50 protein-coding genes are annotated in these 47032 nt (G+C 67.0%); 19 read left to right on the top strand and 31 right to left on the bottom strand.

Annotation, left to right across the window (positions count from 1 at the left end; all coding sequences use genetic code 11):
* Window positions 1-99: 99 nt before the first annotated feature.
* Both BM031_RS16575 and BM031_RS16570 read right to left on the bottom strand, forming a co-directional pair.
* Window positions 100-450, bottom strand: coding sequence for a hypothetical protein (locus tag BM031_RS16575; RefSeq protein WP_143084617.1), 351 nt, complete (start codon window positions 448-450; stop codon window positions 100-102).
* Window positions 447-1313, bottom strand: coding sequence for a hypothetical protein (locus BM031_RS16570; protein WP_091875669.1), 867 nt, complete (start codon window positions 1311-1313; stop codon window positions 447-449). Before BM031_RS16570 ends, BM031_RS16575 begins: the two co-directional genes overlap by 4 nt.
* Before the next feature lie 463 nt (window positions 1314-1776).
* Between BM031_RS16570 and BM031_RS16565 the strand changes: the two genes are divergently transcribed.
* Complete coding sequence (locus BM031_RS16565; RefSeq protein ID WP_091875668.1) at window positions 1777-2601, top strand: universal stress protein; 825 nt, start codon at window positions 1777-1779, stop codon at window positions 2599-2601.
* 58 nt (window positions 2602-2659) lie between these two features.
* Here the strand turns inward: BM031_RS16565 and BM031_RS16560 are convergent, their stop codons facing one another.
* The 8 genes from BM031_RS16560 to BM031_RS16525 all read right to left on the bottom strand — a co-directional run bounded on the left by BM031_RS16560 (window position 2660) and on the right by BM031_RS16525 (window position 10158).
* Window positions 2660-3775, bottom strand: coding sequence for a 6-phosphofructokinase (locus BM031_RS16560; RefSeq protein WP_091875667.1), 1116 nt, complete (start codon window positions 3773-3775; stop codon window positions 2660-2662).
* A gap of 66 nt (window positions 3776-3841) precedes the next feature.
* Complete coding sequence (locus BM031_RS16555) at window positions 3842-5230, bottom strand: sensor histidine kinase (RefSeq protein WP_091875666.1); 1389 nt, start codon at window positions 5228-5230, stop codon at window positions 3842-3844.
* Window positions 5227-5892, bottom strand: a complete 666-nt coding sequence (locus BM031_RS16550) for a response regulator transcription factor (RefSeq protein ID WP_091875681.1) — start codon at window positions 5890-5892, stop codon at window positions 5227-5229. The genes BM031_RS16555 and BM031_RS16550 overlap by 4 nt, the downstream gene beginning before the upstream one ends.
* Before the next feature lie 12 nt (window positions 5893-5904).
* Window positions 5905-6555 (bottom strand): tetratricopeptide repeat protein, encoded by a 651-nt coding sequence (locus tag BM031_RS16545; protein ID WP_091875665.1) that lies wholly within the window; start codon window positions 6553-6555, stop codon window positions 5905-5907.
* Window positions 6556-6599: 44 nt separating this feature from the next.
* Window positions 6600-7400 (bottom strand): SDR family oxidoreductase, encoded by an 801-nt coding sequence (locus BM031_RS16540; RefSeq protein ID WP_091875664.1) that lies wholly within the window; start codon window positions 7398-7400, stop codon window positions 6600-6602.
* Between the two features lies 1 nt (window position 7401).
* Window positions 7402-8076, bottom strand: coding sequence for an iron-containing redox enzyme family protein (locus BM031_RS16535; RefSeq protein ID WP_091875663.1), 675 nt, complete (start codon window positions 8074-8076; stop codon window positions 7402-7404).
* Window positions 8073-9539: an AMP-binding protein gene (locus BM031_RS16530; RefSeq protein ID WP_229408949.1), complete on the bottom strand. Its 1467-nt coding sequence runs from the start codon at window positions 9537-9539 to the stop codon at window positions 8073-8075. Before BM031_RS16530 ends, BM031_RS16535 begins: the two co-directional genes overlap by 4 nt.
* Window positions 9499-10158 carry a thermostable hemolysin gene (locus tag BM031_RS16525; protein ID WP_229408948.1) on the bottom strand — a complete coding sequence of 220 codons (660 nt, stop codon included), beginning with the start codon at window positions 10156-10158 and terminating at the stop codon, window positions 9499-9501. Before BM031_RS16525 ends, BM031_RS16530 begins: the two co-directional genes overlap by 41 nt.
* Window positions 10159-10318: 160 nt before the next feature.
* Here BM031_RS16525 and BM031_RS16520 point away from each other — a divergent pair, with 160 nt between their 5' ends.
* From BM031_RS16520 to BM031_RS16510, 3 genes are all read left to right on the top strand, one after another.
* Window positions 10319-10582, top strand: a complete 264-nt coding sequence (locus BM031_RS16520) for a hypothetical protein (protein ID WP_091875661.1) — start codon at window positions 10319-10321, stop codon at window positions 10580-10582.
* A 155-nt stretch (window positions 10583-10737) separates the two neighbouring features.
* Window positions 10738-12276: a hypothetical protein gene (locus BM031_RS16515; protein WP_091875660.1), complete on the top strand. Its 1539-nt coding sequence runs from the start codon at window positions 10738-10740 to the stop codon at window positions 12274-12276.
* Between the two features lie 98 nt (window positions 12277-12374).
* Window positions 12375-12653, top strand: a complete 279-nt coding sequence (locus BM031_RS16510; RefSeq protein WP_091875659.1) for a hypothetical protein — start codon at window positions 12375-12377, stop codon at window positions 12651-12653.
* On the opposite strand, the gene BM031_RS16505 is transcribed toward BM031_RS16510, so the two are convergent.
* A complete protein-coding gene (locus BM031_RS16505) occupies window positions 12650-13816 on the bottom strand; it encodes a tyrosine-type recombinase/integrase (protein WP_091875658.1) in 1167 nt (388 codons plus the stop codon). The two genes, BM031_RS16510 and BM031_RS16505, sit on opposite strands and share 4 nt — an antisense overlap.
* Before the next feature lie 108 nt (window positions 13817-13924).
* Here BM031_RS16505 and BM031_RS16500 point away from each other — a divergent pair, with 108 nt between their 5' ends.
* Both BM031_RS16500 and BM031_RS16495 read left to right on the top strand, forming a co-directional pair.
* Entirely contained in the window at window positions 13925-14368 is a 444-nt protein-coding gene (locus BM031_RS16500) for a DUF411 domain-containing protein (RefSeq protein ID WP_091875657.1), read from the top strand.
* 64 nt (window positions 14369-14432) lie between these two features.
* Window positions 14433-14774 (top strand): hypothetical protein, encoded by a 342-nt coding sequence (locus BM031_RS16495; RefSeq protein ID WP_091875656.1) that lies wholly within the window; start codon window positions 14433-14435, stop codon window positions 14772-14774.
* Here the strand turns inward: BM031_RS16495 and pnuC are convergent.
* Together pnuC and BM031_RS16485 are read right to left on the bottom strand one after the other, a co-directional pair.
* Complete coding sequence (pnuC, locus tag BM031_RS16490; RefSeq protein ID WP_091875655.1) at window positions 14771-15370, bottom strand: nicotinamide riboside transporter PnuC; 600 nt, start codon at window positions 15368-15370, stop codon at window positions 14771-14773. The genes BM031_RS16495 and pnuC overlap by 4 nt on opposite strands.
* A gap of 99 nt (window positions 15371-15469) precedes the next feature.
* The gene (locus tag BM031_RS16485; protein WP_091875654.1) at window positions 15470-15964 is read right to left on the bottom strand and encodes a pyridoxamine 5'-phosphate oxidase family protein; all 495 of its coding nucleotides are present in this window, start codon (window positions 15962-15964) and stop codon (window positions 15470-15472) included.
* 159 nt (window positions 15965-16123) lie between these two features.
* Here BM031_RS16485 and nadB point away from each other — a divergent pair, with 159 nt between their 5' ends.
* Genes nadB through BM031_RS16465 form a run of 4 tightly spaced genes read left to right on the top strand, consistent with a single transcriptional unit; the run spans window position 16124 to window position 20666 of the window.
* A complete protein-coding gene (nadB, locus tag BM031_RS16480) occupies window positions 16124-17752 on the top strand; it encodes an L-aspartate oxidase (RefSeq protein ID WP_091875653.1) in 1629 nt (542 codons plus the stop codon).
* A 43-nt stretch (window positions 17753-17795) separates the two neighbouring features.
* Window positions 17796-18695: a DMT family transporter gene (locus tag BM031_RS16475; protein WP_091875652.1), complete on the top strand. Its 900-nt coding sequence runs from the start codon at window positions 17796-17798 to the stop codon at window positions 18693-18695.
* Window positions 18696-18730: 35 nt separating this feature from the next.
* Entirely contained in the window at window positions 18731-19600 is an 870-nt protein-coding gene (locus tag BM031_RS16470) for an NAD-dependent protein deacetylase (RefSeq protein WP_091875651.1), read from the top strand.
* 19 nt (window positions 19601-19619) lie between these two features.
* Complete coding sequence (locus tag BM031_RS16465; protein WP_229408947.1) at window positions 19620-20666, top strand: alpha/beta fold hydrolase; 1047 nt, start codon at window positions 19620-19622, stop codon at window positions 20664-20666.
* Between the two features lie 170 nt (window positions 20667-20836).
* Here the strand turns inward: BM031_RS16465 and BM031_RS16460 are convergent, their stop codons facing one another.
* The 9 genes from BM031_RS16460 to queE form a co-directional block, all read right to left on the bottom strand.
* The gene (locus BM031_RS16460; protein ID WP_143084615.1) at window positions 20837-21163 is read right to left on the bottom strand and encodes a hypothetical protein; all 327 of its coding nucleotides are present in this window, start codon (window positions 21161-21163) and stop codon (window positions 20837-20839) included.
* Window positions 21160-22029 carry a carboxylating nicotinate-nucleotide diphosphorylase gene (gene nadC / locus BM031_RS16455; protein ID WP_091875649.1) on the bottom strand — a complete coding sequence of 290 codons (870 nt, stop codon included), beginning with the start codon at window positions 22027-22029 and terminating at the stop codon, window positions 21160-21162. The genes BM031_RS16460 and nadC overlap by 4 nt, the downstream gene beginning before the upstream one ends.
* Entirely contained in the window at window positions 22026-23159 is a 1134-nt protein-coding gene (gene nadA, locus BM031_RS16450) for a quinolinate synthase NadA (RefSeq protein WP_091875648.1), read from the bottom strand. Before nadA ends, nadC begins: the two co-directional genes overlap by 4 nt.
* A gap of 198 nt (window positions 23160-23357) precedes the next feature.
* Window positions 23358-24959, bottom strand: a complete 1602-nt coding sequence (locus BM031_RS16445; RefSeq protein ID WP_091875647.1) for an ABC-F family ATPase — start codon at window positions 24957-24959, stop codon at window positions 23358-23360.
* Between the two features lie 91 nt (window positions 24960-25050).
* Window positions 25051-25974, bottom strand: a complete 924-nt coding sequence (gene ldcA / locus BM031_RS16440) for a muramoyltetrapeptide carboxypeptidase (RefSeq protein ID WP_091875646.1) — start codon at window positions 25972-25974, stop codon at window positions 25051-25053.
* Entirely contained in the window at window positions 25971-26897 is a 927-nt protein-coding gene (locus BM031_RS16435) for an alpha/beta fold hydrolase (protein ID WP_091875645.1), read from the bottom strand. Before BM031_RS16435 ends, ldcA begins: the two co-directional genes overlap by 4 nt.
* A 143-nt stretch (window positions 26898-27040) precedes the next feature.
* Entirely contained in the window at window positions 27041-27523 is a 483-nt protein-coding gene (gene tadA / locus BM031_RS16430) for a tRNA adenosine(34) deaminase TadA (RefSeq protein ID WP_091875644.1), read from the bottom strand.
* Complete coding sequence (gene queD / locus BM031_RS16425) at window positions 27516-27962, bottom strand: 6-carboxytetrahydropterin synthase QueD (RefSeq protein WP_091875643.1); 447 nt, start codon at window positions 27960-27962, stop codon at window positions 27516-27518. Before queD ends, tadA begins: the two co-directional genes overlap by 8 nt.
* 12 nt (window positions 27963-27974) lie before the next feature.
* Window positions 27975-28610: a 7-carboxy-7-deazaguanine synthase gene (gene queE / locus BM031_RS16420; protein ID WP_091875642.1), complete on the bottom strand. Its 636-nt coding sequence runs from the start codon at window positions 28608-28610 to the stop codon at window positions 27975-27977.
* Between the two features lie 210 nt (window positions 28611-28820).
* On the opposite strand from queE, the gene BM031_RS16415 reads away from it, so the two are divergent.
* The 3 genes from BM031_RS16415 (at window position 28821) to BM031_RS16405 (ending at window position 33828) form a co-directional block, all read left to right on the top strand.
* Complete coding sequence (locus BM031_RS16415; protein WP_177207789.1) at window positions 28821-29723, top strand: sensor histidine kinase; 903 nt, start codon at window positions 28821-28823, stop codon at window positions 29721-29723.
* A gap of 216 nt (window positions 29724-29939) precedes the next feature.
* Window positions 29940-30851, top strand: a complete 912-nt coding sequence (locus BM031_RS16410; protein ID WP_091875678.1) for a sensor domain-containing diguanylate cyclase — start codon at window positions 29940-29942, stop codon at window positions 30849-30851.
* Window positions 30852-30954: 103 nt separating this feature from the next.
* Window positions 30955-33828, top strand: a complete 2874-nt coding sequence (locus BM031_RS16405) for a M16 family metallopeptidase (protein ID WP_091875640.1) — start codon at window positions 30955-30957, stop codon at window positions 33826-33828.
* Window positions 33829-33922: 94 nt separating this feature from the next.
* On the opposite strand, the gene BM031_RS16400 is transcribed toward BM031_RS16405, so the two are convergent.
* The 5 genes from BM031_RS16400 to BM031_RS16380 form a co-directional block, all read right to left on the bottom strand.
* Complete coding sequence (locus BM031_RS16400) at window positions 33923-35641, bottom strand: hypothetical protein (protein WP_143084614.1); 1719 nt, start codon at window positions 35639-35641, stop codon at window positions 33923-33925.
* Between the two features lie 195 nt (window positions 35642-35836).
* Window positions 35837-36694, bottom strand: a complete 858-nt coding sequence (locus BM031_RS16395) for a DUF2382 domain-containing protein (protein ID WP_091875638.1) — start codon at window positions 36692-36694, stop codon at window positions 35837-35839.
* Window positions 36695-36713: 19 nt separating this feature from the next.
* Window positions 36714-37094, bottom strand: coding sequence for a DUF2382 domain-containing protein (locus tag BM031_RS16390; protein WP_091875637.1), 381 nt, complete (start codon window positions 37092-37094; stop codon window positions 36714-36716).
* 143 nt (window positions 37095-37237) lie between these two features.
* Window positions 37238-37495: a hypothetical protein gene (locus tag BM031_RS16385; protein ID WP_091875636.1), complete on the bottom strand. Its 258-nt coding sequence runs from the start codon at window positions 37493-37495 to the stop codon at window positions 37238-37240.
* Window positions 37496-37511: 16 nt separating this feature from the next.
* Window positions 37512-38303, bottom strand: coding sequence for a DNA/RNA non-specific endonuclease (locus tag BM031_RS16380; protein WP_091875635.1), 792 nt, complete (start codon window positions 38301-38303; stop codon window positions 37512-37514).
* A 172-nt stretch (window positions 38304-38475) separates the two neighbouring features.
* On the opposite strand from BM031_RS16380, the gene BM031_RS16375 reads away from it, so the two are divergent.
* The 4 genes from BM031_RS16375 (at window position 38476) to BM031_RS16360 (ending at window position 39732) form a co-directional block, all read left to right on the top strand.
* Window positions 38476-38865, top strand: coding sequence for a hypothetical protein (locus BM031_RS16375; RefSeq protein WP_091875634.1), 390 nt, complete (start codon window positions 38476-38478; stop codon window positions 38863-38865).
* Window positions 38866-38868: 3 nt separating this feature from the next.
* Window positions 38869-39126 (top strand): DUF5985 family protein, encoded by a 258-nt coding sequence (locus BM031_RS16370; RefSeq protein WP_091875633.1) that lies wholly within the window; start codon window positions 38869-38871, stop codon window positions 39124-39126.
* Window positions 39127-39130: 4 nt separating this feature from the next.
* Window positions 39131-39400 carry a DUF5985 family protein gene (locus BM031_RS16365; protein WP_091875632.1) on the top strand — a complete coding sequence of 90 codons (270 nt, stop codon included), beginning with the start codon at window positions 39131-39133 and terminating at the stop codon, window positions 39398-39400.
* Window positions 39401-39465: 65 nt separating this feature from the next.
* Window positions 39466-39732 (top strand): hypothetical protein, encoded by a 267-nt coding sequence (locus BM031_RS16360; protein ID WP_091875631.1) that lies wholly within the window; start codon window positions 39466-39468, stop codon window positions 39730-39732.
* Window positions 39733-39761: 29 nt separating this feature from the next.
* Here the strand turns inward: BM031_RS16360 and BM031_RS16355 are convergent, their stop codons facing one another.
* The 4 genes from BM031_RS16355 to BM031_RS16340 form a co-directional block, all read right to left on the bottom strand.
* On the bottom strand, window positions 39762-40613 hold the full coding sequence (locus tag BM031_RS16355; protein WP_091875630.1) for a phytanoyl-CoA dioxygenase family protein: 852 nt from the start codon (window positions 40611-40613) through the stop codon (window positions 39762-39764).
* Window positions 40614-41286: 673 nt separating this feature from the next.
* Window positions 41287-41712: an NUDIX hydrolase gene (locus tag BM031_RS16350; protein ID WP_091875629.1), complete on the bottom strand. Its 426-nt coding sequence runs from the start codon at window positions 41710-41712 to the stop codon at window positions 41287-41289.
* A gap of 118 nt (window positions 41713-41830) precedes the next feature.
* Window positions 41831-43018 carry a glycosyltransferase gene (locus tag BM031_RS16345; protein WP_091875628.1) on the bottom strand — a complete coding sequence of 396 codons (1188 nt, stop codon included), beginning with the start codon at window positions 43016-43018 and terminating at the stop codon, window positions 41831-41833.
* A gap of 446 nt (window positions 43019-43464) precedes the next feature.
* Complete coding sequence (locus BM031_RS16340) at window positions 43465-44673, bottom strand: hypothetical protein (protein WP_091875627.1); 1209 nt, start codon at window positions 44671-44673, stop codon at window positions 43465-43467.
* Between the two features lie 95 nt (window positions 44674-44768).
* Here BM031_RS16340 and BM031_RS16335 point away from each other — a divergent pair, with 95 nt between their 5' ends.
* A complete protein-coding gene (locus tag BM031_RS16335) occupies window positions 44769-46061 on the top strand; it encodes an NCS2 family permease (RefSeq protein ID WP_091875626.1) in 1293 nt (430 codons plus the stop codon).
* A 79-nt stretch (window positions 46062-46140) separates the two neighbouring features.
* On the top strand, window positions 46141-46938 hold the full coding sequence (locus BM031_RS16330) for a DUF481 domain-containing protein (protein WP_307187105.1): 798 nt from the start codon (window positions 46141-46143) through the stop codon (window positions 46936-46938).
* The last annotated feature ends 94 nt before the right edge of the window (window positions 46939-47032 follow it).

Here is a 47032-nt window from a genome sequence, read left to right as displayed (position 1 = left end):
AGCACCGGCAGGGCGGCGAACCACTTCTTGAAGCGGGGCGAACGCATGGAAGGCTCCGTGGATGGCGATACGGTTTGGACCGTGGCGCAGCTCGACAGTTCAATCCTCATCCACAGCCATGGGTGACAGCGCCTGTTGCTTCGGCATGCCGCGGAAGTGCTCGTTCGCGATCCCGGTGAACTTGCACACGACTGGCATGCTGTCAGAACAACTCGCTCCCCGCTGGACCAGGTAGGCCTTGTCGATTTCCTGGCCAGGCCGCAGTCCAGCATCCAGATGGCGTTTCAGATATGTGGCAACGCCAGCCTCCGAGGACATGTAGTTCCCGCGCATGAACTCGACGACACCCGCATCGCCGGTGCCACGATAGCCGACGCCGACACTGGGAAACCAGGTGCATCCCGCGGCGCACACGCACACCGACAGCAGCGCTCGAATCCTGACCTTCACGCCGGCCCCGCACGCCACAGGATCGCGGACGCATCGTCCGCGCGCTTGACCGAGCTGGAGGCGCTTGCCGGCGCGGCGGCTTCGTACTGCCGCAGCTCATCCAGCGCCGGCTGCAGTCCGCGCTGTTCGCACAGTGCGAACAGGCTCTCGGGCGTATGCAGGCCGTAGGTGTCGACCAGGCGGTAGAAGCCATCGGTCATGGCCAGCACACTGGCGCCGTTCGGCACGTCGACCTCGATGGTGCGCGCCCGGAACTGGCCGTTCGGGCGCAGGCACAGGGCTTCGGGGTCATTGGCGGCATTCTGGAATTCGCGGCGCGCACGCAGGATCGGCAACAGCCGTGCGTGCCGCGCTGCGCTGTCCTGGAGGCCTTCGGCCTGCAGTTTGGCGACTTCTACGCTCAGCACGGCTTCCTGCGGATTCACCCAGGGATCGAGGTCGCGCACTTCACCGCCCGGCGTGTGCATCAGCACCTTGCAGTCGCCCAGGCAGTACATGCTCAGCCTGGTGGCAGCTGGATCGGTCGTCAAGCGCAGCCAGGTCATGGCGGCGATCGGCCACGCGTGTTGCGGAATCTCCTGGCCGGCGGCACGCTCGCGAAATTCGTCGTAGGTGGCGCCAATGGCCGCGTGCACCGCTGCGTGCTGGCCAAGTCCCGACTCGATGCAGGCGCCGAGCGAGGCTGCGAAGCGCGTGACAAACCAGACCACATCGCCGTTCAGGCGATCGATGTAGTCGACATCGGCGACCGAGGTGCCGCCATCGATGATCACCAGGTCGATGGTGCCGGGCGTGTGGAAGCTGCACACCCAATCCTCGTTGTGGTTCGCTTTCGCACCGGACGATACTGCGTCGATATGCATGGATGCGCCATACCCCCGAAAATGCAAGCCAAGCTGCATGTTTGTCAGCCACCATGATACCCAGTATCACCGAGATCATTGGAATTGGCATTATATATCCCAATGTTTATTGCAAAGTAGGGTCCGTATGCTATGGATATGGCATCTATAGCATACTCATGCTTGATTCATGTAAAGAAAATGAGCGCTCAGGCATCGGGTGCGCCCGCATGCCAAGCCACTGCAGTCAACCGGCGTCGGAAAGACTTGAATCGCATCGTTGTCCCCCGCGTCGGACCAGTCGCATGGCGCTGCCAGCGCCCCATCACTTTTGAAGCTTGCATGCAAGTGCTTTCCCTAGGATCGAATTGTATTTTTTGATCTGCATCAATTACAGGTCGCGTCCGCCGGCTCAATCTGCTCAGGGGCGTGTCCAGGCGTGCAGGCCCCCTCCACTACTCCCGCCCTGGCGAAAGGAAGCATCATGTACAAGACGCTTGCTGTCCATGTCGACGACAGCCCGCACATCGAGGCCCGCGTGCGGGCGGCTGCGCAGCTTGCCGATGGTTTTGGCGCGCGGGTAATGGGCTGCGCCGCTACCGGCATGTCCTGGCCTGCACTGGTCATGCTGGCTGGATCGCTGCATGTCGAGCCGCGCGCCCAGTTCGATGCGATCCGGGCGCAGGCACGCGAACGCCTTGCCCGCTTTGCCGAACGGGCGCGCGCGGCCGGCATGGCGGCGCCAGACGAAAGCCTGGTGGAGGAAGAGTCTCGGGTCGCCATGCTGCTGCAATCGCGTTATGCCGATTTGGTCATCACCGGCCAGCCGGCCGATGAAGTCCCTCCCCTCGATGGCCTGCCGCAGTACCTGGCGCTGCATGGTCCCCGGCCGGTGCTGGTGGTGCCGCGCCAGTATGCCGGCGCGCCACTGACGGGAAATATCGTCATCGGGTGGAACGGCAGTACCCAGGCGATTCGCGCCATCGACGCCGCCCTCCCCCTGTTGCAGCGTGCCGCCGGCGTGCGCCTCGTAATGGTCGCTCCCGGCCCCGAAGCGGCGCTGAATGGGCCGGAACCGGGCGCCGCAATGGCGCAGTATCTTGCCGGCCATGGTGTCAGGGCCGAGCTGGTCCACGACGAAGGCCGCCTGCCGGCCGGCGACGCACTGCTGGAAGCAGCCCAGTCCTGGGGCGCCGGGCTGCTGGTCGCCGGGGCGTTCGGCCACAGCCGCTTGCGCGAACTCGTGCTGGGCGGCGCCACGCGCCTGCTGCTCGAGCGGGCCCCGGTGCCGGTCCTGTTCGCCCACTGATACGGGCTCAGCGCGCTTGTCCGCATCGCCAGCTGGACCTGTGCGTGCGCTTGCCGCATCAAGCCTCCGCGCCAAGGCATATCCCGAGCTCGCGCGCGGTACGCACGGTGTCGCCGTCCAGCGGAACCCGGCGCGTGCGGCCGGCCACTTCGGCCAGCGGCACCGTGCCGATGTCGTGTTCGGCCAGGGTCACCATGACGCCCGCTTCGCCGCGCGCCAGCACCCGTACCGCGGCGGCCCCGAAGCGCGCGGCGATCACGCGGTCGCATGCGGACGGGCTGCCGCCGCGCAGCAGGTGGCCCAGCACCACGCTGCGGCATTCCTTGCCGGTGCGTGCGGCCAGCTCGGCCTCGAGCCAGGCGCCGATGCCGCCGAGGCGCTCGGCGCGGCCCGGGGCGGCGGCCGCCACCAGCATGCGGCGGCCGCCCTGCGGCTGGGCGCCTTCGGCCACGACCACGATCGCGTGGCGCCGCCCCTGGGCGTCGCGGCGGGCGATGGCGGCCGCCACCAGCCCGGGGTCGAAGGGAATCTCGGGCAGCAGGATCGCATGGGCGCCTGCGGCGAGTCCGGCATGCAGTGCGATCCAGCCGGCGTAGCGGCCCATGACTTCGACCACCATCACGCGGTGCTGGCTGTCGGCAGTGGTATGCAGGCGGTCGATGCAGGCGGTCGCAAAGCCCGTTGCGGTGTCGAAGCCGAAGGTCTGGATCGTGTGGTCGAGGTCGTTGTCGATGGTCTTCGGCACGCCCACCACCGCCAGCCCCTTGCCGCGCAGGCAATCGGCGATGGCCATCGAACCGTCGCCGCCGACCACGACCAGGGCATCGAAACCGCGGGCGCGGCACAGCGCCGCCAGTTCGTCGCTGAGGTCCTGCTCGGCCACGCTGCCGTCGGGCTGCTCGACCGGGAAGCGCATTGGGTTGCCGCGGCTGGTGCTGCCGAGGATGGTGCCGCCCAGGTGGCCGATGCCGTGTACCGCGCTTGCATCGAGGCGCAGCACCGGGTCGCCGTCGCACTGGCCGGGGGCCAGCAGGCCGTTGAAACCGTCGCGGATCCCATGGCATTCCCAGCCGAGCCGGGTGGCGGACAGGACTACCGCGCGAATGACCGCATTCAGCCCCGGAGCGTCGCCGCCGCCGGTGGCGATCGCGATGCGGGAAATCGGGCTTGTCATGGCGGACCCTCCATCAAACATGCGAACCGGGACTGGCTTACTTCATGGTAGCGCCTCGGCGCGCCATCACAAGGCCGGCAGCAGCACCTCGACCACGGTACCCTGCCCGTCCGGCTTGCGGCCGATCCCGACCAGCGCCTGGTGCTGGTCGGCGATTTCCTTGACGATGGCCAGGCCCAGTCCATGGCCCCCTGGCGCAGCGCCCGGCAGCCGGTAGTAGGGCGTGAACAGCTTGTCGGCCTCGCTCGTGGGAATCGGCACGCCATCGTTGGCCACGCTGATCACGGCGCAGTTGCCCTGGCGTGCCAGGCGCACCTGGATTTCGCCATGCGCCGCGCCGTGGACCGAGGCGTTCTCGATCAGGTTCTGCAGCAGGCGCCGCAGCTGCGAAGGTTCGCCCCAGGTGGCGCATTCCTGGCGCGTATCCAGTTCGATCGCCTGGCCGCGGCGTGCCAGCAGCGGTTCCATGGTACCGATCACCTCGCCGCACAAGGGGCCCAGGGTGACGCGCTGTTGCTGGTAGGCGTCGCTGCGCGAGCTGATCCGGCCCAGCGCGAGCAGCTGTTCGGCCAGCTTGCTGGTGCGGCGCGCGCCGGCCAGGGCCGAGGCCAGGGCGTTACCGCGCTCCGGCTCCGAGCTCGAGTGCAGCGCGTTCTCCAGGTGCAGCTGGACTGCGGCGATCGGGGTGCGGATTTCATGCGCCGCGGCGTTGATGAAGCGCTGCTCGCGCTCGAACGCGGCGCGGATGCGGTCGAGCAGCTGGTTCAGCTCGACGACGATGGGGGCCAGTTCGGTCGGGGTTTCGGCCAGGCGCACCGGTTCCAGCGAGTCGGGCTTGCGGGCCGCGATCAGGCTTGCCAGTTCGGACAGGGGCCGCATGCTGCGCAGGAGCAAGAAATTCACCACCGCCAGCATCAGGATGCCGCCGACGATCAGGGGGGCGATGATCGACATCCCGATGTAGTCCGCCAGTTCCTGGCGTACCTCATCCTTCTCGGCGGTCACCACCCAGATCCCGCCCGAGCGCAGTACGAACACCTGCCACAAGGTAGCGCCGACCAGGTGCTCGCTGAAGCCCGCGCGCAGCGGCGCCAGCGCGGCGTCCGGGGCCGAGGCCGAACGCGCCAGCAGCGTGCCGTCGTTGCGCCAGACCTGGAACGCCACCTTGGTTTCGTAGCGGTGACCAAACGCTTCCGGTTCGTTGCTGGTGTCCGCTTCCAGTTCCGGCGGCAGGGTGACGATCAGCGGCCGCGCCAGCGTGGCCACTTCCAGCTGCTTGGCCATCAGGGCTTCCAGCACCCGCGCCGAGGTGGCCAGGCGCGCGCTGAACAGCTCCTCCGATTCCTCGCGCGCCACCGTGTGCGCGGCCAGCCCGATGCCGCCGAAGATCAGCAGCATGCATACCAGCGTCGCCGCCACCAGCCGGCGCCGGCTCGAATAGCTGCGGGTGCTCATGGCTGCAGGTCGCCGAGGCGGTAGCCGACCCCGCGGATGGTCTTGACCACGCCGGGATCGAGCTTGCGCCGCAGGTGGTGCACATGGACGTCGATGGTATTGCTTTCGGCGCCCTCGCCCCAGCCGTACAGGGCTTCTTCCAGCTGTGCGCGATTGAAGACGCGTTGCGGCTGTTCGGCCATGTGCCGCAGCAGCATGAACTCGAAGCGCTGCAGCTCCACCGCCTCGCCGCGCCAGGTAGCGTCCTGGCGGTCGAGGTCGAGCACCAGCGCGCCGAGCGCGATCCGGTTCACCGGCCGGCCCTGGCGCCGCCGCGCCAGCACCCGCAGGCGCGCCAGCAGTTCGTCCAGTTCGAAGGGCTTGACCAGGTAGTCGTCGGCGCCCAGGTCGAGGCCCAGGATACGGTCGCGGATCGCGTCGCGCGCCGACAGGATCAGCACCGGCACGCCATTGCCTTCGTCGCGCAAGGCCTGCAGTACCTGGGTGCCGTCCAGGCCGGGCAGCCCCAGGTCGAGCACCGCCAGGTCGAACGGGTTGTCGCGCAACGCAGCCAGGGCGGCATGGCCATCGCCCACGTGCTCGACCTGGTAGTGGGCGCGGCGCAGGGCCAGCTTGAGTCCGCTGGCCAGCAATTCATCGTCTTCGATCAGCAACAGCCGCAAGCTGCCCTCCACTTAACGGCGCTTGGCCGCGATTTGTTCCAGCAGGGCGGCCGCCTCGGCGCGCCGCCCGTCGTCGGCAATCTTGCGCCCGGGACGCGCCGGCGCCTGCAGCGCCTTGCGCAGCGCGCGCTCGGCGCCGTCGTAGTCTCCCTTGCGGAACAGGTAGTCCCCGTAGAAGAAGTTCGGGTCGATTCCGTCCGGATTCACGGCCAGGCCCTTCTTCAGGAATTCCTGCGCCTTCTGGTCGTTGCCGAACCCGATCGGCCAGCGCGGCACCTGATAATACAACGAACCGAGGCTGGTGTACGCGGAACCGTCGAGCACCCGGGGATCGATCGCCAGCGCCTGCTCCAGGCTCTTCCTGGCGTGCTCCACGTACTTCAGGGCGCCCAGCCCGCCCCTCGCGCCGGCATAGGACGATTCGACGATGGCGTACCAGACCAGCAGCTCGGCGCTGCCGGGCTCGCGCGCGGCCATCTGCTCGGCCTGGGCGCGCAGGCGCTCGAACTGCTGCTCCTGGCTGGCGGCGGGCGACTGGTACTTGATCTGGGCCCACTCCTGCTGCAGGCGGGCGACATCCTCGGCGCTGCCCGCGTGGGCGGCGCCAAAGGGCAGGAAGGCGGCGAAGGCGGCTGTCCACAGCGCACGCGCAAATTGTTTCATGACACTCTCCATAGGTTGATGAATCTGGCCTGCCGGCGCCGGTGTCAGCGCGGCAGATGCTTGCGGATCTGCGGCAGCTGCTTGCGGATCGCGTTGTCGGGCAGGCCGGGCAGCAGTTTGTTGAGCAGGACAAAAAAGCGTTCCTTCGCGCCCAGGGTGCGCTGGCCGGCGCTGCCGTCCAGGAAACGGATGAAGGCCCCGGCGACGGCCTCTGGACTGTCTTCGGCCGTGCCCAGTTCGCGGTTCATGGCGTCCACCGCGGCGCTGTTGATCGGCGTGCGGGTGGCGCGCGGCGAAAAGTGGCGTACCGCGATGGCGCTGTCGGACAACTCGCGCCGCAGCGCCTGCGAGAAGCCGGCCAGCCCTGCCTTCGCCGCGCCGTAGGCGGCAAAGCCGGGGAAGCCGAGCGAACCGAAGACCGAGCCGATATTGACCACCTGGGCCGTCCTGGCCTGGCCGAGCAGCGGCAGCAGCGTACGGGTAAGCAGCATCGGCGCCAGCAGGTTGGTGTCCACCAGTTTCCGGATCGCTTCCGGGCTCTGCGATTCAAAGGCGTGGAAGCCGCTGGTGCCGGCGTTGTTGACCAGCAGGTTGATGCCGCCGGCGGTGCGCGCCGCCGCCGCCACCGCGTCCAGCGTGGCCGCTTCGCACAAGTCGCCGCAGACGATCAGCACCGGACACTGGCCCAGCTGGGCGGCCAGCGCCTCGAGCGGCGCGCGCTGGCGTCCGACCAGCACCAGCAGGTCGGCATGGGGAGCGAGCGCGCGCGCGATCGCGGCGCCGATGCCGCCGCCAGCGCCGGTGAGCACCGCGCGGTAGCGGCGGGGAGCGGGATGGGCGGCCATCTCAGGCCTTCCCTTCGAACAGCTCGGCGCCGCGCGGCAGGCTGCGGAACACATTGCCGTACAAGCCGTACATCATGCGCGCCATGTGGACCACGGCGTCCCGGTCAGCCGCATCGTCGAGCCGGTTCATCAGTCCTTCGAAGAAGGCCACGTGGCCGACGTCCAGGCTGCCGTGCGAGCTGAGGTAGCTGAACGCTTCCGGCGGCAGCGCCAATGCGCTGCGCATGGTCTCGGCGGCGTGGGTGGCCAGCGCCGTGCTGGTGCCTTCGAGCACGTGCACCATGCCGAAGAAGCCGACCGGGTTGCCGCGGTCGACCTGGTGGTAGGCGTAGGCCACCATCAGCTCGGTGCTGGCATGCGGACGGCTGGCGCGGACCGCTTCGGCATCGCCGCCGCAGGCCGCGATGTCGGACAGGACCCATTCCTGGTGCCCGACTTCCTCCTCGATATACTCGGCAATGGCGGCGCGCAGCCATTCGTGGCGGCTGTCGAGGCGGCTGCCGCATGCCATCAGCAGCGGCACCGTATGGCGGACGTGATGGTAAGCCTGCGTCAGGAAGGCGATGTACTGGGCGGTGACGACCTCCCCCCGCAGCGCGTCCTGGATGACGGGAATGGCGAACATGTCCTGGCGCTGCGCGTCGGTGTCGCGCTTGAGTTGGTCGAAAAATGTCACTGGGTGGTCTCCATGGTGTCGAATAGTCGGGCGATGCGGGCGGCATACCTGGCCGCGATCAGGGGACGGCGCGGACGCCCGTTGGCGGTCACCAGGCCATCTGCCGCCATGAGCGGCGGCACGGCCGCCCAGCGCCGGACCCGGGCGTAATCCGGCAGGCCGGCATTGGCACGCGCCACGGCCTCGGCCAGTTCGGCGGCGCCGATACCGGGTGCGGCCGGCACGACCAGGGCCGCAAGCCAGGGCTGGGCCTCGCCGAACACCACCGCCTGCGCGATGGCGCCGGTGCCGGTGAGCGCCGCCTCCGGCCATTCGGGCGAGACGTTGCGCCCGTAGCCGGTGATCAGGACGTCTTTCTTGCGGCCGTCCACGTACAGGAAGCCGTCGGCGTCGAGGTGGCCGAGGTCGCCGGTGGCCAGCGCCGCACCCGGCGCGGGCGGCTGGCCCAGGTAGTGGGCCGCCACACCCTGGACCAGGATCTCGCCGTCGGCGGCGATGACCACGCGCCGGTGCGGCAGCGGGCGGCCGACGCTGCCCGGCCGCGCCGCCCCCGGCAGGTTGAGCGCCACCACCGAGGCGCACTCGGACAGGCCATACCCTTCGTAGACCGGGAAGCCGCGCGCCGCTGCCGCCTCCAGCAGCCGGGGCGACACCTTGCCACCGCCAACCGCGACGAAGCGCAGGCTGGCGATGCGCGGGTCGCCCGGCGCCGTGGCGGCCACCAGCGCCTGCAGCATCTGCGGCACCAGGATGATGCTGTGCGGCCGGTAGCGGGCGAGCGCCGAAAGGCAGGTGACCGGATCGAAGCCGCTGGCCCCGCTCAGGCCGGTCTCGGCGAGTGGCGGGCACATGACGGTGGCGCCGGCCAGCAAGGCCGTGTAGGGGCCGGCGATGTTCTCCAGCAGTACCGCGAACGGCAGCAGGCACAGGTGCCGTTCCAGCCCCAGCGGCGCCAGCCCGTCGCGCAGCGCGCCGGCCAGCTCCCATTGCTGCGCCATGCCCAGGCAAACCCCTTTCGGCGCCGATGTGGTGCCCGACGTGAAGGTGATTTTCTGGACGCCGCCCAGGCCAAGCGGCGGCGCCGCGCTGGCCGACTCGGCGGCTTCGTACAGGGCCAGGCAGGTGTCCGCGGCTACCTGGCGGGTCCAACCGAGGGCAGCCGCATGGCGCGGGTCGGCGCACCAGACCGAGCGTGCGCCGGTCTGGGCCATCACGTGCTGCCACTGCTCAGGCGTGAAGAACAGCGGCAGCGGCACCAGCGCCAGGCCGAGCACCTGCGTGGCAAGGTCGATCGCCAGCCACTCGGGGCTGTTGTCGGCCAACAGCGCGACTGGCGCCTGCGGGTACTGGCGCGCGGCCAGGGCGTCGCAGGCCTGCCGGACCAGTTGACCGAATGCGGCGCCGTCCAGGGTCGTGCGGCCATCAGACAGCAGGGCTGGCTTCCCGGCTAGCGAGTCGAGCAAGTTTTTCGTATCCATAGCGTATATCGCCAAACATGACGTGAGGGTGAGTGTCGTAGTAGCTGCCCCATTCGCACCCGCCACCGGGCAGGCGCAGCGGGTCGGCCGGAGCCAGCAGCTGCGGATGCAGGCGCAGCCGGCCGAAGGAATTGAGCAGGCTGGCAGTGGCGGTGAAGGCGACGATGTGCAGGCCGAGCTCATACAGCAGGCCGGTGGCGTGCACGATCAGGGCGCGCGCCTCGCCCGGCGAGCTGGCCGCCAGGTTGCCCACCTCGACTACCTGGTCGCGCGTCACGGGCCGTCCCAGGCGCGCGCCGATCTCGGCGTCCAGCGGGCCGTCGAGGTACTGTTCCAGGAAGGTCGGGCCGGCCGCGGCCAGCGAATAGCCGAGTGCCGCGGTCCACCCGCCATCGGCGCTGCGGGTGCCCACCAGCATGTCGCAAAAATGGCTGACGCGGGCGCCATAGCTGGCCTGGAAGGCATCGGCGATAAAGGTTTCCAGGCCAGGGCGGGCGGCGTCGCCGGGGCCGACGAACTCGAAGCTGCGCGCCGTGTGCGATGCGCGGCCGCGGGTCCTGGCCGGGGCGGGTGCAAGCGCACCACAGGTCGGCATCTGTGTCATGGATCTGCATTCCTTGTTTCAATGAATGCAGGCTAAGGGCGCAAGATTAATCTCACATTAACCGAGGCCGGAGGGATAAAAGCTTCCCCTGCTGACCGATCCGCGGGCCTGGCAGCAAGGCGTCCTGCCGCCCACCCTGCTGGCGGCGCAGGGAGCGATCATGCGGGCGTCGCATATCGTGCTGGTCTACCCGCTCTGGCTCGGCGGGATGCCGGCGCCGCTCTTGCGCTGGTACTACCGGGCGCACAGCCTCAAGGCACTGCGCCGCAACATCCCGGGCTTCGTCGGCATCGCGCCGGTCGCGGCGACCGTCGTGGGGGGCGCAGCCGACATGCCGGCCGAGCGCTGTGCGCGCTGGTGCGCCAGGCTGGAGCGGCTCGGCGTCCGTGCCTCCCGAGCAAGGGCAGCGACAGTACAGCGCTAGGCGATCCTCATAAAGCCTCTCTCGCCTTACCACCTGCCCTATAGGCAAGTTAGAATCTTGCCCGTTCTCACTACCGTCACAAGGATGTGAGGCGATGCCCGGGACCGGGCAGGCCGATCGCTCGGGCCTGCCGGCCGCGTCGCCTCGCCTGGCTCATGCAGCGTTTCCTTCCGGCCGCACCCGTTTCCCGCCTTGCACTGTTCATCGGTTTCCTGTTCCTTGCCGCCCTGCTGCTGGCCCGTCCCTCCAAGAGCGGCGATTTCCAGGAATACGCCCTGATGACCATTGCGCTGGCAAGCCATGGGACGCCGGAGATCCGCGTGTCCGACCTCGACACGGCGGCGAAGCTGTCGCCCGAGCCCGGTTTCGTACTCGTGCACGAGGCGCTGCGCGCCGGCATGCGCAAAGGCGACCTGCATCCCTTCCCCGGCTTCGTGCGCGGCAAGGATGGCGGCTATTATGCGATTCACTTCTTCGCCTATCCCGCGCTCGCCGCGATTCCATTCAAACTCATCGACCGTGTTGGCGGCAAGCCGCTCAAGGGCTTCCAGCTGGTGAACCTGGGCGCGCTCGCCATCCTCGCCGTCGCGCTGTTCCAGTTCACCGGTTCGCCCGGCCGCGCCATCTTCGGCGTCACGATGTTCCTGCTCTCTGGAGGCGTGCTCTATTCGAACTGGTGCAGCCCGGAGTTTTTCACGGCAAGCGCCCTCCTCGGCGGTCTCGTGTTCACGCTGAACGGCCGGCCCTACCTGGCCGCGCTGCTGGCCGGCGTCGCCGCGATGCAGAATCCGCCGCTGGCGTTGTTCGCAGCCTTCGGGCCGCTGATCCGTGTCTGTTATGTCTACGCGCACGAGCGGCTGCCGGCGCGCGCGGCGCTGCGCAAGGTGCTCACCGGCCATACGGTGCTGGCTTCGCTCCTTATGGGACTGCTGGCGGCGGCGCCGGTGTGGTTCAACTACCAGGTATTCGGCGTGCCAAGCATGATCGCGACGCTCGCCACCGACCCGGCCCTGATCACGCCGGCGCGGCTGGTATCCTACTTTTTCGACCTGAACCAGGGCGCCATCGTCGGTTTTCCGGTCGCCATGGCGCTGGTGCTGAGCCAACTGCTGGCGCAGGACCGGCTGCGCTGGCTGCCGCACACGATCGCCGGCATCCTGTTCGCTGTCGCAATGGCGATTCCTTCGCTGTCGACGGTGAACTGGAATTCCGGGGCCGCCGGCATGATGCGCTACGCTGCCTGGGGTGGCATGCCCTTGCTGTATCTCGGACTCACTTACCTGCAGCGGGCGCCGCGCTGGCCGCTCGCCGTGCTGGCGGCGCTGTTGCTGGTGCAGCTCGGCGCCGTCAGGCTCGCACGCAGCTACACCAGCGTCGAGTTCAGCCCGGCTGCGAAGCTGATGCTCGATGCAGCGCCCGGCTGGTATTACCCTGAGCCGGAAATCTTCCTCGAACGCAGCATGCACCAGGATGGCGCAATGGGCGTGGCGAGGGTGGCGGTCTATCTGGCGGCGGGGACACCTGTGAAAATCCTGCTCAAGGCCGACAGCGAGCTGGCCCACGCAAGCCTGTGCGGTCCGGCGGGCCGGGTGGCCCTGGACCGGGCCGAGGGCAACTATCCCGGGGGCTGGCGCTATCTCGATGGTCCGCCGCGATGTACGCAAGGCGCGCCGGCACGCGGGATCGGCAAATAAGGCAGGACCCGCGCACGCCTGACTGCCAGCCGTTTGCGTCGCCCTGCCGACGTGGGTAAGAATATACCTATGCGAACTGATCACTCGAAAGGACGAGCATGGGCATTACCGTGAACAATACGACGCCGGATACCGCCAGGATTACCCTGGTCGGTGAAATGATGGACGGCAGCTTCCACGCCAAGGTCATGGGCGAAACCGATGTGCCGTACACGAAGTACTGGGACAACGAGCTCGAACACCGGATCATCTACCTGCACCCGGATCCGGAGCAGCTCAAGTCGATCGTCAGCGCGCTCAACGAGCACCGGCTCTCGCTCGACGACCTGCAGGAATTCGGCAGCTCGGACGGCGGCGCTTCCGAACTGCCGATCTAATCCCCGGGCACGAGGCCGGGGCCCGAGCCGAGGATCTCGTCGTGGCGTTCGTGGTCGCGCTTGTGCAGGTAGGCCGCCGTGGTGGCGATGTTCGCGTGGCCGGCCGTGTCCTGCAGGGTCTTGAGCTGGACCCCGCTGTTGGCATGGTTGGTCAGCATGCTGTGGCGTAGCCAGTGGGTCGAGGCCTGGCGCAGCGCCGACGCGCTGTCGCCGTCGCCCTGCGCGGCGGCCAGGTCGGCGCCGGCGCCGAACACGGCTTTCAGCGCTTCCGAGGCGGCTTCGTCGGTGATGCGCACCGCTTCCTCCCTGCGGCTGGACAGCACCAGCGGCGTACGGTCGGCGCGGCTGGCCTGCGGCAGCAGCCCGAAGGCCAGGCGGTAATCGCGGAACGCGGCCAGCATGGCCGGTGGCACTGGCAGGCGGCGCGGCTTGGCGCCCTTGCCCATCACGTCCAGCCACCAGCGCCCGTCGCCTTCGCTGTAGATCGCTCCCATGCTGGCGCCGACGATCTCGTTCAGGCGCGCGCCGGTCTGGGCGAAGGCGATCAGCAGGAAGCGGTCGCGCTCGCGCTGGCGCACCATGGCAGGGGTATTGGCCACGCGCTGGCCGACCGCTTCGAGCGCGTGGCCGATCGCCTGCGGCGACAGGTAGCGGGTAATGCGGCTGCCGCCGGCCGCGCGCACGTTGCGCACCAGCCGGGCCGGGTTGCGCCGCAGGTAGCCGGTCTGCTCCGCGTAGCCCAGCAGGCCCTTGACCGCGATCATGGCCTGGCGCCGGCTGGCGTCCGACAGCGGCCCGGAAAACGGGCGGTAGCGCGGATCGTTGCGCGGCCACTTGGTGGCGCTGACCCATTCGGGCGGCGGGTTGCGGATGAATTCCTTGTAGGCGTTCAGGTCCGCCACGCTCAGGCCACGGAAGGTCTTGCGCGCCTCTTCGCGGCACCAGGTCAGGAAGCGGTACAGTTCCTTCTGGGTGTTGGCGATCGATTTCGGACTCAGCTCGCCCTGGCCGATGTACTCGCGCGCCAACTCGGCGTCGGTCTTCGCATCGGTCACGGGTTCGTCCGCGATGCCACGGAACACGCCGGCGCGCGCGCTGGCGGCGGCGCGTTGTGGCGGGTCTTTTTCGGGCGGGTCGAGGTCGATCGGAAGGAAGCGTGGCATGGTTCTTGGGAATACTGTGTTTTTATACAGTATAGCATCGCCGGGCGCCGCCACCAAGCGGGCATCTGCTGCATAATTGCGGTTTATCCCTACGCCCCAGGAGTTCCCATGCAGCTGCGCTTTCCGCGCCATGTCGCCCTTGCCGCCGCCCTCGCCTTTCCGCTGCTCGCCAGCGCGGCCCAGCCCGTGATCGAGGTGTTCAAGACCGCCACTTGCGGCTGCTGCAAGGAGTGGATCAAGCACCTCGAGGCGAACGGCTTTACGGTGAAGTCACAGGATGTCGCCAGCACGTCCGACTATCGCGCGAAGTTCGGCATTGCCCAGCAATACGGCTCCTGCCACACCGGCCGCGTGGGCGGCTACGCCATCGAGGGCCATGTGCCCGCCAGCGACATCAAGCGCCTGCTCGCCGCGAAGCCAAAGGCACGCGGGCTGGCGGTGCCGGGCATGCCAATGGGCTCGCCCGGCATGGAAGGACCGCGCAAGGATCCGTACGAGGTCCTGCTGGTGAAGGACGGCGGCAAGACGGCGGTATTCAAGCGCTACGAATAGGAGCGCGCGACTGGCATTGGCGATAGAAGGGATAATCGGTCTTCCCGCATTCACGGAGGCTTCGATGAGCAACCAACACCCGCAGGATGACCCGTCGACGACGCTCGGCGTCGGCGGCACGACCAGTGGCCAGCAAGGCGCCACGCCACGGCACGAAACGCAGCAGGAGACCGGCGGCAGCGGCGGCGATGGCCTGAGCCGCAACCAGTCGGGCGAGACCACCAATGCGCCGGATGGCGCGGTTGGCGGTGGCCAGCACGCCGAGGCGCCAGACAGCGCGATGACCCACGTGGCGCGCGGGCCGCTGGACACCCGTCCCGACCAGGCCAGCCCCACCGGGACCGGACTCGGTACGCCGGAGACCGGCGCCAACCAGGACGAAGGCGATTTGCCGCCGGCGCGCTAGGCGGCCTGGCTTACCGGTACGGCGGCCGCTGCTGCCGCCGCATCGCGCGCCGCCAGCTTGCGCCACCAGAGCCACGACACGATCGCATTGACCCAGAAGCCGGCATAGAGCATTGATGTCAGGTACAGCTCCCGGCTGAAGTAGAGCGGCACGGCGATCGTGTTCACCAGCAGCCAGACCGGCCAGTTCTCGATCCGGCGCTGCATCATCAGGAGCTGGGCGATCACGCTGAACACCAGCACCGCCGAATCGACGAAGGGCGCATACGCGTTCGTATAAAAGTGCAGCAGCGCGCCATAGGCGGCGGTGGCGGCGACGCCTGCCGGCGCCATCCACAGCAGCGTGCGCACGCCCGCATGCGTCACCGGCAGCGGCGTGCCATCGCGGCCGCGCATCCAGCGCCACCAGCCCAGGATGCTGGTGCCGACAAAGAACACCTGCAGCACCACGTCCGCATACAGGCGGCTCTGCGCGAACAGCAAGCCGAACAGCGTGCAGCCGATGATTCCGGTCCACCAGGTGTGGACGCTGTTACGCCCCGCAAGGACGATTGCCACCGCCGTGAAGGCGTTGGCCGCGATCTCGAGCAGGGTCATTGCACCACCCCGGCCTGCCGTACTCCCGTCATTGCTGCGCTCCTTGAGAAGAAGCGGCCACTCTACGCGAGGTCGGCAGGCTGAAGCAAGCGCCGTCGCCTACAGGCGGATGGTGCCGTGGTCGGTGTCCACGTCCGGGGTGGTGCCGGTGACGGCCGCCTTGGCCATCGCGAACAGGCGCACCATCTTGCTGTCGTTCGAATCCCAGTATTCCGCGGCGTGCGGCAGGACCCGCACCAGCACCACGTGCTCGTCTTCCGGGCCGTTCGGGAACCAGGCTTGCACCATCGGGTTCCACAGCGCCTTGACCTTGGTGCGGTCGACCACGCGTTCCGCGCGGCCGCTCACCGATACATAGGTGCTGTCGTCGTTGTTGGCGAAGCTGACGTTGACTTCCGGCTCGTGGGCGATGTTGGCCCACAGCTCGGTGGTGCTGCTGGTGTAGAACCACAGGTTCCCATCAGCGTCGACCTGCTGCTTGGTCATCGGCTGGCTGATCAGGTGGCCGTTCTCGTCGCGCGTGGTGAACATGGCGAAGCGCATCGAACCGATCTTGTCGGACAGCGCGTCCGCGTGGGTGTTATTGCTTGGCATGGCATTCCTCACTGGGTAGTTGAAGCCCGATCCTAGCCCGATACCCCAGGCACATCCGTGCGACCGCGTACATTGACCCGGCCTTGACCCCGGGGCGATGGTCAACGCGGAATGTGCAAATCGACTATAGTGATGCCTCTGTATAAACATACCAATGCCATGAAATTTGACGTCGCTATTGTCGGCAGCGGCCTGGCCGGCCTGTCGGTGGCCCTGCACCTGGCGCAGACCCGCACGGTTGCCATCGTATCCAAGCGCGAGCTGCTCGACGGCGCCAGCAACTGGGCCCAGGGCGGCATCGCCGCGGTGCTCGATTCGGCCGACAGCCACGACCAGCACATCGCCGACACCCTGATCGCCGGCGCCGGCCTGTGCGAGGAAGCGGCCACCCGCTACATCGTCGAGAGCGGCCGCGCCGCGATCGAATGGCTGATCGAACAGGGCGTGCCCTTCACCCGCGACGAAACGGCGGAAATGGGCTTCCACCTGACCCGCGAAGGTGGCCACAGCCAGCGCCGCATCATCCACGCCGCCGACGCCACGGGACACGCGGTGCAGGTAACGCTGGAGCAGAAGGTGCGCGCGCACCCGAACATCACGCTGTTCGAGCATCACTGCGCGATCGACGTCATCACCTCGGACAAGCTGACCGGCAAGGGCGTGCATGGCGGCACGCCCCACCTGGTGGGGCAACCACGCTGCTACGGCCTGTACGTGCAGGACGAGCAAAGCGGCAAGGTATTGACCTTCGAGGCCGAGCACACGGTGCTGGCCACCGGCGGCGCCGGCAAGGTCTACCTCTACACCACCAATCCCGACACCGCCACCGGCGACGGCATCGCGATGGCCTGGCGCGCCGGCTGCCGGGTCTCGAACATGGAATTCATCCAGTTCCACCCGACCTGCCTGTACCACCCGTACGCCAAGTCCTTCCTCATTACCGAGGCGATCCGCGGCGAAGGCGGTCTTCTGAAGCTCCCGCCGGAAGCCGGTCCCGCGGCCGGCACCCGCTTCATGCCGGCCCACGACGAGCGCGGCGAGCTGGCCCCACGCGACGTGGTGGCGCGCGCCATCGACTTCGAGATGAAGAAGCGCGGCCTGGATTATGTCCACCTGGACATCAGCCACCAGGACCCGGAATTCCTCAAGGAGCACTTCCCGACCATCTACGCGCGCTGCCTGGAGCTGGGCATCGACATCACGCAGGAGCCGATCCCCGTGGTGCCGGCGGTGCACTTCACCTGCGGCGGCATCGTCACCGACCTGGCCGGGCGCACCGACATCCCGGGCCTGTACGCGGTCGGCGAAACCGCGTGCACCGGCCTGCACGGCGCCAACCGCCTGGCCAGCAATTCGCTGCTCGAGTGCGTGGTGATCGGGCGCGCCTGCGCGCACCAGATCGCGGCGGCGCCGCGTGGCGAGAGCCCGCTGCTGCCACCGTGGGACGAGAGCCGCGTGACCAACGCCGACGAAGAAGTGGTGATCGCCCACAACTGGGACGAGCTGCGCCGCTTCATGTGGAACTATGTCGGCATTGTGCGCACCACCAAGCGTCTCGAGCGCGCCCAGCACCGCATCAAGCTGCTCAAGGAAGAGATCGACGAGTACTACCGCAACTTCCGCATCACGCACGACCTGCTGGAGCTGCGCAACCTGGTCGAGGTGGCGTCGCTGATCGTCAACAGCGCGCTGTCGCGCCATGAAAGCCGCGGCCTGCACTACTCGCGCGACTTCCCGGACACGCTGCCCAAGGCGCTGCCGAGCGTGCTCACCCCCGAGCGCTGCTAAATCCTACCTTGCCGGCCCGCGTGCGTGGGCCGGCTACGCTGCCATGCATCGCCCTGCCCTCACGCCGTCCACCATCCTGCTCCTGAGCATCCCGCCGGTCTTGTGGGCTGGTAACGCCATCGTCGGGCGCCTGGTGCGCGATGCGGTGCCGCCGATGACGCTCAACCTGATCCGCTGGAGCATCGCGCTGGCCATCCTGCTGCCGCTCGGCCGCGCCGCGCTGGCAAGCGGCAGCGGCATGCTCAGGCACTGGCGCCGCTACGCGATGCTCGGCCTGCTGGGCGTGGGCCTGTACAACTCGCTGCAATACCTGGCGCTGCAGAGCTCCACGCCGATCAACGTCACGCTGGTAGCCTCCGGCATCCCCGTGTGGATGCTGCTGGTCGGCCGGCTGTTCTACGGCGTGCCGGTCAAGCGCAAGCAGGTCGCCGGGGCGGTGTTGTCGGTGGCCGGGGTGCTGGTCGTGCTGTGCCGCGGCGACGTCGGGCAGCTGATGGCGCTGCGGCTCGTGACCGGCGACCTGTACATGATCCTGGCGACCATCGCCTGGTCCTTCTACAGCTGGATGCTGATGCAGAAGACCGACGTGCCCGGCCTGCGCGCCGACTGGGCCGCCTTCCTGCTGGCCCAGGTCGGCTATGGCGTGCTGTGGTCGGCGGCGCTGTCGGGCGGCGAATGGGCGCTGTACGGCGTCGACATCGCGTGGAGCTGGCAACTGGCGGCGGCCCTGCTCTACGTGGCAATCGGCCCGGCGATCCTGGCGATGCGCTGCTGGGGCGCCGGCGTGCAGCGCGCCGGCCCGAGCATCGGCGCTTTCTTCATCAACCTCACCCCGCTGTTCACGGCGCTGCTGTCGTCCGCCTTCCTGGGCGAGGCGCCGCACCTCTACCATGTGCTGGCGTTCGGCCTGATCGTGGGCGGGATCGGCGTGTCGGCGCGCTGAGAATGGTAGGATCCGCCAGGGGAGGAAGGATCGACATGGCAGATTCAGAGTTGCATGACGGGGCGCGCGCGCTGGCGCAGTTCCTGGAACGGCATCCGCGCGCACTGGTGCTCACCGGCGCCGGGCTGTCCACCGCCTCCGGTATTCCCGACTACCGCGACCGCGACGGTACACGGCGCGGGCGGCTGCCGATCCAGGGTCCGGAGTTCCGGCGCTCGGTCGACATCCAGCGGCGCTACTGGGCGCGCAGCATGGTGGGTTGGCCGGTGATGGCAAGGGCGGCCCCGAACGCGGGGCACCGCGCGCTCGCCGCGCTGGGGCGGCACGGCCGCTTCGCGCACCTGCTGACCCAGAACGTCGATGGCCTGCACCAGCGCGCCGGTAGCCACGACGTGCTCGAACTGCATGGGAATGTGCACAGCGTGGTGTGCCTGCATTGCAAGCAGCAGTTGTCGCGCGCTTTCGTCCAGACCCTGCTGGAAGAAGCCAACCCCGATTTGGCCAATGTGCTGGCTGCCCCCTTGCCGGACGGCGACGCCGCCATCGAGCCCGACGCGCTGGAAGACTTTCACCTGCCCTTCTGCGTCCATTGCGGCGGCACCCTTTCTCCGGATGTCGTATTCTTTGGCGATGGCATTCCGCCAACGCGCACCGCGAGCGCGCTGGCCCGGATGGCCGCGGCCGACGCCTTGCTGGTGGTAGGCTCGTCGCTGATGGTGTATTCGGGCTTCCGCTTCTGCCGCATGGCGGCGGAGGCCGGCAAGCCGATTGCGGCGGTCAACCTCGGGCGTACCCGGGCGGACGACATGATCGCACTCAAACTAGAAGAGTCGGCCGAGCGGCTGTTGCCGCGCGTCGCCGGCCTGCTCCGCGCGGAGGAGCTGGAGGAGTCACTACCACCATAACCGACCACAGGGGGATCTTGTGACCAAGCGCTACCGCACTACCGTCAGCACTACATCCGGCTCGACCGGCCTGCACGCCGGCGCTATCCTGGCCGGGATCGGCCTTGCCGCTTCCTTCTTCTATGTCCGCGCCAAGACCCGGCAAGCCCAGGCCGAGAATCCGCCGGAAGGCAAATTCATCGAGGTCGATGGGGTGCGCCTGCACTACCTGGAACGCGGCAGCGGCCCGACCCTCGTGCTCCTGCACGGCAACGGCGTGTATACCAAGGATTTCGAGACCAGCGGCCTGCTCCAGCGAGCATCCGAACGCTACCGCGTGATCGCCTTCGACCGCCCCGGTTTCGGCTACAGCGAGCGTCCGCGCACGACGGTGTGGACCCCGGACAAGCAGGCGGCGCTGCTGCACCAGGCGCTCGGCCAGCTCGGCGTGGAGTCGGCGATCGTCGCCGGGCACTCGTGGGGCACCATGGTGGCGCTGGCGATGGGCCTGCAGCAGCCGGATTTCGTGCGCGGGCTGGTCCTGCTGTCGGGCTACTACTATCCAAGCATCCGGCTCGACGCGGCCACCATGACGCAGCCGGCCATCCCGCTCATAGGCGACCTGCTGCGCTACACGATTTCACCGCTCTTCTCGCGCCTGATCTGGCCGGGGATGACGAAGCGCATGTTCGCACCGGCGCCGGTGGCCGAGGGTTTCAAGGCATTCCCGACCTGGATGGCGCTGCGCCCGAGCCAGCTGCGCGCCAGTGCGGCCGAAACGGCGCTGATGATCCCATCGGCGCTGTCGCTGTCCAAGCGCTACGCGGAGCTAAAGGTGCCGGCGGTGATGGTGGCGGGGACGCAGGACAAGATCGTCGATGCGGGGCACAATTCAGAGCGGCTGCACGAGCGGCTGCCGAACAGCGAGCTTGCGTTGGAGCCGGGTGTGGGGCATATGACCCATTATGCGGATCCGGGCAAGGTGATGGCGGCGATCGATGCGATTGCAGCGCGGGTGGGCGAGCCGGTGCATGCGAGAACGCCGGAGGCGGAGGCGCTGGCCAGGGCGAGTGAGAGCGGGGTGTGATAGACGCGAAGGCCTGCTTCCACCACCACTGGTAGCATCGTCGTTCCGGCGCAGGCCGGAACCCAATGTTGCTCGCGTAGCGCCTACGTCTGAATCCAGTAGATTGCGACGGAATTGGGTAGCGGCCTTCGCCGGTACGACGGATCAACGGTGAGTGGTGTCCGGCGACGTCACCCGTTGATCACATACTTGATCACGATCCCCGCCATCAGCGCGATAAAGATCACCATCGACAGCCCGCCATGCAGCGTCGGCGAGCCAATCGACACTTGCGCCGTCTTCGGATCCTGTTCCATCTTGATCGCCTTGCCGAACATGACCGGCCGCAGGAAGCCGCGAATGCCCACCAGGATCATGCCGATCCCGAAGCACAGGTCGGCCGTCGCGCCGGTGGCGATGCCATTCATTAGCGTCGGCACGCCCAGTACCAGGCCAAACAACAACCACAACACGCGCGCGCCGGTCGAGAGGCGCAGTCTGCTCCAGTCCATCATCATGCGCTCACGATCCGAAGGGAATAATCGGTCGCCCGCACATCCTTGGTGAGGCTGCCGATCGAAATGCGGTCGACCCCGGTCTCGGCAATCGCGCGCACCGTGGCCATGTTGATGCCGCCCGACGCCTCCAGCAGCGCCCGGCCTGCGTTGACGCGCACCGCCTCCACCATCCGCGCCGTGTCAAAATTATCCAGCAACACCGACTTGACGCCGGCCGCCAGCGCTTCTTCCAGCTGGGCGATGGTCTCGACTTCAATCTGCACCGGCACGCCGGCGCCCAGCGCATCGGCCGCGGCCAATGCCCGGCTCACGCCGCCGGCCGCGGCGATATGGTTTTCCTTGATCAGGATGCCATCGTACAGCGCCATGCGCTGGTTCTTGCCGCCGCCCACGCGCACCGCGTACTTCTGCGCCTGGCGCAGGCCCGGCAGGGTCTTGCGGGTGTCGAGGATCGCCGCCTTGGTGCCGGCGATGACATCGACGTACTTGCGGGTGGCCGTGGCCACGCCCGAGAGCAGCTGCATGAAATTCAGCGCCGCGCGTTCGGCCGTCAGCAGCGAACGCGGGTTGGCCTCGATGGTGCAGACGGTCGAATCGGCCGCCATCACGTCGCCTTCCGCGTACTGCCAGTCGATCTCGATGTCCTGGTCGACCGCCAGCATCACGGCTTCGAACCAGGGCGCGCCGCACAGGACGGCCTGTTCGCGCACGATCACGCGCGCTTTCACCCGCGTGTCGTTCGGCACCAGCATGCCGGTCAGGTCGCCGGTGCCGACGTCTTCCAGCAGCGCGGCAAGGATATTGGCTTCGAAGCTCGCTTGCAGCTTGTCGTCGAACTGGGCGTGCGGGTTACGGAGGGTCGTCATGCTGGCCCAACTCCTTGGTACAAAGTGGTGTTCTGCTCGAGCGCGCCGCTCGGCAGGGCTTGTGCTTTCTTGGCGGCGGCGAAATCGAGCATGCGGTCGATGGCGCGCTTGGCCTGGCGGCCGATTTCCGGGTCCACGTGCACTTCGTTGGCGCCCGATTCCAGCACCTCGGCCAGGTTCTTCAGGCCGTTCATGGCCATCCACGGGCAGTGCGCACAGCTCTTGCAGGTGGCGCTGTTGCCGGCGGTCGGCGCTTCGATGAAGTGCTTGCCCGGCGCGGCCTGGCGCATCTTGTGCAGGATGCCGTTGTCGGTGGCAACGATGAAGGTGGTGGCCGGCAGGTTCACGGCGGCGTTGATCAGCTGGGTGGTCGAACCGACCACGTCGGCCTGGGCCACCACGCCGGCGGGTGACTCCGGGTGCACCAGTACCTTGGCGTCCGGATATTCAGCCTTCAACAGGTCCAGTTCGACGCCCTTGAATTCGTCGTGCACCAGGCAGGAGCCCTGCCACAGCAGCATGTCGGCGCCGGTCTGCTTCTGGATGTATGCACCCAGGTGGCGGTCGGGCGCCCACAGGATCTTCTTGCCCTGCTCGTGCAGGTGCTTCACGATGTCCAGGCCGATCGACGAGGTCACCATCCAGTCGGCGCGCGCTTTCACGGCGGCGCTGGTGTTGGCGTAGACGACGACGGTGCGGTCCGGGTGCTGGTCGGCGAAGGCCGCGAACTCGTCGATGGGGCAGCCCAGGTCCAGCGAGCAGGTCGCGTCCAGGTCCGGCATCAGGATGGTTTTCTCGGGGCTCAGGATCTTGGCCGATTCACCCATGAAGCGCACGCCGGCCACCACCAGGGTTTGGGCCGGGTGGTCACGGCCGAAGCGCGCCATCTCCAGCGAGTCGGACACGCAGCCGCCGGTTTCCTCGGCCAGGTCCTGCAGGTCGGCGTCGACGTAGTAATGGGCCACCAGCACGGCGTTGCGTTCTTTCAGCAGGCGGCGGATGCGGTCCTTGAGTTCCACCTTCTCGGCGGCGGTCGGCGTGGCGGGAGTACGGGCCCAGGCTTCGGCGGTGCAGGCGCTGCCGGCTTGCGGGTGGTCGTATTCGTAGGTTTTGATCGGTACGGTAATCATGTGAAATATGGTCTCACAGTGCGGGCTGGGACAAAACGCCACTAGTTGCGGCGACCTATGCACGTCGTCCCCGCGCAGGCGGGGACCCAATTTTCATGCGTTACCGAGACGCTTGCAAACTTGGGTTCCCGCCTTCGCGGGAACGACGATCAACGGCTAACGATTAACAGTGAGCTAACGTGATCCGGCAGTTCCCTATCAATCGATACCCTGGCTCGTCAGGTACTCTTCATAATTGCCGCGGTAGTCGATGATCTCGTTCGGGCGGATTTCCAGCACGCGGGTGGCCAGCGAAGACACGAATTCGCGGTCGTGCGAGACGAAGATCAGGGTGCCGGTGTACTTGTCGAGCGCGATGTTGAGCGACTCGATCGATTCCATGTCCATGTGGTTGGTCGGCTCGTCGAGCAGCAGCACATTGTGGCGGCCCAGCATCAGCTTGCCGTACATCATGCGGCCCTTCTCGCCACCCGACAGCACCTTGACCGATTTCTTCACCTCGTCGCCGCCGAACAGCAGGCGGCCGAGGATCGAGCGCACGGCCTGGTCGTCGTCGCCTTCCTGGGTCCACTGGCCCATCCAGTCGGTGAGGTTTTCGCCGCTGGCGAATTCCTCGGTCGGATCCTGCGGCATGTAGCCGACGTCGGCGTTCTCGGCCCACTTCACGCGGCCATGGTCGGCCGACAGGCCGGTGATGTCCTCGCCGCCGATGCAGCGCAGCAGCGTGGTTTTACCCGCGCCGTTGGCGCCGATGATCGCAATGCGCTCGCCCGCTTCGACCATGATCGAAAAATTCTTGAACAGGGTGCGGTCGTAGGCCTTGGTCAGGCCTTCGGTTTCCACTGCCAGGCGGTGCAGCTTCTTGTCGCCTTCGAAGCGCACGAACGGATAGGCGCGCGAGGACGGCTTGAATTCCTCGATCTTGATCTTGTCGATCTGCTTGGCGCGCGAGGTGGCCTGGCGGGCTTTCGATTTATTGGCCGAGAAGCGGCGCACGAAGTCCTGCAGTTCGGCGACTTTTTCCTTGGCCTTGGCATTGTTCGCCAGCTGCTGGTTGCGGGCCTGGGTCGAGGCCAGCATGTAGTCGTCGTAGTTGCCCGGATAGACCTTCAGGGTGCCATAGTCCATGTCGGCCACGTGGGTGCAGACCTGGTTCAGGAAGTGGCGATCGTGGGAAATGATGATCATGGTGGAGTTGCGCTCGTTGAGCACGTCTTCCAGCCAGCGGATCGTGTTGATGTCCAGGTTATTGGTCGGCTCGTCGAGCAGCAGGATTTCCGGGTTCGAGAACAGGGCCTGGGCCAGCAGCACGCGCAGCTTCCAGCCCGGCGCCACGGCGCTCATCGGGCCCTGGTGCAGGTCGCCGGAAATATCCAGGCCGAGCAGCAGTTCGCCGGCGCGCGCTTCGGCCGAGTAGCCGTCGTATTCCGCAACCTTGCCCTCGAGCTCGGCGGCGCGCATGTAGTCGTCGTCGGTCGCTTCCGGGTTGGCGTAGATGGCGTCGCGTTCCGAGATGGCGTTCCACAGTTCGGTGTGGCCCATCATGACGACGTCGAGCACGCGCACGTCCTCATACGCGAACTGGTCCTGGCGCAGCTTACCGAGGCGCTCGCCCGGGTCGAGGCTGACGTTGCCTGCCGACGGTTCGAGGTCGCCGCCGAGGATCTTCATGAAGGTCGACTTGCCGCAGCCGTTCGCGCCGATCAGGCCGTAACGGTTGCCGTCGCCGAATTTGACGGAAATGTTCTCAAACAGCGGCTTGGCGCCGAACTGCATGGTGATATTGGCTGTAGATAGCACTGGGAAACCTTTGAAAGCGATGTGTTCGATTAACCCGCGATTTTACCATTGCATGGACAGCAAGGCGACCCCGGGGCCGATATTCGCGGCTTCACGCTTCCCGGGTGCGCAGGGTCGGGTAATCCGACAGGACCAGACTGAAGCCGTCGGCCTGCGACACCAGCCGCCCCTGCGCCCCGAACGGGATCGTGACCCGGCGCGGGATGTGGCCAAAACCCAGGCCATTGATCACCGGGATCGGCAGCGTGGCGCGCAGGTGGGCCAGCATGTGCTCGAAATCGTAGCCGTTGTCGTTGGGCGCGAGCTTGTAGCCCGAGAAATCGCCCAGCAGCAGCGCGCGCTGGCGGCCCAGCACACCGGCCTGCTGCAGTTGCAGCAGCATGCGCTCGACTTTGTAGGGATGCTCGCCGACGTCTTCCACGTACAGGATGCCGCCCTCGATGTGCGGAAAATAAGGCGTGCCCAGCAGCGAAGTCAGCATCGCCAGGTTACCACCCCAGACCCTGCCCTCTTCCGCGATCGACGGGTTGCCGGTGGCGTATTCCATGATGGTATGGGTGGGCCCGGCCAGGCATTGCCAGAAGTCGTCGAGCGTGAACTGCACCGGCTCAGGCAGGCCGAAGTCCACCGCCGCCATCGGTCCGGCGTAGCTGAGCGCGCCCGTGCGCGCCATCAGGCCCATGTGGATGGCGGTGATATCCGAGAAGCCCACCACCAGCTTGCCGCTGGCGGCGATCGCCTCGAAGTCGATGTGCGGCAGCAGGCGGGTGGTGCCGTAGCCCCCGCGGATGGCCATGATGAGCTGGACATCCGGGTCGGCTACCGCCGCATTGAGCTGTTGCAGCCGGCCAGTATCGGTACCGCCGAAGCGCTGGTGGATGCCGGCATGGTCATAATAGTTACGGACGAGGCAGCCATGCGCCTCCAGGCGGGCAACGGCGCGGTCGACGGCGCAGGGGTCGAGCGCCTGGCCGGCCGGGGCCACGATGGCAATGCCGATTTGAGGGGTGATCACTGTTTGACGAAGAGCCGGGGTGTTGAGTTCGGCAACATATTACCCCTGGCGTGGGCATCGATCAAGGCGAGGAGCCGCTCGACCAGCTGCGGCGGCAGGTCGTGCCCCATGCCTTCGACGATTTCCAGGCGGGCGCCCGGGATGCGGCTGGCGGTGTCTTCGCCGCAGGCGAGTGGCACCAGCGGGTCGGCGGCGCCGTGGATGACCAGCGAAGGCGCGGTGACGGTGGCCAGCTGCGCGCAGCGGTCGCCGGATGCGGCAATGGCCAGCAGCTGGCGCGCCACGCCGCCCGGACAATAGCTGCGGCGCACCGAGCGTGCGACCCGCATGCGCAGCAGTTTTTCGGGTGTCGGGTAGGCGGGGCTGCCGATGGCGCGCATGACCTGCACGCCGTGCTCGATGATGGCGTCCAGGTCGGCCGGGTCGCCCGGGCGGCGCGCCAGCAGCTGGCGCAGCCGTTTTTCGGGGCCGGGCAAGCCGCGCCGGCAACTGCTCGACATGACGGACGTGAGGCTGAGGATGCGCTGCGGGTAGCGGGCGGCGAGGATCTGGCCGATCATGCCGCCCATCGACACCCCCACCACATGGGCGCGCGCCACGCCCAGCGCGGACAGCACGCCGATGGCGTCTTCGGCCATGTCGTCGAGCCTGTAGGGAGCGCTCAGCCGCCAGCCGAGTTTCGACTTGAGCCAGGCCAGTGCGAGGTTGGGCACGCCGGCCTGGTCGAACTTGGTGGACAGGCCGCAATCGCGGTTGTCGAAGCGGATGACGTAGAAGCCGAGGTCGACCAGGCCTTCGATGAATTCTTCGGGCCAGGCGGCCAGCTGCAATCCGAGGCCATGCACCAGCAGCAGCGGCGGGGCCTTGGGGTCGCCTGCGGTATCGAAGGCGATGCGGATTCCGTTGGCGTTCAGCGTGGGCATGGCAGCATGGCGGCGCTGCGGACGCGCGTCGCCGGGTTCCTGGGTAGCGGAGGTTATGCTCGCCGCGAAAACGGCTTGCGGCCAGCATACCATTTTCGCCAGTCGCCGGGCGCTCGCCGCGTCAATCCGGCGTCAATCCGGCGTCAAGGGGCGCCGGGCGGCTTGCGCGAGGCGGCCCGGCGTTCGGCGAAGAAGGCCTTGAGCATGCTGCTCGCCTCCTGCGCCATGACGCCGCCGGCGACCTCGGTATGGTGGTTGAGTTTTTCCTGCTCGAACAGGTTGAGCACGGAGCCGCAGGCGCCGGTCTTGGGATCGGGTGCGGCATACACGACACGCGCGAGCCGGGCGTGCATCATGGCGCCGGAGCACATGATGCAGGGTTCCAGCGTGACATACAGCTCGCAGCCCGGCAGGCGGTAGTTGCCGAGCTTTTCGGCAGCCGCGCGCAGGGCGACGATTTCGGCATGGGCGGTCGGGTCGTGACGGCCGATCGGCTGGTTGTAGCCGGTCGCGATCACTTCACCGTCCTTGACCACCACCGCGCCCACCGGCACTTCGCCCTGGGCCCAGGCCAGCCTGGCCTGGTCGAGGGCGAGCGCCATGAACCCCTCCTGCTGTTCAGGCATCGGTGACTTCAGCCCAGCAGTTCGGGGTCTCGTGCAGCACCAGCTTGTGCAGGCGCAGGCCGGTGCCATAACGGTCGGTGAAGACCGTCTTCAGGATGGTGAAGGCGACGCGCGCCAGGTTTTCCACCGTCGGGATGCAGTCGATCACGACGGTCTTGTGGCCAGGCAGCGAGGCGAGGAACTCGCGCACCTTGTCGTCCTTTTCGTACACCAGGAAGGCGTGGTCCCACACGTCGACCAGATGCGCCTTGGCCAGCGTCTTGACGTCGGAGAAATCCATGATCATCCCGTTGTCGGAATTTCCTTCAGCGTCGATGACTTCGCCGGTAAGGGTGATCTCGAGGGTGTAGCGGTGGCCGTGCAGGTTGCGGCACTGGCTCTTGTGGTCGGGAATGCGATGGCCTGCATCGAATTCCAGCTTGCGGGTAATGGTGAGCATCGGGCGTCAATATCAGGGAATCTGGAGCAGTTTGTGGGTCTGGAGGCTGAGCTTCCACTTGGGGTTGCGGCGGCAGGTCTCGATCGCCAGGCGGGTGTTTCGCGCGGCCAGCAGGCCGTCCATCGGCTGCACGTAGAAATTCTCGAAGTCCAGGTGCTCGTAGGCGGCCAGGTCCTGGCCGGCCTGCGGGATGACGACCTTGATCTCGTTGCCCTTGGCGACCACCAGCTGCGCGCCCATCTTCGGGCTGACGCAGATCCAGTCCACGCCCTCGGGCACCGGCAGCGTGCCGTTGGTCTCGATGGCGATGGTGAAGCCATGCGCGTGCATCGCGTCGATCAGGGCTTGGTCGAGCTGCAGCAGCGGCTCGCCGCCGGTAAAGACGACGTACTTGCTGGCCGCATGGGTGGCCGGCCACAGGCCGTCGATCTCGGCGGCCAGGGCGGCGGCGTCGCGGAACTTGCCGCCACGCTCGCCGTCGGTGCCGACGAAATCGGTGTCGCAGAACGTGCAGACGGCGCTCGCGCGATCGGCCTCGCGACCGGTCCACAGGTTGCAGCCGGAAAACCGGCAGAACACGGCCGGGCGCCCCGCATGGGCGCCTTCGCCCTGCAGGGTATAGAAGATCTCTTTGATGCTGTAAGTCACGTTAAGCCTCTCGTCAACCTTCCATTATAGCGTGCCGGGGGCCGGCCGTGGAAGCCCCCGCCGCCCGCCGGTCGCCTTGCCCTGCATTGAGGATCGACAATATTCCCTGTTGGACTGCGGTGTACCTTCATACGGAATCTTCCGAACGTGCGTAAGAAGGGTGCCATGAACAAGTACTCGACATTCCTAGTCCGTTTTTCAGCGTATGCCTTGGTCTTCGCTTGCGCGACTGCCAGCACGCCGGCCAGCGCCGCCGCGCCCCTGCCCCTGCCGCTGCGCGGTGCGCCGCCGGAACTGATGGCCGCCGCCATGCTCTCCCTGGCCGCGGTCGCCACGGCGCTGCTGCTGCAGCGGCGCTTCCGCTCGGCGGAAGAACGCAGCCGCTCGCTGGAACAGCAGCTGGCGGCCGAGCGCTGCGCCCATACCGATGTCGAAGACGCCCTGGCCGGCAGCCACGAAGTGCTATGCCGCCTGGTGCGCCAGCAGGAAACCGTGCGCGAAGCCGAGCGCGCCCGCATCGCCCGCGACCTGCACGACGAGCTCGGCCACCGGCTACTGTCCCTGCGCGTGGAGCTGGCCCTGCAGCAGGCCGCGGTGCGCGGCACCTCCCCCGGCGTGCACGACAAGCTGACCCTCGCCGTGGCCAACCTCGACGCCGCGATCCGCTCGGTGCGCGCGATCGTCGCCGGACTGCGCCCGATCGCTCCCGGTGTCAGCCTGCGCCTGGCTGCCGAGCGCCACCTGGCCGATTTCTCGCGCCTGCATGGGCTGGACTACCGCTTCGACGCGGGCGCCGACCCGGAGTCGCCCCGCGATCCGGAACTCGAAGGGGTCTTGTTCCGCGTGCTGCAGGAGTCGCTGTCGAACGTGGCGCGGCATGCCCAGGCCACCACGGTCTGCGTCACCCTGGTGCAGTCGGCCAGGGAGGCCGTGCTGACGGTCGAGGACGACGGCGTCGGCCCGCTCGGGGTGGGCGGCGCCGGCAACGGCATCGACGGCATGCGCGAACGGGCCGAGGCGTTCGGCGGCAAGTTCTCCCTGGCGCCAGGGCGCCGTGGCGGCACCGTGGTCTGCGTCAGCCTGCCCCTGAAGCGCCTTCCGGTGCTGGCATGAAGCCGATTCCGCGATAAGAAGTCTTGCTGAAAATCAATAAGGTCGCGTCTGCGAAGTAGCAGAATCGTTTCCTGTTGGCAGTCATTCGGCTGCCGGACCGGAACGCAGAGGACGACCATGATCCCTTCATCGAGCACCAGTGCAGGTGCCAGCCACGGCGCCGGCGCGCCCGCCCCGACCGCCCTCGTGAAGGATGGCGCCTTTGTCGGGCAACTGATGGCTTCCCTGTCGATCCCCGTCTTCGTGCTCGACACGCAGGCCAGGGTCATGATCTGGAACCATGCCTGCGAGCAGCTGACCGGCGTGCCCGCGCAAGAGGTCATCGGTACCAGCGAACACTGGCGCAGCTTCTACGAGCACCGCCGCCCTACCCTGGCCGACCTGGTGCTGCAGAACCGCAGCGAGGACGTGCGCCGGATCCTGCCGCGCAGCGCTTCCGACATTTCGCCTACCAGCCTGTGCATCGAGAGCTGGTTCGACATGCCGCGCGCCGGCCGCCGCCGCTACCTGGCGGCCGACGCCAGCCCGATCTTCGGCGCCGACGGCGAGATTGCCGCCGTGGTCGAGACGCTGCGCGACCTGACCGACGAAAAGATGGCGCAAGTCGCACTCGAGCAGCTTGCCACCCGCGACGGCCTGACCGGCCTGGCCAACCGGCGCTGCTTCGACGACACCCTGCACGCGGAATGGTCGCGCGCACTGCGCCAGCAGCAGCCATTGTCGCTGCTGATGGTGGACGTGGACAATTTCAAAGCCTATAACGACGCCAACGGCCACCTGGGCGGCGACGAATGCCTCAAGCGCATCGCCCGGGCGGTGTCGAGCGAGATGCGGGCCAACGACCTGGTGGCGCGCTATGGCGGCGAGGAATTTGCGGTGATCCTGCCGAACCAGTCGCTCAAGGGCGCGGCGATTGTCGCGGAGCGGATCCGCTGCCGTGTCGAGCAGCTCCAGCTGCCCTCGACCGCCCCCACCCGCCATGTGACGGTGTCGATCGGGGCCGCCACCGCCATCGCCGGGCCAGAGAATACGGCCAGCCAGCTCGTCGCCACCGCCGACGCCGCCCTGTACCGGGCCAAGCACATGGGCCGCAACCGGATCAGCCTGCCCCTGAGCGAAGCGGCGTAAGCACCGCAAGGCGGGCTGCATATGTGCATGCCCGATTCCGCTGTTCTTTCCTTGTCGAATAATCTATCCTGCGCGGATAGCAATATTCCTAGAAGGAGAGAACGTGTTGAAACTCAATCTGTCGCGGACCACGCTCGCGACCGTCATTTCCGCCGCGCTGCTGGCCTTTGCGTCGCCGTCCTTCGCGGCGCCGGCGCCCAAGGCCGCCGCTACCGCCAGCGCCGCCGACGTGCTGCCGTTCAAGGCCACCGAGAAGACCCTGCCGAACGGCTTGAAGGTCATCGTGGTGCCGACCGGCTTCCCCAACCTGGTCTCGGTGCACATCCCGGTGCAGACCGGTTCGCGTAACGAAGTCGAGCCGGGCAAGTCCGGCTTCGCCCACTTTTTCGAACACATGATGTTCCGCGGTACGCCGACCTACCCGCCGGAGAAGTACCAGCAAATCATCACCAAGGCCGGTGCTCGCCAGAACGCCTACACCAGCGACGACCTCACCAACTACTACACCACCTTCGCCAAGGAAGACCTTGAAACCGTGCTGAAGGTCGAAGCCGACCGCTTCCAGCACCTGTCCTACCCGGTCGAGGCCTTCAAGACCGAGTCGCGCGCCGTGCTCGGCGAGTACAACAAGAACAGCGCGAACCCGATGCAGAAGCTGTTCGAGACCCAGCGCGAAGCGGCGTTCACGACCCACACCTATCGCCACACGACGATGGGCTTCCTCAAGGACATCGAGGACATGCCCAACCAGTACGAATACTCGAAGGTCTTTTTTGAGCGCTGGTACCGTCCCGAGCGCACCACCGTGATCATCGCCGGCGACGTCGAGCCGGCCAAGGCGGTGGCGATGGTCGAGAAGTACTGGGGCAGCTGGAAGCGCGGCAGCTTCAAGTCCAACGTTCCCGTCGAGCCCGCGGCCAAGGGCGCGCAATACCGCCACGTGCCATGGCCGACCCCGACCCTGCCGCTGGTGACGGTGGCCTTCCGCGCCCCGGCCTTCTCGGAAACCCAGAAGGACCAGGCCGCGCTCAACATGCTGCTGTCGCTCTCGTTTGGCCGTACCTCGCCGCTGTACAAGCGCCTGGTGCAGGACGAGCAGAAGGTCGACCAGCTGTTCGACTTCACCCCGAACCGGGTCGACCCGACCCTGGCCACGATCGGCGCGCGCGTCAAGAAGCCGGCCGACGCCGTGTATGTGCGCGACGCCATCCTGGAAACCGTGGCGAAACTGCGCGACGAGCCGGTGAGCGCCGCCGCGCTGGCAGACGCCAAGAGCGCCAACAAGTATGGCCTGATCCGCTCGCTGGACAATACCGAGGCGATCGCCTCGACCCTGGCGTCCTACGTGCACTTCGACCGTTCGTACCATACCCTGAACCGCTACTACCGCGTGGTCGACAGCCTCACCCCGGCCGACCTGCAGGCCGCCGCCCTCAAGTACCTGGTGGACGATGCGATGGTGGTCACCACCCTGTCGCACGAAGCCCTGCCGGCCGACATCAAGACCCTGCCGGCGATGGCCAGCTTCGCCCCCAAGGCGGCTGACGCGAAGTTCGACGTGCTGGTGCAGAAGTCGGCCCTGCCGCAGATCCGCTTCAAGCTGCTGTTCTCGGCCGGCTCGGCGCATGACCCGAAGGGCAAGGAAGGCCTGGCGGCGCTCACCGCCGCGATGGTCTCGGCCGCCGGTTCGCGCGAGCGCAAGATCGACGAAGTGACCAAGGCCCTGTTCCCGCTGGCCGGCAGCTTCAGCGAGCAGACCGACAAGGAGATGACCACCTTCACCGGCTCCACCCACCGCGACAACTGGGACCAGTACATGGCCATCGCCATGCCGCTGCTGGTGGAACCGGGCTTGCGCGAAGAAGACTTCCGCCGCCTGAAGGACGCCCAGAAGAACGCGCTGGTGCTGGACCTGAAGGACAACAACGAAGAGGAGTTCGGCAAGGAGCGCCTGCAGGCCAATGTCTTCGCCGGCACCCCCTATGGCCACCCGGTGCTGGGCACGCTCAAGGGCATCGAGTCGATCACGCTGGACGACGTGAAGAACTTCTACCGCCAGGCTTATACGCAAGGCGCGGTACGGGTCGGCATGTCGGGTGATGTGAGCGACAAGATGGTCGCTTCCCTCAAGACCGCGCTGGCGCGCCTGCCCGCAACCGGCAACCTGGCCGCGACGCCCGCCATCCGCGGCCGCATGCCGAACGGCCTGGAAGTGGAGATCGTCGAGAAGAACACCCGCGCCACCGCGATTTCCTTCGGCCTGCCCCTGGAAGTAACCCGTTCGCACCCGGACTTCCCGGCCTTGTGGATGGCCAAGACCTGGCTCGGCGAACACCGCGCCTCGAGCGCCCGCCTGTACCAGCGCATCCGCGAGGAGCGCGGCATGAACTACGGCGACTACGCCTATATCGAGGCCTTCCCGCGCGGGATGTTCCAGTTCTTCCCGAACCCGAACCTGGGCCGCAAGGCGCAGCTGTTCGAAGTCTGGATCCGCCCGGTGGCCCCGCAAAACGGCCACTTCGCCCTGCGCGCGGCGCTGTTCGAGCTGGACCAGCTGGTGGCCAATGGCCTGAGCCAGCAGGACTTCGAGACCACCCGCGGCTACCTGATGAAGAACGTGTTCGTCATGACCGCCACCCAGGACCAGCAACTCGGCTACGCGCTCGACGCGCAGTGGTACAAGACCCCGGAGTTCACGCGCATGATGCGTGAGGGCCTGGCCAAGCTGACCGTGGCGGATGTGAACGCGGCGATCAAGAAGCACCTGTCGAGCAAGAACCTGTCGGTGGTGATCATCACCAAGGATGCGGCGGGGCTGAAGGAAAAGCTGGTGATGGATGCGTTTTCGCCGATCAGCTACGACGCCAAGAAGCCGCAGTGGCTGCTCGACGAAGACCAGCAGATCGGCGCGATGAAGCTGGGGATCAAGGCGGAGGCGGTGAGGATTACGCCGGCGGTGCAGGCGTTTGCGGAGTGAGGTAGGCTTGCTTTTCCGCGGTATGAGTAGAATCGGCGCCCGTTGGGCGCCGATTTTTTTGGGTGGCAGATGTGGAGCAAACCGCAACCGGATCTTAAGACGTCATCCGATCCCACCCATGCCGCACCGCCGACTTCATCTTCTCCCACGTCGACGCCCCGGTGCTGCCATAACGCGTATCCCAGTCGGAACGCAGGTCGTTTTCGACATCGTTCCACTGGCGCCCACGGTACTTCTCGCTGCGCGCCATTTCGGAGCCGTAGGTGTAGGCAGGCCGGTATTCATCGTAGGTGCCGCCGCCTTCCACGCCGTAGGTATTGGTCCAGTGGCTGCGGTACTCGTTGTCATCGTCGTCGGTGATGCGTTCCCAGCCATGGCGCACCGCCGCCTTCATGCGGTCCCACGCGCCTTCGACCGCGGCGCCGGTGCTGGCGCCCGTCGTGCCGCGCTGCGCGATGCGCGAATCCCAGCCCTTGCGCATGTCGCCTTCGATGTCGTCCCACGGCTGGTTGCGGTACATCTGGCTCTTGCGCATTTCGGTGCCGTAAGAATAGGCCGGCTTGTAGCTGTCGTAGTCGTCGCCCGAGTCGCCGAGCCTGGAATCGTAGTGGCTGCGGTAGTAGGCGTCGTCATCGTCGCTGGTGATGCGGTCCCAGCCGCGGCGCACGGCGGCTTTCATCCGGTCCCAGGTTGCGCCGGTGCTGCCGCTGTTGCGGGTTTCCCAGTCGCTGCGCAGGTCGGTTTCGACTTCGTCCCACTTGCGGCCGCTGTACTTGGCGTCGCGCGCCATCGAGCTGCCGTAGGCATAGGCCGGCTTCACGCTGTCGTAGTCGTCGTTGCTGTAATTGGCGAGGAAATGGTTGCGGTAGTATTCGTCGTCGTCACCGGGCAGGCTGCCGATGTCCAGGCTGGAACCCGAACTGGACGACGGCGAGTAGATGCGCGACTTGCCGCGCTGGATCTCGGTGCTGGTGAACCCGCCGCTGGTCGAGACGCCCGACACCGAACCGCCCAGCGCGCTGTCGCGCTGCTGCGCGCCACCTGCCCCGCCCTGGTAGGCCGAGCCTGCGAGCGACGACCCCTGCAGCGCCGCGCCTTCCTGGCCGACCCTGCGGATCGAGGTGTCGGTGTTCTGGGTGCCGTCGAGCGACGAGCCCTGGACCGAGTTTTCCTGCAGCGTCGAGCCCTGCAGCGAGGTGCCGCCGGTGGCGGTGAGGCCGCTCTTGCCCATCGGCTCCTGGTAGGTCGTGCCCATCGGCTCGGCCTGGTTGAGCGACTGCTGCTGGAACAGCTTGCGGTCGCCGGGGTTGTCGAGCTGCTGGTTGGCGCCCGTCGCGGACTGCGCCGCCGCATGCGCCGTCTGCTGCATGCCGCCCGCGCCGCCCATGCGCATCGATTCCGGCACGCCGCCCATGCCCATGGCGCCGGCGCCCGGCCCGCTGGCCTGCTCGTCGATGTCGGTCGGCCCGTAGCGTTCGACGATGTCGGCCGCGCGCTCGACTTCGGGCAGCGAGTCGGCGATGACGGTCAGCACGTGATGACCGCGCGTGACGGCGCCCTCGTAGCGGCTGGCATAGACGCTGTTGTCGGCGCCGAACAGGTCGTTGAAGAAGTGCTTGATGCTGGCGCCCAGGCCTTCGCCGGATTCGGACGTGTCGCGGTCGGTACGGCCGGTGGTGCTGTCGGTCATGCCGGTCGGGTCGGCGTTGGACAGCTTGACTTCATTGCGCGAAAAGTTCGACGAAAGCAGTTCGTTCATCGCATTCTGGGCATCGGTGCGATTGTCGAACACGGCTACAAGGGTATGTTGCATGGTCGTTCCTCCGTGGTGCGTGATGGGGATTGTCTGGCGAAGGGCTGCACACCGGTTTGAAGGGCCTGCATCCACCGCTCAGCATGTTTGTTGAGATTACTCCAATATTGCCGTGGCCCGCGCGCGCCTGCCGTACGTGCGCGGCGCAACGAGGACCACGGAACGATCATGCGTTGGCTAACGCAATACCGTCGTTCAGTCCGTCATCCGATCCCAGCCATGACGCACCGCCGCCTTCACCTTTTCCCAGGTCGACGCGCCACCGGCATTGCGGGTCTCCCAATCCGAGCGCAGGCTGCCTTCGACATCGCCCCACTGGCGGCCGGCGAACTGGCTGCGCATGTGGGTGCCGTAACCATAGGCCGGGGCGTAGTCGTCGTACGAGCCGCCGCCGGTACCGTAGGTGTTCTGGAAGTGGTTGCGGTAATAGGTGTCGTCGCGCACGCCGACCGATTGGTTCACACGGGTCTCGACGACACGCGAGAAGATGCGCACGCCGCCGCGCTGGACTTCGCGTTTGCCGATCTTGAGCTGCTCTTCGACTACCGGAATACCCTGGGTCGCGGTGTCGCGCTGCTGGCTGAGCGACGTCTGCCCCGACTGGGCGGAGATCGGGGAGGCCGACATCCCGCTCTGGCTGCCCGACAGCAAGGCGCCGGCGGTGCCGACCTGGCCGCTGCCGGACGAATGCTCGTCGATATCGGTCGGGCCAAAGCGTTCGACGATGTCGGCGGCGCGTTCGACTTCGGGCAGCGAATCGGCGGTCAGGGTGACCACATGCTGGCCGCGGGTGACCGCTCCCTCGTAGCGGTTGACCTGGTCGACGCTGTCGTCGTCGCCGAACAGGTCGCTGAAGAAGTTCTTGATGCCGCTGCCAAAGCCGGTATCGGTGTCCGGGGAGGATGCGGAGGATGCGGTGGAACCGGCGGCGGTGGCGCCGGACGAACCGGACATACGCACGTTTTCGCGGGTAAAGCCTGAAGCGAGCAATTCGTCGAGCGCGCTCTGCGCGTCGGCAAGGTTATCGAATACGGCGACCAAAGTATGTTGCATGGTGTTTCCTCCGATGGAATCAGGGTGCGGGTGCTGCGCCGGCATCGTCGAAGCGTTCGACCTCGACCCGCTCGCGTTTGAGCGAGACGGCGTCCTGGTAGCGTTCTTCGTGCCGGGCTCGCGCGATATGCAATTCTTCCTCGATGCGCAGGCGTCGTTCGGTGACCAATACTTCCTCGAGCACGGGCACCACAAGGGTATCGCCTTCATAGCGCGCGGCCGGCTGTTCGCCGGCGGCGACGATCCGGTCGACCGGCACATGGCGCACCTGCAGCTCGTGGCGCAGCAGGCGTTCGTCGATGACGACGTCCTGCTCCGATAAGGTCTTGTGGATGCGCACGCCGCAGCCGGTCTCGACGACACTGTCGCGGTCGGCGGGCTCGGGGATGGTGCTGGACATCGATCACTCCTGGAAGACGCGTAAGGAGTGGTCGAATCTACATGATTCGTCCTCGAGCATGCACACCCTTGACTCTCGGAATGAAAGAGATGGCGCTGAGGGAGAAAATGGCGGGCCCGCGCGTTAGCGGGCCCTGATACGGCTCAGGCGAACGGGTTGTCCACCTGCTTGATATCGGGTGCCGGAAGCTGCTCGGGCAGCGCGCGCGACTCGAGCGCGGCGACGATGGCGCCCAAGGCCTCGTGCAGGCGGCGGGCGTGGGCCAGGCCGGCCTGGTCGGCAGTGAGGTCGACGTCGCCCGAGACGGTGATGCGGTCGACGCGGTTCTCCAGCATCAGATTGCCGACCTCCAGCACGTCGGCTTCGTTGGCATAGGGGGTGAAGCTTTTCTTGCGGGTCATGGGGGGCCTCCCGGGTTCAGTTGCGGTTCCTGTTCTTGCCCTGCCGGATCTTCGGCAGCGCGAGCATGCGTTCCTTCTGCTGCTGGGTCAGCGACGGCAGCAGCTCGATGCCGACGATGCGTTCCAGTTCGGCCACCGGGACCACCTGGATCGTCGCATCGGCCTGGTTCTCGACGAACCAGGCGGCGGCGGCGCGCTGGCGGGGACTGTACACCACCTTGTACAGGTGGCTCGGCACGATCACGTTGCCGACCTTGCGCAGGCTGCTGCCCAGGAAAGCCGGTCCGGTGATCACGTACAGGCCGCCTTCCTTCTTCGCCATCTTGCGGGTCGCGCCCTCGATCGGCGCCCAGATGTGGCGGTTGTGGTCGCGGTCCTGGGGCACCATGTTGGCCAGCGAAAAGCTCTCGCGCTGGGCGCGGCGGTCCGGCATGTCGCCGTTGGGGGCCAGGTGACCGCGATCCAGGCCACTGCGTGCGTAGTCGGAGAGCTCGGCACGCTGCCCGCGCGGCAGGCGCGGCTCGGCGTGGAAGGCATTGTCGCGGTCCAGGCCTTCGGCGGCGTTCAGTTGCGCGCTGCTCAGGTGCTCGGCCGACCACAGCGCGGTGCGGGTGACGCCCGAGTGCATCACGCCGAACTCGTCGAAGCACAGTTCGCGGGTGGCGGCGGCCAGTTTCGGGTTGCGGATCTCGGGCGCGCGGCCGTCGAGGTAGTGGGAAGGACAGCCGGCTGCCTGTACGGCGCCGGCGGCCAGCAGCGCGGCGAGTAAGGAGACTCGGCCGAGGCGGGCCAGGAAGGAACGGAACATGGTTGTCTAAAGGTGCATCAATAGCTCGCATTGTAGCCGAGCGCCGTTGAGCGCCGTCAAACAATCCACGCTGGAAGACGCGCACGATTGAAACTCCCTTTCCGCCAAGAATGAGCTAAACTTGCGGCTTTCTCAACAAAAGATTCCTTTTGGGAAAGCTCACCCGAAGCGAATGAACCGCCCGCCCATCCCCGAGGACCTGCGCCGTTTTGTCCTGACGAGCATCCCCTCCGTGCCCTTTCTCGAGGCCTTGCTGCTGCTGCGCGCCGATCCCGGCCAGCAATGGACAGGCGAGATGCTGGCGAGCCGGCTCTACACCAGCGAACGCACGGCCGAAACCTTGCTGAACGAGCTGTGCCGTTCCTACATGGCGAGCCCCTGCGAGGCGCCGAATGCGGATTGCTATTGCTATGCGCCGGCCTCGGAGACGCTGCGCGAACGCATCGACGGCCTGGCCGACCACTACGCGCGCCACCTGGTGGACATCACCAATCTCATTCACTCCACACTCGACCGGAAAGCGCAGCAGTTCGCCGACGCGTTCCGCCTGCGAAAGGACTAGTCCATGGGCGAACTTATCTACACCCTGTGCATGTTGACCTCGCTGGCCTGTACCTGGCTGCTGCTCGCCAGCTACCGGCGCACGCGCTACCGGCTCCTGTTCTGGAGCGGGCTGTGCTTCGCGGTGATGACCTTCAATAACCTGTTCCTGATTTTCGACAAGATCGTCTTCCCGAATGTCGATTTCATGCCGCTGCGCCTGATCAGCGCACTGGTGGCCTGCCTGCTGCTGCTGTACGGCCTGATCTACGAGAAGGAGTGAGGCCATGACAGAAATGATGTATGGCGCGATTTCGATGGCGTCGCTGACCATCGCGCTGTTTTTCCTGCGCTTCTGGCGCAACACGGGCGACCGCTTCTTCCTGTGGTTCGCCCTGTCCTTCTTCATCGAGGGCGTGCACCGGGTTTACTCGGCCATCCTCAACGAAGCGGGCGAGGATTCGCCCCTGCACTACCTGATCCGGGTGCTGGCCTACGGGCTGATCCTGTGGGCGATCGTGGAAAAGAACCTGCCGCGCAAGGAACCGCGCGACTAGCGTGCGACCGGCGCCGGGCCGCCGCGTGATAATGGGCCATGAAAAATCGTCCACAGGAGCACAGCATGGCACCACCAACCCAGCAAGGCAGTGACAAGAACCCCGCCGCGCCCGTCGCCGGCGGCGGCCAGGAGCAGCGTTCCGACAACCTGCTTCCCGGCGAAGAAGGTGCCGAGGATGGCCGCTTCGACGTGGCCGAGGAAGTGAGCCTGGACCAGCATTCCGACGAGGCGCGCCGGGTCGGCCAGATGCCGGCGAACGGCATTGCCGACGCGCTGCCGGACGCGCTCAAGACCCCGGTGCCCTCGCAGGGCGTGCCGGAAAAAGAATGATCCCGGGGCCGCTTCCAGCGGCCCCTTCTTCATCCACCCATCGTCACGCCCATCGTCAGCCCCTCGATCGTGTGGGCCTGGTAGATCGGCTCGAGCCGCTCTACCACGCGGCAGGCCAGGTGGCGCCGCACCTCTTCCGGCAGGCTGTCGTAATAGGCGCGCGACATCTGCAGGTCGTGCTTGATGGCGTTGGTGGCGTCCGGCGCATCGGCCCCCAGCACCAGTACCGGCCGCGACTTGTCGGACTGGTTGGCGGTGCCGCGGTGAATCGTCAGCGCCGAGCGCGCCGAGATGTCGCCCACCTTGGGCAGCTTGCGCTGCGCCAGCGCTTCGTAGCGCGGCCACAGCGCCTTGTCGGGGAACATCGGGTCGCCCTCGAACAGGTCCCACTGGGTGCCGGGCGCGATCTCGAACGGTCCCATGTCCTCGGTGACGTCGACCGTGGTGATATTGAAGGCCAGCGAACTCAGGCGCCGGCCCTCGACGGTCTCCGGCGGCGACTTGAAGTCGCGGTGCCAGGGCTGGTGCATCGCCCCCGGACCCGGCACGTCGAAGCCGACTTCGACGATCCGGTAGGCCGGGCCCAGCACGGCCTTGCACACGGCCGTCACCCACGGGTGGCTGGCGATCTCCACGAAGCAGCGCAGGCGCTCCGGGTGCACTTCCACGTAGAAGCGGTTCGGCCCGCGGTTGAGCGCCCCGCCCGGCCGGCCCTGGGCTTCCTCGAACAGCTGGTCGATGTCGGCCCGCAACTGCGCGACCAGCTCCGGGCTGAAAGCGCCGCGGCAGCCGATGATGCCATCGCCATACAGGCCGCGCATGATGTCGGCCACCTCGCCTGCTCCACTGTCGGTCACGCCGCTGTTGCTGCTGCTGCCCATGCTGTACTCCTTGTCTCGTCATGCCGGCTTGCTTGCCGCGAAAGCAGCATACTACTGACAATTTCCGCTCGGTGGCGCAAGGCCGGCGGGGCGGCGTCCGCGCCGTTGACAGGACCGCAGCGGCCCCGTAGATTGGCGGCAAACATGGTAGGAACACACCATGGGACCACCTTCGCCCGGCACCGGGGCAGCGCCTTGAGCGGCCCCGGCAGCGCCAGCCTGCTGTTCATCTGCGACCGGCCCGCAGCTGACCCGGTGCTGGTACGGGTCGCGGCCGAGCTGGCCGAGCCGGTCGTGCATGCCGGCTCGGCCGCAGACGGACTGGAACAGGCGGGCAGCCGCGACTTCGCGCTGGTCCTGGTCGGAGGTCGCGGTCTGGACCTGGGACATCGAGGCCGACCGGGTCGTGGGCGACGCGCGCATGGGCGCCATGTTCGGCATCCCGGAAGCGCTGCGCGGCGGCGCGGCGGTGGCCGACGCGGGCTCCCTGATGCGGGGCGTGGCGATCGACGCCACCCGCCAGTTCGAAGCCGCGCAGCAGCTGCGCCACAGCGAGGAACGCTACCGCACCCTGTTCGAATCGGTCGACGAAGGCGTGTGCGTCATCGAGATGTTGTACGACAATGCGGGCCAGCCCTGCGACTACCGGTTCCTGGAGACCAACCCCAGCGCGCTACCAGTCGATCGACATCAGCACCTCGCCCATGCGCGGCCAGCACAGGCCGCGCACATCATCGCGCACGGCCCAGCGGTAGCCATCCATCTCGGGGGTCGGCGCGCCGGTCACGTGGTGCGGGAAGGTGGTGCTGCAGTGCAGGTGCGCCAGGTCGTCCAGGCTGGCGGGCGCCTGCAGCATGAACAGGTGCAGGCGCTTGTCGCGCCGGTAGGCAAAGGGGCCCAGGTCGCGGAACAGCGCGGCCTCGAACTCCAGGCCGGCTTCCTCGCGCAGCTCGCGCATGGCCGCTTCCAGCTCGGTCTCGCCCGGGTCCAGCATGCCTTTCGGGATGTCCCATTTCGCGGTATGCGTGACGTGGCACAGCAGCAGCTCGCGCCGCGCGTTGAGCACCAGGGTGCCGCAGGAAACCGTGTGCCTGGTCATGCCATGCCCTCATACGAAAAAAACACGGCGGCGGTACCCCAGGGGTCCGCCGCCGTGCCGTCGCCAGCCAGCGGCCCGCGCGATGCGGGGCCGCTGGCCGCTTACCCTGTCGCTTCGCTTACGCGGTCTTTGCCACCGGGACCGCGTTGACTTTCACCGGCAGCACTTCGGCCATGACTGCGTCGGCAGGGGCCGGACGGCGCGCATTGTGCCCCGGCACCGCGCTGGTGATCAGTTCGTGCATGCGGCTCGCGGTGAGGTCCCACGAGGTGCCGGCCACCACTTCGCGCATGCGCTTGGCCATGGCCTGGCGCTCGCCGTCGCCCAGGGCCAGCTGGCGTTCGCAGGCGGCGATGAATTCTTCCGTCGTTTCGGCCACCGCCACCACGTCGCCGTAAGGCACCTTGACGTCGGTGATCGGGGTCGATACGGCCGGCAGCTCGGCCGCCATGTATTCGAGCACCTTGGTTGGCGAGATGAACTTGGTCGAGTCGTTCATGGCGAACGGCAGCAGGCAGACATCCCAGCCGGCCAGGAACTTCGGCAGCTCGTCATAGGTGCGCTGGCCCATGTAGTGGACATTGGCCTGCTTCGGCAGGGTCGCCGGGTCGATCTTGACGACCGGGCCGACCAGCACGATCTGCCATTCCGGATGGGCGTCGGCCATGCTCGAGACCAGGTCGACGTCGAAGCGCTCGTCGATCACGCCGTAGAAGCCCAGGCGCGGATGCGGGATGTGGGCCTGGTCCGGGTGCGAGATGTCGGCGTCCTGGGCCTGGCGGAAGTGCTTGGCATCGACGCTGCTCGAGAAGCAGTGCGCGTTCGCATGGCGGTCGCGCTTGGACTGGTACAGGCTCGGTCCGCCGGTGAAGACGACGTCTGCCATGTTCAGCAGTGCGCTTTCGCGCTGCAGCAGCTGCTTCGGCGAATTCTTGAACATCGCCAGCTCGTCCATGCAGTCGTAGATGATCTTGGATGGGTTCAGGCCCTGCAGCAGCGGCAGCGCCATCGGGGTGTAGAACCAGACCACCGGCTGCTCGCCTTCCGGCACGAGGTCTGCCAGCATGGCTTGCAGGGTCGGGATCTGGTCGTCGTGGAAGCCAGGCGCGTGGATCGGGGTATGCGGCTGGCAGACGGTGATGTTCGGCGCGGCGGCGGTCTTCTTCATATACGCCTGCCCTTCGCCATACACCGGTTCCTCGACAAACAGGATTCGGTAGTGTTCCGCCAGACGGGTCATCAGGTGCTGGGGACGCTGGAAGACGAAGTCCCAGCGCAGGTGGCAAAACACGATCAAGGTCGGCATGTGTAGTTCCTTTTCGCCTTCGTGGCGCTCTAGTTGTTGGCAAAGCCCGGCAGCTTTTCTCTCGATTGCCGGTCCCCGGAAGCGCTCTGCGCCAACCGGACCCACGCATCGTATCATGCAAAATTCGTAAGATTTTCAGTTATGCATTGCAATATTTCCAACACGTAATGTTGCAACCGGATGTAACAAACCGCCTTCATAGGGGGGAGTCGGCGGCTGGGTGCATCGATGTAGGGAGGGTCCTACACAACTACAGGAAGATCCACTACGAATACTCATCATCAATGTTACCTTGCACCTGCGTAGCGCAGCATCTAAACAGGCTTTGACACGCGACGGCAAGGCTCCGTTTCATTCGGCGCAGGCAGGCCAGCGCCGGCTTCGGTGCAGTGCAGCATAGCTTGGCGGAATATGTAGGAAGGCAGCCCGCCCTCCCGGCCATGGCATCAGCCCGGCTGGTAGGGCTCGGCCCCTTCCGCATGCCCGTCCTGGCTGAAGCCGCTGGCCACCGATACCCCTTCCAGGCCGAGCGACAGCAGCGCGTCGCACAGGCTGTCCATCTCGGTGGACAGGTCGGCCGCCAGGTCGACCGGCATGTCGACGCTGCCCCAGGGCGTGCCGCCGTCGAGGGCGTACAGGTTGATCCGCATGACGATGTGCTCGCCCGCGTCGAGCGGCGCCACCGCCGCATGCACCTGGTCGGCCTCGAGTTCCTTGGCCACCAGGGTGCGCGCCACTTCCGACAGGATGCCCAGCATGGCCAGCTCGCCCACGCCCTGCTCCTTGGCGGCGTAGAACAAGTCCTGGTACAGGAAGTTCACTTCGATGCTGTCGGGCTGGCGCGACAGGCAGCGGCGCACCAGCGGCGCCACCGTCGCGGTCCAGGCGCGGTAGCGCTCCTCGCGCGCGGCGAACCAGGCGTCGGACGCTTCCTCGGCCGCCGGCACCGCGTAGAACGGGTCATCCAGGTGCTTGAGCGAAAAGCCGAGCAGGAAGCGCAGCTCCATGCTCGATTCGTCCGGCGCGAAGCGCTCCCCGGTCCAGCCGCGGATGCTGGCCTCGATGGTGGGCGCGGGCTGCAGCTTTTTCTCGAGCAGCGAAGCGGCCGCCTCGCGCAGCATCTCGTGCAGGGTCGAGAAGGCAATGTGGTCGATCTCGGCCAGGTCGTAGGCGTGCTGGATCAGCACCACCTTCGCAGTGGCGCTTTCCAGCCCGGCCGGATGGAAGCTGGTCGACAGCGCCTCGAAGGCTTCCAGGTCCTGAAAGCTGTCGCCGGCCTGCAGGCCGCCGGTGCTGCGCACGAACAGCGGGACCAGGAAGGCGTCGATCTCGTATTCCCGGCCGTCGTCGCGGCGCAGGCGCAGGATCGCCGCTTCCTCCTCGATGCGCCCGCGCAGCAGGCGGCAGGCGTCGGGGTCGGTGTAGCGCGCGATCTCGATGGCTTCGTACAGGGCTTCGTCGCGCTTCTTGCGCACCAGCTTGCGCACGGCGGCCAGCAGTTCCTCGTTGCCGTCGACGGCGACGGCGAGGCCGCCGGGTTCTTCCTCGCGCTCGGCGATGGCCAGGGCCAGGTCGGCCAGCTCCTGGGCCACGGACGCATTGTCCGGTTCGCGCGGGTTGTTGGAGGTGCGGGGCAGCGGGCGCTTGTTCTTCATGGCGGTGTGTCGGTGGGGGAGAAAGCGCCATGGTAGCGCATCAAGCGCCGTGCGGATGTTATGCTTCAGGCAAAACAACGACGGAGCGCAGCCAGATGCTCGACAAATTCTTCCAGCTCACCCAGAGCGGCACCAACGTGCGTACCGAACTGCTGGCCGGGCTGACCACCTTCCTGACGATGGTCTACATCATCTTCGTCAACCCCTCCATCCTTGGCGACGCCGGCATGCCCCGGGAATCGGTGTTCGTCGCCACCTGCATCGTGGCTGCGCTTGGCACCGCCGTGATGGGCCTGTACGCCAACTACCCGATCGCGATGGCGCCCGGCATGGGCCTGAACGCCTACTTCGCCTACGCCGTGGTGCTGGGCATGGGGATCGCCTGGCCGGCCGCGCTGGGCGCGGTGTTCATCTCGGGCTGCCTGTTCATCCTGGTGTCGCTGCTGGGCCTGCGCGGCATGATCGTGAACGGCATCCCGACTTCGATGCGGGTCGCGATCACGGTCGGCCTGGGCATGTTCCTGGCCCTGATCGCCCTGAAGAACGCCGGCATCGTGGTGGCCAACCCGGCCACCCTGGTCAAGGCGGGAGACCTGCACAAGCCGGAAGCCATCATGGCCATCGCCGGCTTCTTCGCCATCGTCGCGCTGGACCGCCTGCGCGTGAAGGGCGCGATCCTGATCGGCATCGTGCTGGTGACGGTGCTGTCCTTCTTCTTTGGCGGCAATACCTACCGCGGCATCTTCTCGGCGCCGCCCTCGATCGACCCGACCCTGTTCAAGCTCGACATCCCGGGCGCGCTCTCGAGCGGCATCCTGAACGTGGTGCTGGTGTTCTTCCTGGTCGAGCTGTTCGACGCCACCGGCACCCTGATGGGCGTGGCGCGCCGCGCCGGCCTGCTGGTCGACGGCAAGATGGACCGCCTCAACAAGGCCTTGCTGGCCGACAGCGGCGCCATCGTGGCCGGCAGCCTGCTCGGCACCTCCAGCACCACCGCCTACCTCGAAAGCGCGTCCGGCGTGCAGGCCGGCGGGCGCACCGGCCTGACCGCGGTCACGGTGGCGGTGCTGTTCCTGGCCTGCCTGTTCATCGCGCCGCTGGCCGGCGTGGTGCCGGCCTACGCCACCGCCCCGGCTCTGCTGTTCGTGGCCTGCCTGATGCTGGCCGACCTGGGCGAGGTCGACTGGAGCGACTCCACCGAAAGCATCCCGGCCGCGGTCACCGCGCTGGTGATGCCCTTCACTTTTTCGATCGCGGAGGGGATCGCCTTCGGCTTCATCAGCTACGCGGCGCTCAAGCTGCTCACCGGGCGCGCGCGCGAAGTCGCGCCCGTGGTATGGGTGATCGCGGCCCTGTTCACCTTCAAGATCGTCTACGTGGGGACCTGAGCTGAAATTGTGACGGAAAGCATCTTTCGCGCTGTCTTTGGGATACAATGTCGCCCATCCTGTCGGCAACATGATGCTTATGAAAATCCTCCCGACCTTCGCATTACTCCTGCTCGCCGCGCCTGCCCTGGCCCATGCCGGCCCTGACCTTCCCGCAGTCGGTAACGTCCATGCCCCGCTGAGGGTGGCGCCGCCCACGATCCCCGAAGGCGGCTGGTTCACGTCCGCGGAACTGGGCGCGATCGCGACGTCCGGCAACACCACCGGTACGTCCATCACCGGCAAGATCGACGCTCGCCACGAAACCGCCAACTGGAGCCACGAATTCGTGGTCAGCGGTTTCTTCAAGGAAGATGAGTACGAGGACGACGACGGCAATATCGAGCGCAGCAAGTCGGCCGAGCGCTTCGCCGCCTCGGCCAAGGCTTCGCTCAAGCTGCTGGGCGAAGGCAAGCGCGCCTTCGTGCTCGGTTCGCACGTGAACGACCGCTTCGGCGCCTACACGCGCTACTCCTCGATCGCGGTCGGCCACGGCGCACAATGGTTCAATTCGGGCGACAAGTCGCTCGACGTCGAACTCGGCCCGGGCTACTTCGCGGGCGAACGCGCCACCGGCGAGGACGAAAGCGGGCTGACCGTGCGCGGCGCGGCCCAGTTCCGATGGCGCGTCAGCCCCTCGGCCTATTTCGCCCAGTCGGTCAGCGTGGAAAAAGGCACCTCGAACACCCACTCGGTGGCCGAGACCTCGCTGAGCACCAAGATCAATTCGACCATGCAGATGAAGGCCGGATTTTCCGCCCGCAGCGACACCAGCGTCCCGGTGGGCAAGAAGAACACCGACACCCAGACTTCGCTGACGATGGTCTACTCGTTCTAATAGGCGCTGTCACCTTTCGCTATGGATGGGTTTGATTGCCAGGTGCAGCAATCGCTCGGCAGACGTGACGCGCCGGCCGTCGAGCGCCCTGCGC

Source organism: Massilia yuzhufengensis, assembly GCF_900112225.1.
Lineage (GTDB): Bacteria > Pseudomonadota > Gammaproteobacteria > Burkholderiales > Burkholderiaceae_D > Telluria > Telluria yuzhufengensis.
Note: the sequence above shows the minus strand (reverse complement) of the source record. Positions and strands in the feature narration are given on the sequence as shown.

Bases quoted from the DNA above. Each gene is read 5' to 3' on its own strand.
- BM031_RS16570 (WP_091875669.1), bottom strand. From the start codon at position 1,313: ATGCATATCGACGCAGTATCGTCCGGTGCGAAAGCGAACCACAACGAG.
- BM031_RS16565 (WP_091875668.1), top strand. From the start codon at position 1,777: ATGTACAAGACGCTTGCTGTCCATGTCGACGACAGCCCGCACATCGAG.
- BM031_RS16560 (WP_091875667.1), bottom strand. From the start codon at position 3,775: ATGACAAGCCCGATTTCCCGCATCGCGATCGCCACCGGCGGCGGCGAC.
- BM031_RS16555 (WP_091875666.1), bottom strand. From the start codon at position 5,230: ATGAGCACCCGCAGCTATTCGAGCCGGCGCCGGCTGGTGGCGGCGACG.
- BM031_RS16545 (WP_091875665.1), bottom strand. From the start codon at position 6,555: ATGAAACAATTTGCGCGTGCGCTGTGGACAGCCGCCTTCGCCGCCTTC.
- BM031_RS16540 (WP_091875664.1), bottom strand. From the start codon at position 7,400: ATGGCCGCCCATCCCGCTCCCCGCCGCTACCGCGCGGTGCTCACCGGC.
- BM031_RS16525 (WP_229408948.1), bottom strand. From the start codon at position 10,158: ATGACACAGATGCCGACCTGTGGTGCGCTTGCACCCGCCCCGGCCAGG.
- BM031_RS16520 (WP_091875661.1), top strand. From the start codon at position 10,319: ATGCGGGCGTCGCATATCGTGCTGGTCTACCCGCTCTGGCTCGGCGGG.
- BM031_RS16515 (WP_091875660.1), top strand. From the start codon at position 10,738: ATGCAGCGTTTCCTTCCGGCCGCACCCGTTTCCCGCCTTGCACTGTTC.
- BM031_RS16510 (WP_091875659.1), top strand. From the start codon at position 12,375: ATGGGCATTACCGTGAACAATACGACGCCGGATACCGCCAGGATTACC.
- BM031_RS16505 (WP_091875658.1), bottom strand. From the start codon at position 13,816: ATGCCACGCTTCCTTCCGATCGACCTCGACCCGCCCGAAAAAGACCCG.
- BM031_RS16500 (WP_091875657.1), top strand. From the start codon at position 13,925: ATGCAGCTGCGCTTTCCGCGCCATGTCGCCCTTGCCGCCGCCCTCGCC.
- BM031_RS16495 (WP_091875656.1), top strand. From the start codon at position 14,433: ATGAGCAACCAACACCCGCAGGATGACCCGTCGACGACGCTCGGCGTC.
- pnuC (WP_091875655.1), bottom strand. From the start codon at position 15,370: ATGACCCTGCTCGAGATCGCGGCCAACGCCTTCACGGCGGTGGCAATC.
- BM031_RS16485 (WP_091875654.1), bottom strand. From the start codon at position 15,964: ATGCCAAGCAATAACACCCACGCGGACGCGCTGTCCGACAAGATCGGT.
- nadB (WP_091875653.1), top strand. From the start codon at position 16,124: ATGAAATTTGACGTCGCTATTGTCGGCAGCGGCCTGGCCGGCCTGTCG.
- BM031_RS16475 (WP_091875652.1), top strand. From the start codon at position 17,796: ATGCATCGCCCTGCCCTCACGCCGTCCACCATCCTGCTCCTGAGCATC.
- BM031_RS16470 (WP_091875651.1), top strand. From the start codon at position 18,731: ATGGCAGATTCAGAGTTGCATGACGGGGCGCGCGCGCTGGCGCAGTTC.
- BM031_RS16460 (WP_143084615.1), bottom strand. From the start codon at position 21,163: ATGATGATGGACTGGAGCAGACTGCGCCTCTCGACCGGCGCGCGCGTG.
- nadC (WP_091875649.1), bottom strand. From the start codon at position 22,029: ATGACGACCCTCCGTAACCCGCACGCCCAGTTCGACGACAAGCTGCAA.
- nadA (WP_091875648.1), bottom strand. From the start codon at position 23,159: ATGATTACCGTACCGATCAAAACCTACGAATACGACCACCCGCAAGCC.
- BM031_RS16435 (WP_091875645.1), bottom strand. From the start codon at position 26,897: ATGCCCACGCTGAACGCCAACGGAATCCGCATCGCCTTCGATACCGCA.
- tadA (WP_091875644.1), bottom strand. From the start codon at position 27,523: ATGCCTGAACAGCAGGAGGGGTTCATGGCGCTCGCCCTCGACCAGGCC.
- queD (WP_091875643.1), bottom strand. From the start codon at position 27,962: ATGCTCACCATTACCCGCAAGCTGGAATTCGATGCAGGCCATCGCATT.
- BM031_RS16410 (WP_091875678.1), top strand. From the start codon at position 29,940: ATGGCTTCCCTGTCGATCCCCGTCTTCGTGCTCGACACGCAGGCCAGG.
- BM031_RS16400 (WP_143084614.1), bottom strand. From the start codon at position 35,641: ATGCAACATACCCTTGTAGCCGTGTTCGACAATCGCACCGATGCCCAG.
- BM031_RS16395 (WP_091875638.1), bottom strand. From the start codon at position 36,694: ATGCAACATACTTTGGTCGCCGTATTCGATAACCTTGCCGACGCGCAG.
- BM031_RS16390 (WP_091875637.1), bottom strand. From the start codon at position 37,094: ATGTCCAGCACCATCCCCGAGCCCGCCGACCGCGACAGTGTCGTCGAG.
- BM031_RS16385 (WP_091875636.1), bottom strand. From the start codon at position 37,495: ATGACCCGCAAGAAAAGCTTCACCCCCTATGCCAACGAAGCCGACGTG.
- BM031_RS16380 (WP_091875635.1), bottom strand. From the start codon at position 38,303: ATGTTCCGTTCCTTCCTGGCCCGCCTCGGCCGAGTCTCCTTACTCGCC.
- BM031_RS16375 (WP_091875634.1), top strand. From the start codon at position 38,476: ATGAACCGCCCGCCCATCCCCGAGGACCTGCGCCGTTTTGTCCTGACG.
- BM031_RS16370 (WP_091875633.1), top strand. From the start codon at position 38,869: ATGGGCGAACTTATCTACACCCTGTGCATGTTGACCTCGCTGGCCTGT.
- BM031_RS16365 (WP_091875632.1), top strand. From the start codon at position 39,131: ATGACAGAAATGATGTATGGCGCGATTTCGATGGCGTCGCTGACCATC.
- BM031_RS16360 (WP_091875631.1), top strand. From the start codon at position 39,466: ATGGCACCACCAACCCAGCAAGGCAGTGACAAGAACCCCGCCGCGCCC.
- BM031_RS16355 (WP_091875630.1), bottom strand. From the start codon at position 40,613: ATGGGCAGCAGCAGCAACAGCGGCGTGACCGACAGTGGAGCAGGCGAG.
- BM031_RS16350 (WP_091875629.1), bottom strand. From the start codon at position 41,712: ATGACCAGGCACACGGTTTCCTGCGGCACCCTGGTGCTCAACGCGCGG.
- BM031_RS16345 (WP_091875628.1), bottom strand. From the start codon at position 43,018: ATGCCGACCTTGATCGTGTTTTGCCACCTGCGCTGGGACTTCGTCTTC.
- BM031_RS16340 (WP_091875627.1), bottom strand. From the start codon at position 44,673: ATGAAGAACAAGCGCCCGCTGCCCCGCACCTCCAACAACCCGCGCGAA.
- BM031_RS16335 (WP_091875626.1), top strand. From the start codon at position 44,769: ATGCTCGACAAATTCTTCCAGCTCACCCAGAGCGGCACCAACGTGCGT.
- BM031_RS16330 (WP_307187105.1), top strand. From the start codon at position 46,141: ATGAAAATCCTCCCGACCTTCGCATTACTCCTGCTCGCCGCGCCTGCC.